The sequence below is a fragment of the Pseudomonas sp. FP453 genome (assembly GCF_030687495.1).
Taxonomy (GTDB): domain Bacteria; phylum Pseudomonadota; class Gammaproteobacteria; order Pseudomonadales; family Pseudomonadaceae; genus Aquipseudomonas.
This window is the reverse complement of sequence record NZ_CP117435.1, coordinates 3030816-3088486: the sequence shown is the minus strand read 5'-3', so window position 1 is coordinate 3088486 and position 57671 is coordinate 3030816. Positions and strand designations below refer to the sequence as shown.

General features: G+C 62.4%; 45 protein-coding genes and 3 pseudogenes (2 of these 48 cut by a window edge). 22 read left to right on the top strand and 26 right to left on the bottom strand.

Annotated features, from left to right (window positions below; genetic code table 11):
- Positions 1-1226, bottom strand: the start of a protein-coding gene (locus tag PSH87_RS13765; protein ID WP_305434168.1) for a hypothetical protein. 2266 nt of this gene lie to the left of the window's left edge; only the first 1226 of its 3492 coding nucleotides appear in the window; it begins with the start codon at positions 1224-1226; the stop codon falls past the left edge of the window.
- Positions 1227-1452: 226 nt separating this feature from the next.
- On the opposite strand from PSH87_RS13765, the gene PSH87_RS13760 reads away from it, so the two are divergent.
- The 6 genes from PSH87_RS13760 to PSH87_RS13735 all read left to right on the top strand — a co-directional run bounded on the left by PSH87_RS13760 (position 1453) and on the right by PSH87_RS13735 (position 9178).
- The gene (locus PSH87_RS13760) at positions 1453-4950 is read left to right on the top strand and encodes a response regulator (protein WP_305434167.1); all 3498 of its coding nucleotides are present in this window, start codon (positions 1453-1455) and stop codon (positions 4948-4950) included.
- Positions 4951-5781: a protein-glutamate O-methyltransferase CheR gene (locus PSH87_RS13755; protein WP_370695307.1), complete on the top strand. Its 831-nt coding sequence runs from the start codon at positions 4951-4953 to the stop codon at positions 5779-5781.
- Positions 5778-6383, top strand: coding sequence for a chemotaxis protein CheB (locus PSH87_RS13750; RefSeq protein WP_017738122.1), 606 nt, complete (start codon positions 5778-5780; stop codon positions 6381-6383). Before PSH87_RS13755 ends, PSH87_RS13750 begins: the two co-directional genes overlap by 4 nt.
- Positions 6377-7570, top strand: coding sequence for a hybrid sensor histidine kinase/response regulator (locus tag PSH87_RS13745; protein WP_017738123.1), 1194 nt, complete (start codon positions 6377-6379; stop codon positions 7568-7570). Before PSH87_RS13750 ends, PSH87_RS13745 begins: the two co-directional genes overlap by 7 nt.
- Before the next feature lie 79 nt (positions 7571-7649).
- Complete coding sequence (locus PSH87_RS13740) at positions 7650-8027, top strand: response regulator (protein WP_017738124.1); 378 nt, start codon at positions 7650-7652, stop codon at positions 8025-8027.
- Between the two features lie 389 nt (positions 8028-8416).
- A complete protein-coding gene (locus PSH87_RS13735) occupies positions 8417-9178 on the top strand; it encodes a hypothetical protein (RefSeq protein ID WP_305434164.1) in 762 nt (253 codons plus the stop codon).
- 36 nt (positions 9179-9214) lie between these two features.
- On the opposite strand, the gene PSH87_RS13730 is transcribed toward PSH87_RS13735, so the two are convergent.
- The 4 genes from PSH87_RS13730 to PSH87_RS13715 all read right to left on the bottom strand — a co-directional run bounded on the left by PSH87_RS13730 (position 9215) and on the right by PSH87_RS13715 (position 14522).
- Positions 9215-10897, bottom strand: a complete 1683-nt coding sequence (locus tag PSH87_RS13730) for an ATP-binding protein (RefSeq protein WP_017738126.1) — start codon at positions 10895-10897, stop codon at positions 9215-9217.
- On the bottom strand, positions 10897-12396 hold the full coding sequence (locus tag PSH87_RS13725) for an ATPase domain-containing protein (protein WP_017738127.1): 1500 nt from the start codon (positions 12394-12396) through the stop codon (positions 10897-10899). Before PSH87_RS13725 ends, PSH87_RS13730 begins: the two co-directional genes overlap by 1 nt.
- Before the next feature lie 107 nt (positions 12397-12503).
- Positions 12504-13562 carry a tetratricopeptide repeat protein gene (locus PSH87_RS13720; protein WP_305434162.1) on the bottom strand — a complete coding sequence of 353 codons (1059 nt, stop codon included), beginning with the start codon at positions 13560-13562 and terminating at the stop codon, positions 12504-12506.
- A 66-nt stretch (positions 13563-13628) separates the two neighbouring features.
- Positions 13629-14522, bottom strand: coding sequence for a bestrophin family protein (locus tag PSH87_RS13715; protein ID WP_305434160.1), 894 nt, complete (start codon positions 14520-14522; stop codon positions 13629-13631).
- 217 nt (positions 14523-14739) lie between these two features.
- On the opposite strand from PSH87_RS13715, the gene PSH87_RS13710 reads away from it, so the two are divergent.
- Genes PSH87_RS13710 through PSH87_RS13690 form a run of 5 tightly spaced genes read left to right on the top strand, consistent with a single transcriptional unit; the run spans position 14740 to position 20294 of the window.
- On the top strand, positions 14740-16383 hold the full coding sequence (locus PSH87_RS13710) for an AMP-binding protein (protein ID WP_305434159.1): 1644 nt from the start codon (positions 14740-14742) through the stop codon (positions 16381-16383).
- Positions 16384-16404: 21 nt separating this feature from the next.
- On the top strand, positions 16405-17172 hold the full coding sequence (locus PSH87_RS13705) for an SDR family NAD(P)-dependent oxidoreductase (protein ID WP_017738131.1): 768 nt from the start codon (positions 16405-16407) through the stop codon (positions 17170-17172).
- A 12-nt stretch (positions 17173-17184) separates the two neighbouring features.
- Complete coding sequence (locus PSH87_RS13700) at positions 17185-18369, top strand: acetyl-CoA C-acyltransferase (RefSeq protein ID WP_305434158.1); 1185 nt, start codon at positions 17185-17187, stop codon at positions 18367-18369.
- Between the two features lie 12 nt (positions 18370-18381).
- A complete protein-coding gene (locus PSH87_RS13695; protein WP_207045858.1) occupies positions 18382-19509 on the top strand; it encodes an acyl-CoA dehydrogenase in 1128 nt (375 codons plus the stop codon).
- 11 nt (positions 19510-19520) lie between these two features.
- On the top strand, positions 19521-20294 hold the full coding sequence (locus tag PSH87_RS13690) for an enoyl-CoA hydratase (RefSeq protein ID WP_017738134.1): 774 nt from the start codon (positions 19521-19523) through the stop codon (positions 20292-20294).
- Positions 20295-20455: 161 nt separating this feature from the next.
- On the opposite strand, the gene PSH87_RS13685 is transcribed toward PSH87_RS13690, so the two are convergent.
- The 12 genes and pseudogenes from PSH87_RS13685 to arnC all read right to left on the bottom strand — a co-directional run bounded on the left by PSH87_RS13685 (position 20456) and on the right by arnC (position 33462).
- Complete coding sequence (locus tag PSH87_RS13685) at positions 20456-21607, bottom strand: acyl-CoA dehydrogenase family protein (RefSeq protein WP_305434155.1); 1152 nt, start codon at positions 21605-21607, stop codon at positions 20456-20458.
- Positions 21608-21610: 3 nt separating this feature from the next.
- Complete coding sequence (locus PSH87_RS13680) at positions 21611-22714, bottom strand: enoyl-CoA hydratase/isomerase family protein (RefSeq protein ID WP_017738136.1); 1104 nt, start codon at positions 22712-22714, stop codon at positions 21611-21613.
- Positions 22715-22831: 117 nt separating this feature from the next.
- The gene (locus PSH87_RS13675; RefSeq protein WP_017738137.1) at positions 22832-23539 is read right to left on the bottom strand and encodes an HPP family protein; all 708 of its coding nucleotides are present in this window, start codon (positions 23537-23539) and stop codon (positions 22832-22834) included.
- Between the two features lie 163 nt (positions 23540-23702).
- Complete coding sequence (locus PSH87_RS13670; protein WP_157356543.1) at positions 23703-23930, bottom strand: hypothetical protein; 228 nt, start codon at positions 23928-23930, stop codon at positions 23703-23705.
- A gap of 203 nt (positions 23931-24133) precedes the next feature.
- Positions 24134-25750 carry a glycosyltransferase family 39 protein gene (locus PSH87_RS13665; RefSeq protein ID WP_305434154.1) on the bottom strand — a complete coding sequence of 539 codons (1617 nt, stop codon included), beginning with the start codon at positions 25748-25750 and terminating at the stop codon, positions 24134-24136.
- A gap of 3 nt (positions 25751-25753) precedes the next feature.
- Positions 25754-27150: pseudogene (locus PSH87_RS13660) on the bottom strand (UDP-glucose/GDP-mannose dehydrogenase family protein).
- Positions 27147-27560: a 4-amino-4-deoxy-L-arabinose-phosphoundecaprenol flippase subunit ArnF gene (gene arnF / locus PSH87_RS13655; RefSeq protein WP_026136969.1), complete on the bottom strand. Its 414-nt coding sequence runs from the start codon at positions 27558-27560 to the stop codon at positions 27147-27149. Before arnF ends, PSH87_RS13660 begins: the two are co-directional and overlap by 4 nt.
- Positions 27557-27904: a 4-amino-4-deoxy-L-arabinose-phosphoundecaprenol flippase subunit ArnE gene (gene arnE / locus PSH87_RS13650; RefSeq protein ID WP_305434152.1), complete on the bottom strand. Its 348-nt coding sequence runs from the start codon at positions 27902-27904 to the stop codon at positions 27557-27559. Before arnE ends, arnF begins: the two co-directional genes overlap by 4 nt.
- Complete coding sequence (gene arnT, locus PSH87_RS13645; RefSeq protein ID WP_305434150.1) at positions 27901-29556, bottom strand: lipid IV(A) 4-amino-4-deoxy-L-arabinosyltransferase; 1656 nt, start codon at positions 29554-29556, stop codon at positions 27901-27903. The genes arnE and arnT overlap by 4 nt, the downstream gene beginning before the upstream one ends.
- The gene (gene arnD, locus PSH87_RS13640) at positions 29553-30437 is read right to left on the bottom strand and encodes a 4-deoxy-4-formamido-L-arabinose-phosphoundecaprenol deformylase (protein WP_305434148.1); all 885 of its coding nucleotides are present in this window, start codon (positions 30435-30437) and stop codon (positions 29553-29555) included. Before arnD ends, arnT begins: the two co-directional genes overlap by 4 nt.
- Entirely contained in the window at positions 30437-32428 is a 1992-nt protein-coding gene (gene arnA / locus PSH87_RS13635; protein WP_305434147.1) for a bifunctional UDP-4-amino-4-deoxy-L-arabinose formyltransferase/UDP-glucuronic acid oxidase ArnA, read from the bottom strand. The genes arnD and arnA overlap by 1 nt, the downstream gene beginning before the upstream one ends.
- Positions 32425-33462 (bottom strand): undecaprenyl-phosphate 4-deoxy-4-formamido-L-arabinose transferase, encoded by a 1038-nt coding sequence (arnC, locus tag PSH87_RS13630; protein WP_032865044.1) that lies wholly within the window; start codon positions 33460-33462, stop codon positions 32425-32427. Before arnC ends, arnA begins: the two co-directional genes overlap by 4 nt.
- A 447-nt stretch (positions 33463-33909) precedes the next feature.
- Here arnC and PSH87_RS13625 point away from each other — a divergent pair, with 447 nt between their 5' ends.
- Both PSH87_RS13625 and xerC read left to right on the top strand, forming a co-directional pair.
- On the top strand, positions 33910-34710 hold the full coding sequence (locus PSH87_RS13625) for a M949_RS01915 family surface polysaccharide biosynthesis protein (protein ID WP_305434145.1): 801 nt from the start codon (positions 33910-33912) through the stop codon (positions 34708-34710).
- 108 nt (positions 34711-34818) lie between these two features.
- Complete coding sequence (gene xerC, locus PSH87_RS13620; RefSeq protein WP_017738148.1) at positions 34819-35733, top strand: tyrosine recombinase XerC; 915 nt, start codon at positions 34819-34821, stop codon at positions 35731-35733.
- 90 nt (positions 35734-35823) lie between these two features.
- On the opposite strand, the gene PSH87_RS13615 is transcribed toward xerC, so the two are convergent.
- On the bottom strand, positions 35824-37032 hold the full coding sequence (locus tag PSH87_RS13615) for a multidrug effflux MFS transporter (RefSeq protein WP_305434142.1): 1209 nt from the start codon (positions 37030-37032) through the stop codon (positions 35824-35826).
- A 140-nt stretch (positions 37033-37172) separates the two neighbouring features.
- On the opposite strand from PSH87_RS13615, the pseudogene PSH87_RS28850 reads away from it, so the two are divergent.
- Together PSH87_RS28850 and PSH87_RS28845 are read left to right on the top strand one after the other, a co-directional pair.
- A pseudogene (locus PSH87_RS28850) lies at positions 37173-37880 on the top strand (MCP four helix bundle domain-containing protein); the annotation flags it as partial.
- Positions 37881-37922: 42 nt separating this feature from the next.
- Positions 37923-38786, top strand: a complete 864-nt coding sequence (locus PSH87_RS28845) for a methyl-accepting chemotaxis protein (RefSeq protein ID WP_370695322.1) — start codon at positions 37923-37925, stop codon at positions 38784-38786.
- Between the two features lie 77 nt (positions 38787-38863).
- Here PSH87_RS28845 and PSH87_RS13605 read toward each other — a convergent pair whose 3' ends face one another.
- The 5 genes and pseudogenes from PSH87_RS13605 to PSH87_RS13585 form a co-directional block, all read right to left on the bottom strand.
- On the bottom strand, positions 38864-39355 hold the full coding sequence (locus PSH87_RS13605) for a DUF4019 domain-containing protein (RefSeq protein ID WP_305434140.1): 492 nt from the start codon (positions 39353-39355) through the stop codon (positions 38864-38866).
- Positions 39356-39550: 195 nt separating this feature from the next.
- On the bottom strand, positions 39551-39991 hold the full coding sequence (locus PSH87_RS13600) for a bifunctional diaminohydroxyphosphoribosylaminopyrimidine deaminase/5-amino-6-(5-phosphoribosylamino)uracil reductase RibD (protein WP_305434308.1): 441 nt from the start codon (positions 39989-39991) through the stop codon (positions 39551-39553).
- Between the two features lie 66 nt (positions 39992-40057).
- Positions 40058-40667: pseudogene (locus PSH87_RS13595) on the bottom strand (dTMP kinase).
- A 50-nt stretch (positions 40668-40717) separates the two neighbouring features.
- Positions 40718-42034 (bottom strand): LLM class flavin-dependent oxidoreductase, encoded by a 1317-nt coding sequence (locus PSH87_RS13590; protein ID WP_305434138.1) that lies wholly within the window; start codon positions 42032-42034, stop codon positions 40718-40720.
- 23 nt (positions 42035-42057) lie between these two features.
- A complete protein-coding gene (locus tag PSH87_RS13585) occupies positions 42058-43014 on the bottom strand; it encodes an ABC transporter substrate-binding protein (RefSeq protein ID WP_305434137.1) in 957 nt (318 codons plus the stop codon).
- A gap of 254 nt (positions 43015-43268) precedes the next feature.
- On the opposite strand from PSH87_RS13585, the gene PSH87_RS13580 reads away from it, so the two are divergent.
- From PSH87_RS13580 to PSH87_RS13565, 4 genes are all read left to right on the top strand, one after another.
- Positions 43269-44834 carry an efflux transporter outer membrane subunit gene (locus PSH87_RS13580; protein WP_305434135.1) on the top strand — a complete coding sequence of 522 codons (1566 nt, stop codon included), beginning with the start codon at positions 43269-43271 and terminating at the stop codon, positions 44832-44834.
- A 16-nt stretch (positions 44835-44850) separates the two neighbouring features.
- Complete coding sequence (locus tag PSH87_RS13575; protein ID WP_305434133.1) at positions 44851-46029, top strand: efflux RND transporter periplasmic adaptor subunit; 1179 nt, start codon at positions 44851-44853, stop codon at positions 46027-46029.
- 9 nt (positions 46030-46038) lie between these two features.
- Positions 46039-49089, top strand: a complete 3051-nt coding sequence (locus PSH87_RS13570; RefSeq protein ID WP_305434131.1) for an efflux RND transporter permease subunit — start codon at positions 46039-46041, stop codon at positions 49087-49089.
- Positions 49090-49204: 115 nt separating this feature from the next.
- The gene (locus PSH87_RS13565; protein ID WP_305434129.1) at positions 49205-50074 is read left to right on the top strand and encodes an oxaloacetate decarboxylase; all 870 of its coding nucleotides are present in this window, start codon (positions 49205-49207) and stop codon (positions 50072-50074) included.
- Positions 50075-50153: 79 nt separating this feature from the next.
- Here PSH87_RS13565 and PSH87_RS13560 read toward each other — a convergent pair whose 3' ends face one another.
- From PSH87_RS13560 to PSH87_RS13550, 3 genes are all read right to left on the bottom strand, one after another.
- Positions 50154-52454 carry a TonB-dependent receptor gene (locus PSH87_RS13560; protein WP_305434128.1) on the bottom strand — a complete coding sequence of 767 codons (2301 nt, stop codon included), beginning with the start codon at positions 52452-52454 and terminating at the stop codon, positions 50154-50156.
- Positions 52455-52532: 78 nt separating this feature from the next.
- Positions 52533-53642: an aryl-sulfate sulfotransferase gene (locus PSH87_RS13555; RefSeq protein ID WP_305434126.1), complete on the bottom strand. Its 1110-nt coding sequence runs from the start codon at positions 53640-53642 to the stop codon at positions 52533-52535.
- A gap of 61 nt (positions 53643-53703) precedes the next feature.
- Positions 53704-54675 carry an ABC transporter substrate-binding protein gene (locus PSH87_RS13550; protein ID WP_305434124.1) on the bottom strand — a complete coding sequence of 324 codons (972 nt, stop codon included), beginning with the start codon at positions 54673-54675 and terminating at the stop codon, positions 53704-53706.
- Between the two features lie 98 nt (positions 54676-54773).
- On the opposite strand from PSH87_RS13550, the gene PSH87_RS13545 reads away from it, so the two are divergent.
- The 3 genes from PSH87_RS13545 to PSH87_RS13535 form a co-directional block, all read left to right on the top strand.
- Positions 54774-55808 (top strand): GlxA family transcriptional regulator, encoded by a 1035-nt coding sequence (locus PSH87_RS13545; protein ID WP_305434123.1) that lies wholly within the window; start codon positions 54774-54776, stop codon positions 55806-55808.
- A gap of 331 nt (positions 55809-56139) precedes the next feature.
- Entirely contained in the window at positions 56140-57462 is a 1323-nt protein-coding gene (locus PSH87_RS13540; protein WP_305434122.1) for an OprD family porin, read from the top strand.
- A 66-nt stretch (positions 57463-57528) separates the two neighbouring features.
- Positions 57529-57671: the 5' end (the start) of a RidA family protein gene (locus PSH87_RS13535; protein WP_032865054.1), read on the top strand. The gene runs 238 nt beyond the window's last position; only the first 143 of its 381 coding nucleotides appear in the window; the start codon lies at positions 57529-57531; its stop codon lies beyond the right edge, outside the window.

Sequence of the window (57671 nt, the reverse complement as noted above, 5' to 3'; positions counted from 1 at the left end):
AACGCCGCGGACGCAACCTCCATTTGCTGTTTGCGTGTATTGAATTGTTGGGTCAGGGCGCTCAGTTCATTGGCGGTGTAGTGGTGGTCGCCTTTCCTGTCCAGCACGCCATTGGCCACCCCCCAGTCCACCAACGCTTCCAGCTGCGCCCGCTGGGTGATCGCAGGATCAGCGACCCCGGCCGATCGGGCGGCCAGCATGACTTGGGTATAGGTCATGTTGGCAACTCTTCCCGGGGTCTGGGCTTCGATGGTTGCCGCCGCAATGGCCAGATTGACCCAGGCCAGGCTGCCATAGGTCACGTTCTGGGGGATGTTTTTGACCAGGAACGCCGGTGCACGGCTGGCGAGCAACAGCTTGACCGCCGCTTGCGCCATCTGCGGGCTGGTTTTGCCCTGGCTGACCAGATGCTCACCGAGTTGCCACATCAGGGTGGTCGGTGGCCTGCCGATCAATGCATGGCCAGCCAAGTCAAAACCGGCGACCTTGTTGCGGTCGGGGCTGGTCATGGATTCAGGGTCGAGCTGCAGGTTGATCGCCGCGAGCAAGTAGTCAGTTTGACTGCTTGCGTTGCCGATGCCCTGCATGTGCGCCTGCAGGTGTTTCCCGATCACCTGCGCTTGCGGGCTATCCAGCAGCGCATCGAGCAGCTTGGCAGGGTCGCCTGAGGTTTCGGCGGAGCGTGGCAACAGGGCATGCAGACGCTCGAGGAGGCCCTTGCCAACCCCGGTGCGCGCCTCGTTCTGGATAAACCCGTGCAACCGCCGCTGTTCCTCCGTGCTCAAGGGCACAGGCCAAGACAACGCGCCCCCCAGGTTGCCGAGCGGATGCTCCTGTGCGCGGTTTTCCAGCGCGCTGGCAAGCCCGGACAGCATAAAGTGGCTGGTGGGCAGCGGCAGTCCGAGGCTTCGAATAAAGCTGGCCAGATCAACCTGGGTACCGGCCACATGGGGGGAGGACGAATCAGCGTGCAGCACCATGTGCGTTTTCGTCAGCGCGGTCACAACCGCCTCGGAGGTGGCGCTTTCGCCCAGTCTGGCGGCGATTTCAGCCAGCTTGAGGCCCAGGACGTGCAGGTTTTCCTTGTCCGCCAATGCGGTCTTCAGGGGGGAGCCTTGGGCATGACTGCCGGTGTCGTCGTCAGCGGATCGGGTTTGTCGGTTTGCTACCGGAATCGGCGCAGGAAAGGCGGTAGGCGTTGGCGTTTGTGCAATACGATTAAGCATGAGCGGGTACCTTTTTTTATAGGACGATTGCGTCTTTTTAGAAGGAGGTTCCCTGTTCCCCAGACGCTCCTTTTGGGTAGCGCGCCAGGGCGCCCGCGTTCCCGCTGGGGTGTCGGCACTGTGTAAGGAAGAAAAACAATTGCAGCAAATATCCGCTGCAAACGTAGTCTGTGGGCGATCTTTGCGGCAAACTCCCGGTTTTTCCGCACCTGGCCAAGGCATGCCCATGACACCTGCGTCGTCCGTCGATGAAAAAAGCTTCCGTAACCTTTTAAGCCGAAATGTGGCGCTGCCCTTGGGTGTGGGCGTGCTCAGCGCAGTGTTTTTCGGCTGCCTGATTACGTATCTGCTGACGGTGATCCAGTGGGTGGAGCACACCGACCGGGTCATCAACAACCTCAACGAGTCGTCGAAACTGACGGTGGACCTGGAAACCGGCATGCGCGGTTTTCTGATCACGGGCGATGAGCACTTTCTCGACCCGTATGAAGTGGCCAAGCCACGGATCATTGCCGATTTGCGCAATTTGCAGGACCTGGTCGCGGACAACCCCCAACAGGTGGATCGCCTCAAGCGCCTGGAAGCCTTGCAGACCGAGTGGAACAAGTACGCCGAGTCGATGATTGAGATGCAGCGCACCAGCGGTGACTACCGCAGCGCGGTCAAAGCCGGCCGGGGCAAGCGCCTCACCGATGAAATTCGCAAGGAATATGACGACGCGGTCGCGATGGAGCAGCAGTTCCGTATCACCCGTAACGAAGAAGTCACCCGTACCACCGTTGTCAGCGTCATCCTGTACCTGGCGTTTGTACTGGGGCTCAGTGGTTTTCTGGCCTATATCGGCCGGAAGAATTTAATTTCGTTGTCAAAGAGTTACGGCGATAACCTGGCGTCACAGCAGAAGATTGCGCTGCGCCTGGAACAGCAGGCCTGGCTGCGCAACGGCCAGACCGAGCTCGCAGAGCAGGTGCTTGGCCAACTGACCCTGAACATGTTGGGGCGCAACATCCTGCAATTCTTTGCCCAGTACATGGGCTCGGCCGTGGCCGCGCTGTACGTGCGAGAAGAACACGGCGGCCTCAAGCGTGTCGCGACGTACGGTTTCTCCCGCGAACAGGAACAGCTGGAGCAAGCGATCTACAACGACGAAGGCATCGTTGGCCAGGCCGCCCAGCTGGATCGCCTGATTCGCCTGGACGATGTGCCAGTGGGCTATTTCAAGGTCAGCTCCGGGCTGGGGGAGGGCTCGACCCGCAGCGTGCTGGTAGTGCCGACCAGCGATGATGGGCGCGTCAACGGCGTCATCGAACTGGGCTTCTTGCGCCCCCTGGATGAACGTGATGTCGAATTGCTGGAATTGATCGCTGGCAATATCGGCACCTCGATTGAAGCCGCCCGCTATCGCCAACGCTTGCAGGAAGTGCTGGCCGAGACCCAGCAGCTCAACGAAGAGCTGCAAGTGCAGCAGGAAGAACTCAAGACCGCCAACGAAGAGCTGGAAGAGCAGTCGCGCATCCTCAAGGAGTCCCAGGCTCACCTGGAAACCCAACAGGCGGAACTGGAGCAGACCAACGAACAATTGGCCGAGCAGACCCAGACCCTGGCCGACCAGCGCGACGCCATGGACCGCAAGAACGGGGAGCTCAGCCAGGCCCAGCTCGACCTCGAAGACCGGGCCGACGAATTGCAGCGCTCAAGCAAATACAAATCCGAATTCCTCGCCAACATGTCCCACGAACTGCGCACGCCGCTGAACAGTTCGTTGATCCTGGCCAAGCTGCTGGCGGAAAACCCCCAGGACAACCTCAGTGCCGAACAGGTCAAGTTTGCCGAGTCGATCTATTCGGCCGGCAATGATTTGCTCAACCTGATCAACGACATCCTCGACATTTCCAAGGTTGAAGCCGGCAAGCTGGAAGTGCGCCCTGAGAATTCCAGCGTGGCACGCCTGGTGGACGGTTTGCGCGGTATGTTCGAACCGCTGGCGGCCGATCGCAAGCTGGGGTTCCAGGTGGAGGTGCAGGCAGGTGCGCCCGCCATGCTGTTTACCGACCGCCAGCGCCTGGAGCAGATCCTCAAGAACCTGCTGTCCAACGCGGTCAAGTTTACCGAGCACGGCGAGGTAAGCCTGTCGGTGTCCGAGGCACCGGGAGAGGGCATTGCCTTCACCGTGCGCGATTCCGGCATTGGCATTGCGCTCGATCAGCAGGAAAGCATCTTTGAAGCCTTCCGCCAGGCCGACGGCACCACCAACCGCCGGTATGGCGGCACCGGCCTTGGCCTGTCGATTTCCCGCGACTTGGCCACCTTGCTCGGCGGCTATATCAGCGTTACCAGCGAACCGGGCAAGGGCAGCATGTTCACCCTGGTGTTGCCGGAACAGTATGTCGAACGTGCAGAAGATGCGGCGCCCATCGAACAACCGCGTCAGGTGGTCGTAGCGCCGGCCCCCACGCCGGTCAAGGTATCCCCGTTGCCGGTGGCCGATGCCAACCTGATCCCGCGCTTCGCCGATGACCGCGACAAGGCACCGTTCACCACCCGGTGCATCCTGGTGGTGGAGGACGAGCCAAACTTCGCCCGCATCCTCTTCGACCTGGCCCACGAACTGGGCTACAACTGCCTGGTGGCCCACGGCGCGGACGAAGGCTACAGCCTGGCCGAAGAATACATTCCCGACGCGATCCTGCTGGACATGCGCCTGCCCGACCATTCCGGGCTGACCGTGTTGCAACGCCTCAAGGAACACGCCAATACCCGCCATATCCCCGTGCACGTGATCTCCGTGGAGGACCGCGTCGAGGCCGCCATGCACATGGGCGCCATCGGCTATGCCGTCAAACCCACCACCCGCGAAGAGCTCAAGGACGTGTTTGCGCGCCTGGAGGCCAAGCTGACCCAGAAGGTCAAGCGTGTGCTGCTGGTGGAAGACGATGACTTGCAGCGTGACAGCATTGCCCGCCTGATCGGCGACGATGACATCGAGATCACCGACGTCGGCTACGCCCAGGCCGCGCTGGACCTGCTGCGCACCAACGTCTACGACTGCATGATCATCGACCTCAAGCTCCCGGACATGCTGGGCAACGAACTGCTCAAGCGCATGGCCACCGAGGACATCTGCTCCTTCCCGCCGGTGATCGTCTACACCGGGCGCAACCTGACCCGCGACGAAGAGGCCGAGCTGCGCAAGTATTCACGCTCGATCATCATCAAGGGCGCCCGTTCGCCGGAGCGCCTGTTGGACGAAGTCACACTCTTTTTGCACAAAGTCGAATCCCAGCTGTCCCATGACCGCCAGACGATGCTCAAGACCGCCCGCAGCCGCGACAAGGTCTTTGAAGGGCGCAAGATCCTGTTGGTGGACGACGATGTGCGCAACATCTTCGCCCTGACCAGCGCCCTGGAGCACAAAGGCGCCGTGGTGGTCATCGGGCGAAACGGCCGTGAAGCCATCGACAAGCTCAATGAAGTGGACGATATCGATTTGGTGTTGATGGACGTGATGATGCCGGAAATGGACGGTTACGAGGCCACCGCCTTGATCCGCCAGGACCCGCGCTGGAAAAAACTGCCGATCATCGCGGTGACGGCCAAGGCCATGAAGGACGATCAGGAACGCTGCCTCGCGGCGGGTTCCAACGATTACCTGGCCAAGCCGATTGATCTGGACCGTCTGTTCTCACTGATTCGCGTATGGCTACCCAAGATGGAACGCATTTAAGTGGAGCGAAGTTTTTTGGATAAAAGCAGCGATATCGAGCTGCGCCTGTTGATCGAGGCGATCTACCTCAAGTACAGCTACGACTTTCGCGACTACTCCGGGGCGTCGGTCAAGCGGCGTGTGGCCCATGCCCTGCGCCAGTTCGACTGCGCGACGATCTCGGCGCTGCAGGAGCGGGTGCTGCATGACCCGGCAGCGTTCATGCAGTTGCTGCAATTCCTCACCATTCCGGTGAGCGAAATGTTCCGTGACCCCTCGCACTTCCTGGCGATTCGCCAGGAAGTGGTACCGCTGCTCAAGACCTACCCGTCGATCAAGATCTGGATCGCCGGCTGCAGCACCGGTGAGGAGGTGTACTCCACGGCCATCCTCCTCAGGGAAGAGGGCTTGCTGGAGCGCACGATCATTTATGCCACCGACATCAACCCGGCGTCGCTGGACAAAGCCAAGCAAGGCATCTTTTCCCTGGAAAACGTGCGGGCCTACACCGCCAACTACCAGCAGGCCGGCGGGCAACGTTCATTTGCCGACTACTACACGGCGGCTTACGATTACGCGATCTTCGACAAAAGCCTGCGCGAGAACGTGACGTTTGCCGATCACAGCCTGGCGACCGATAGTGTATTCTCAGAAACTCAATTAATTTCGTGCCGTAACGTATTGATTTATTTCAATAAAAAATTGCAGGATCGGGCCTTCGGATTGTTTCACGAGTCGTTGTGCCACCGTGGTTTTCTGGTGCTGGGCAGCAAAGAGACCCTGGACTTTTCCGCCTACAGCAAGCAATTCGAACCCTTGGTCAAGCAAGAACGGATCTACCGCAAACTATGAATGAAGCGGCTGCCAACCGGACTCGGGTTCCGGGCATAGAAGCGATTGTCATCGGCGCGTCCGCGGGCGGCGTCGAGGCGTTGCTGACGGTGTTCGGTGAGCTGCCCGAGGGGTTCGGCCTGCCCATCATCGCCGTGCTGCATCTGCCGGACGAGCGCCGCAGCCATCTGGCTGAAGTGTTCGACCGGCGCGTGGCAATGCCGGTGGTCGAGGCGCGCGACAAGGAAATGATCAAGGCCGGCACCCTGTACTTTGCCGGGCCTGGCTATCACCTGTCGGTAGAGCGCGACCACAGCCTGTCCCTGAGCCAGGAAGACCGCGTGCACCACTCGCGCCCGGCCATCGACTTTCTGTTCGAGTCCGCCGCCGACACCTATGGCAGCGGCCTGTTGGCGATCCTGTTGACCGGCGCCAATCAAGACGGCGCCCGGGGCCTGGCCCATGTCAAGCAACAGGATGGAACCACTGTGGTGCAAGACCCCACAGAGGCTCGCGTGGCGGTAATGCCCCGGGCAGCCCTGGCGCTGCACACACCTGACCACATTCTTTCGCTGAGCCAGATCGGCTCATTGTTGGCTTCCCTGGAATATTCCCCATGTTAAGTACTGTCCAGGCCAAACTGCTGATCGTCGATGATCTGCCGGAAAACCTGCTGGCCCTCGAAGCGCTGATCAAGCGCGAGGATCGCCAGGTATTCAAGGCATTGAGTGCCGACGAAGCCTTGTCGCTGCTGTTGGAGCACGAGTTCGCCATGGCGATCCTTGACGTGCAGATGCCCGGCATGAACGGCTTCGAGCTGGCCGAGTTGATGCGCGGCACCGAAAAGACCAAGAACATCCCGATTGTGTTCGTCAGCGCCGCTGGCCGCGAACTCAACTATGCCTTCAAGGGCTATGAAAGCGGCGCAGTCGACTTCCTGCACAAGCCGCTGGACATTCACGCGGTCAAGAGCAAGGTCAATGTGTTCGTCGACCTGTACCGCCAAAGCAAGGCCATGAAGCAACAGGTCGAAGCCCTGGAGCGCAGCCGGCGCGAACAGGAGCTGTTGCTCACACGCTTGCAGGCCACCCAGGCCGAGTTGGAGCAGGCCGTGCGCATGCGTGACGACTTCATGTCGATCGTCGCCCACGAAGTGCGTACGCCCTTGAATGGGCTGATCCTCGAAACCCAGCTGCGCAAGATGCACCTGGCCCGGGATAACGCGGCCGCGTTTACCCTGGACAAGATGCACGCCATGGTTGACCGCGATGAGCGCCAGATTCAAAGCCTGATCCGCCTGATCGAAGACATGCTCGACGTGTCGCGCATTCGTACCGGCAAGCTGTCGATCCGTCCGGCACACTTTGACCTGGCGCAACTGGTGCATAACCTGGTGGAAAACTTCGCACAGCAAGTGGCCGCCGCCGGTTCTTCCATGCGCCTGGTCTCGCAAGGGCCGGTGGAAGGTCATTGGGACGAGTTCCGCATCGAGCAGGTGATCACCAACCTGCTGACCAACGCCTTGCGCTACGGCGCAAAAAGCCCGGTGGATGTGCGGGTCTACAGCGCGCACGGCGAAGCCCGGGTGGAAGTGCGCGACCGAGGCATCGGCATCAGCGAAGACAACCAGAAACGTATTTTCCAGCAATTCGAGCGTGTGTCCGCCAGCCAGGTGGCAGCGGGCCTGGGCCTCGGATTGTTTATTTCCGAGCAGATCGTTGCGGCCCACGGCGGCACCATCGAGGTCGAGAGCCAGATAGGCGAGGGCGCCCTGTTCCGGGTGTGCCTGCCCCTTGAGGCCGCGCGATGAAATCAATCGTCGGCTCGACGCAACCTTCTGCGTGACCCCATGGTCGTAATTGCAGCAATTGACCGGACAAAGGCTTCCCATGAGTGAAGATGCGCAAGATGTTGTACTGATCGTCGAAGACGACGAATCGATTATGTTTGTGCTGGGTGAGTACCTGGCCGGCCTGGGTTATCGGGTACTCAAGGCAATCGATGGCGAGCAGGCCTTCGAAATTCTCGCGACCAAGCCACACCTGGACCTCATGGTCACCGATTACCGCCTGCCCGGCGGCATTTCCGGCGTGCAGATCGCCGAGCCGGCGATCAAGCTGCGTCCGGAATTGAAAGTGATCTTTATCAGCGGTTACCCGCAGGAAATCCTCGACTGCAACAGCCCGATCACGCGCAATGCACCGATCCTGGCCAAGCCGTTTGACCTGGACACGCTGCACGAGCATATCCAGCGGCTGCTGGCCTGACACGCAACGCAAGCAGGCACCTTGGGCTGCTGCATGGCAGCCCGGCAACCGACGGCGTGCCGTTACGTTCTGTCACCGCTGCGGCCAGCAAACCTCGGAACGTCCTTACACCCCTCAACGACTAAAACGCGGGCTCGACGAATTCATTCCTTCGTCGACAGCTCCAATTTCTGTTGTTGAAGGGTTTTACATGATCTCGTCCAGTGCTTCGCTCAATCAACGACTGCAATCGTCTTACGCCAATCCGTCTCGGGGCAAAGGGGATGTGCCACGTGATAACCCGTCGCCCGACACTGGACACGCGAACGTAACCCCAGGCGACCGCGGTGTTCTAGAGCAGTACGTCAAGGCCTTGCGCAGCGTGGCGGGCGGTTCAGCCCGACGCGGTATTGCTCAACAATATCCCTGCCGATTCGGCATTCGGCCAATGGTGGCAACAATTCTATAACGCGGCGAGAAACCCGCGATTTGAAGCGCTTGCCAAATTGCTCAATATCGATACGTCCAGCCCGATCACCGTCAATCACCTCGCCGATACGATAACGGCCGTGGTCGATGGCCAACCGATGACCCTCAGCGCCTCACAGCTGGGCGGTGAATGGGCGGAGGCCACGGCGCCGCGCATGGCCGCCGCACGCGCGTTGGCGTATGAAAAGATCGAGGTGCCGTCCGATCCGACCGCGGCGCCGTTGCACGAGGTCGCGCGGTTTTATGGCGAGGTGCTCCTGGCCGACCGCAAGGAGGAGACCCTGGCCCGCGCCACGCAACTCGAACACAGCCAAGTGTTTGACCAAATGTCGCGCGACAGACCGTTTGCGAATCACGCGGCTCAGGCACCGGAGCTGCTCGACCAGCAGGTTGTCGAACTGGGCAACAGCAACGTCCAGTTCAACCTGACCGACAAGCTGATGCAGTACGACAGCAGAACCCACCTCTCCCTGGCGGACTTCCTGCGGGACCAGACCATCACACTCGACCCGAACTCCAGCTATGCGAAGGACAATGGGCGCAGTGAAGCCAGCCTTGAAGATGTGCTGGCAACCTATGGCTGGCGCATTCCACAGACGCCGGCAGAGCTGACAGACCTCGTCCGCGCCTTGCAGGAACCTGCGTTGCCCCGGCCACGGGACGGCAACTTCGCGCCGTTATAAACCACGGTGTTCCGGCGAAGACTCGGGTGCAAGAGCTCATTGGCCTGGGGTTTTATGAATCATCTCCCGTACCTTCGCCGTCAACAGGTCAAACGTGAACGGCTTGGTGATCAACTGCATCCCGGGATCAAGGAAACCACCCCGCACTGCCGCATGCTCTGCGTAGCCGGTGATAAACAATACCTTGAGCTCCGGGCGGATCTGCCGGCCGATTTCTGCCAGTTGCCGCCCGTTCATGCCGGGCAAGCCAACGTCGCTGATCAGCAGGTCGATACGCTGGTCGGATTCGATGATCGGCACGGCGGTGTCGGCATCACCGGCCTCGACAAAGCCATAGCCCAGCTCCTTGAGCACCGCGCTGACCAGCACCCGGACCGCCGGATCATCCTCGACGATCAGCACGGTCTCGCCCGTGTTGGCAAACGGCAGCAAGGCCGGGTTGACGACTTCAGCGGTGGCGATCTGGCCGATGAACCTTGGCAGAAACAGGCTGACGGTCGTGCCTTTGCCGACCACGCTGTGAATCGTCACATGCCCATGGGATTGGCGGGCAAACCCGTAGATCATCGACAGCCCGAGGCCGGTTCCCTGACCGATGGGCTTGGTGGTGAAGAAGGGATCGAAGACCCGGCCCATGACGCTTTCGGCAATCCCGCAGCCGGTGTCGCTGACGCTCAGTTCCACATAGTCGCCGGGCTTCAAGGTGCCGTAGGCGGCGGTGAACACGCTGTCGAGGTGGCGGTTGCCGGTCTCCACGGTGAGGCTGCCGCCATTGGGCATGGCGTCGCGCGCGTTGATCACCAGGTTGAGCAAGGCGCTCTCCAGTTGATTGGGGTCGGCTTCGGCGGTCCACAGTTCATCGGTAAGGCGCATGTCCAGGGCGATGCTTTCATTGATGCTGCGTTGCAGCAACTCCCCCATGGCCGTGACCAGCTGGTTGATTTCCACCGGCTTGGAATCGAGGGACTGGCGCCTGGAGAAGGCCAGCAAGCGGTGGGTAAGGCCGGCGGCGCGATTGGCCGAGGTGACGCCCAGATCGATCAGGCTGTCGAGATCGTCCAACTTGCCCCGGGACACTCGACGGCGCAGCAGTTCGAGGCTGCCGATGATCCCGGTGAGCATATTGTTGAAATCGTGGGCGATGCCCCCCGTCAACTGACCGACCGCTTCCATCTTCTGCGACTGGCGCAATGCGTCTTCGTTATGCCGCAACTGGGCGGTGCGTTCCTCCACCTGCTGTTCCAGGGTTTCCAGGGTACGTTGCAGGCGTAGCTCGCTTTCGCTCAGGTCCACCAGGCGGTCCCGCGCCTCATATTGCCGACGCCGGCCGCGCAGCGCGGTACTCACGAGGCTGATCAAGGTGATGGGATGGAACGGCCTTTCGAGAAACGTCACGTTACCCAGCAAGCCGCTGAGGTGGGATGACCCGTTCTGCTCGCTGCCGCCATGGTGCGTCATCAGTACGATGGGCAAGTCGGACCAGGCCGGTTGCTGGTGCAGGTTGTCCAGCAACGGCTCCAACCCGATGCCGCGCAACGCTTCGGCCGCGATGATCAACAGGCCGGCACCTTGCTCCAGCGCCGCGCACAGTGCGCCGAGGTCATTGGCCACAATGCCGCTGTAGCCGGCTTCATTGAGCATCATCAGCGCCAGCGAGCCGTCACGCCCCATGGGTGCAAGAATGATTGCGCGCTCGGAGATGGGCGCAAGCTGCGGCATCAGCCCATGTCCTTGAGCAGGGGAGAGCCGGCGCCCATATAGGTTGGAATGCCGCGCAGCACGCCCTGGAAGTTGTTCAGCGGCTCACCGACGGTCATGCCGCGGCTGCCGATGCGGTATTCACGGATGGTGGACTCATGGGAGCCGGTCCTTTTCTTGATGATCGAGATGGCCCGGCGAACCTCGCCGAGGGCTTCGAAGTAACGCAACAGAATCACCGTGTCGGCCAGGTAAGTGATGTCCACGGGCGCCTGCATGTCGCCCACCAGCCCGTGTTGGGCGACGGTCATGAAGGTGGCCGCACCCCGGCGGTTGAGGTACAGCAGTAATTCATGCATGTGCAGGATCAGTGCGTTTTCTTCGGGCATTGCGGCCTGGTAGCCATTGATGCTGTCGATCACCACGGTTTTGATCCCGCCCTCATCGACGCAACGTCGCACACGGTGGGAAAACTCGCCGGGGGACAGCTCGGCAGCGTCCACTTGCTCGATCAGCAGGTTGCCCGTGGCTTGCAGGGCGGCCAGGTCGATGCCCATGTTTTTCATGCGCTCGAACAACAGGCCCAGTTCTTCATCGAAGATAAACAGCGCGGCTTTCTCGCCACGGGCCACTGCGGCGGCGGCGAAGATCATCGAAATCAGCGACTTGCCCGTACCGGCCGGGCCAAGAATCAGGCTGCTGGAACCGGTCTCGATGCCGCCGCCAAGCAATGAATCCAGCTCCCGGATGCCGCTGGTCAGGGTCTGGCGGTTGTAGCCGCCACGGTGCTCGGCCGCCACCAGCCGCGGGAACACATGCACGCCGTCCTGCAAGATGGTGAAGTCATGGAAGCCACCACGGTATTTCTGTCCTCGGTACTTCACCACCCGCACCCGGCGACGTTCCGCGCCATAGTTGGGGGTCAGTTCTTCCAGGCGGATCACGCCGTGGGCGACGCTGTGCACGGTCTTGTCGAGGGATTCGGTGGTCAAGTCGTCCAACAACAGGACGGTGGCGTCATAGCGCACGAAGTAGTGCTTGATGGCGAGGATCTGCCGGCGATAACGCAGGGAGCTCTGCGCCAGCAGGCGAATCTCCGACAGGCTGTCGACCACCACGCGGGTCGGCTTGACCCGTTCCACCACCTCGAAGATCTGCCGCGTCGCTTCGCCCAACTCCAGGTCGGACGAGTACAGCAGGCTTTGCTGGTGCTCGGCGTTGAGCAAGCTTTCGGGTGGGGTCAGTTCGAAGATGTGGATGTTGTCGTCCAGGTCCCAGCCGTGGGATTTGGCGCCCTGGCGCAATTCGCGCTCGGTCTCGGACAGGGTGATGTACAGCGACTTCTCGCCGTTTTTCGCGCCGGCCTGCAAAAAATGCAGGGCGACGGTGGTTTTGCCGGTGCCGGGTTCACCTTCCAGCAGGAACAAGTGGCTGCGCGATAGCCCGCCGGAAAGAATGTCGTCCAGACCTTCGATACCGGTGGCCGCCTTTTCACTGAACAGCTCGTTGGATGTAGACAAGAAGTGCCCTCGGGTCACGGATCAATAGAGGAACGCGCCGCCTTGGGCGCGCCATATTTACTTGACCGTGATGGCCCGTAGCCGTTCAACGATTTTTTTCGAGGGCGCTACAGGCCTTGCTGCAAGGCGGGGTCGTCGGGGTTCTGCTGTTCCAGCTGGGCAAGCAATACCTGCACGTTCTGCAGTTGGCCGCTTTCCTTCCAGTAATTGACCAGCAGCACCCGCGCTTTGCGATTGGCGGGATGGCGCTGCAGGATCTCTTCCAGCTGGCGCTGTGCGGCTTCCAGTTCGTTCTGGGCGTGCAAGGTGGTGGCCAGGTCGTAGCGATAATCCTGGTTGTCCGGCTCCAGCTCCACCGCCTTGGACAGGCCCAGCAACGCATACGGGCGTTCGCCGTGATGCAGCAGCCACAGGCCCAGGGCATGTTGCAGATAAGCCGACTCGGGGTGCGCCGCCAGTTGCCGCGGCAGCAGTTGCCGGGATTCCTCGCTCTTGCCTTGCTTATCCAGTAGCTCGATCTGCGCGACCACCGCTTGCAGGTTGTCCGGCTGCAAGCGCATGGCCTGCTCCAGGGCGTTTTGCGCGTCCGGCAACAGGGCGCTGTGGATGTACAGCTGCGCCAGTTGAATCCAGCCCTCGGCGGTTTCGGGCTGGGCCTTGAGGTATTTGACGAATTCGTCGAGCACCTGCTGCAACGGGCCGAAGTACAGGCCGAGGGTGTCGGGCGACAGGCCGAGCAGGGCGTTGGCGGCCGCAAAGCGCACGCTTTGTTCCGGGTCGTCCAGTGCCGGGCCGAGCAACAGCGTGCGCTGGCCGCTGGGCACCAGGCCGGCAATGCTGTGGATCGCCGCTTCGCGCACCTGCGGCGAATCGCTCAGCAGGTCCTTGTCGGCCAGCTTCAAGGCTTGCGGACTGGGGTAGTTGGGCAATTCGGCGTGCAGCGCGGCGCGACGTTCCGGGGACAGGTCCGGGCGGCCCAATTGCTGATACAACACGCGCGCCGCCCCCGGTTCGCCGTTGCGTGCCTGTTTCAGGGCTTTGGAGTAACCATGGGCAATCGCCGGCGGCACGGCCACCTGGCTGGAACGGGAGAAATACCACGTGATCAGCACAATCAACAGCAGGGCGCACAGGCCGACGAGGGAGTAACGGCGTGACTTAGACATGCAGGCGTCCGCAAGTATTACAAAGCCGTCAGCTTCGGCCAGAGCAGGGCAGGTGTCAAACCCGCGTCAGGTCAGCACGTAGTCCACCGGTTCCAGGGCGGGCGGCAAGTCGGTTTCGCCGAGGGCGGCGCGCACCTCGCGCTCCAGATTGCGCAGGATCGCATTGCACGGCAGGTCGTTTTCGTCGAAGCCGAACGGGTCTTCGAGGTCATCGCCGATCTCGTCGAGACCAAAGAAGGTGTAGCTGACGATGGCGGTGAACACCGGCGTCAACCACCCCAGCGGCTCGGCCATGGCAAACGGCAGCAGGATGCAGAACAGGTAGATGGTGCGGTGCAGCAGCAGGGTGTAGGGGAAGGGCAGCGGCGTGCTCTTGATCCGCTCGCACGACGCCTGCACCTGGCTGAGGCTGACCAGGCGGGTTTCCAGCTGGGTATAACGCCATTCGCTGATCACGCCGCGCTCGGCCAGTTCGGAAAAGCGCGCGCCCAACTGTTGCAGCACGTTGTCCGGCAAGTTCGGGTGCGTCGCCGCCACCGCCGCCCAGGGCTTGATCGCCAAGGCTTCGTCTTCATGGCGCAAACGTGCGATCAGGCCATGGGCAAAGCCACACAAACCACGCAACAGCCCGGCACGCTCGGGCGAATCCCCCAGCACCTGGGTTTCGCGGATCAACGAGCGCACATCAATGATCATCTGCCCCAATTGCTTGCGGCCTTCCCACCAGCGGTCGTAGCAGGCGTTGTTGCGAAAGCTCATGAAGATCGACAGCGACAGGCCCAGCAACGTGAAGGGCGTGGCGTTGACCTTGGAAAAGTAGGCCGGGTGCCAGGTTTCCACCAGCACGATCACCGACGCCAGCAACGTGACCAGCAGGCTGCGCAAGGCAATGCGCTTGGCAATCGAACCCTTGAGGGAAAACAGGATGCCCACGAGGTTGGGCTTGGGACGGACAATCATCGGCAGGGGGACTTCTTTGGTGGCGCAGGCCCTCAGGTTAGAAGTTCGCTGGCAACGCGTCCAATCGCTTGGGCTGACCGGTTGATCGGTGCGGTCGATGACTGGCCAAACCAGTCAGCCATGTTGAGGGCTTTGACCATTGCTGCTGGGGCGCGCTAGAGCGACTATTTCCGTGGTTTACGTCCTGAAAATAAAAAACACAGAAGGATTTGAAGCGATGCGTGACTACTTGGCTGCCACCACCGGATTTGACTACGCCCACACTGTTGACGCCGCACTGGCCGGCACCCTGCAAGGCCTCAATGCCTGCGTGGAGTGCTGTGACCGCCACGCGCTGCCCGGGCGCATCGCGTTGTTCTGGGAGGGCAAGGACGGCCGTAGCGCCACCTCGACCTTTACCGACTTGCAGGACCAGGCCGCACGCTTCGCCAATTTCCTCCTGGCCCAGGGCGTCAAGCGCGGTGATAAAGTCGCGGGGTTGCTGCCACGCACGGCGGAATTGCTGGTGGTGGTGTTTGCCACCTGGCGCATCGGCGCGGTCTATCAACCGTTGTTCACCGCCTTTGGTCCCAAGGCCATCGAGCATCGCCTGAACAGCTCCGGCGCCGCATTGGTGGTCACCGACGCGGTCAACCGGCCGAAACTGGCAGACGTCGAAGGCTGCCCGACCATCGTTACGGTCACCGGCGCCAAGGGCGAAGGCCTGGTGCGCGGTGATTTCAGTTTCTGGGCCGAGCTGCCCAATTATTCCAATGTGTGTGAGCCGGTGCTACTGGGCGCTGACGACCCGTTCCTGCTGATGTTCACCTCGGGCACCACCGGCCCGTCGAAAGCGCTGTCGGTGCCGCTCAAGGCCATTGTCGCGTTCCAGAGCTACACCCGCGACGCCGTGGACCTGCGCCCCGAAGACGCGTTCTGGAACGTCGCCGACCCAGGCTGGGCCTACGGCATCTACTTCGGCGTGACCGGCCCGTTGTCCATGGGCCACCCGATCACCTTCTACGATGGCCCCTTCACCCTCGAAAGTACCTGCCGGGTCATCAATAAATACGGGATCACCAACCTCACCGGTTCACCCACCGCGTACCGCCTGTTGATTGCCGGCGGCGAGCAGTTCGCCCATTCGATCAAGGGCAAGCTGCGCATCGTCAGCAGCGCCGGCGAGCCGCTGAACCCGGAAGTGATCCGCTGGTTCGCCGACAACCTCGGCGTGACCATCCACGACCACTACGGCCAGACCGAACTGGGCATGGTGCTGTGCAATCACCATGGCCTGGAGCATCCGGTGCATGTCGGTTCGGCCGGCTTTGCCTCGCCGGGGCACCGCATCGTGGTGCTCGATGATGACTATCAAGAGTTGCCGGCCGGCCAGCCAGGCATCCTCGCCATCGACCGCGAACAGTCGCCGATGTGCTGGTTCGCCGGCTATGACGGCGTGAAGACCAAGGCGTTTGTCGGCAAGTACTACCTGAGCGGCGACACCGTGGAGCTGAACCCCGACGGCAGCATCAGTTTTGTCGGGCGCAGTGACGATGTGATCACCACGTCCGGCTACCGCGTCGGCCCGTTCGATGTGGAAAGCGCGCTGGTGGAACACCCGGCGGTGATCGAAGCCGCGGTAGTCGGCAAGCCGGACCCCGAGCGCACCGAGCTGGTGAAAGCCTTCGTGGTGATCAACAGCCAATACCGCGCCACCCCGGAACTGGCCGAGGAACTGCGCCTGCACGTGCGCAAACGCCTCGCCGCCCATGCCTACCCACGGGAAATCGAATTTGTCAGCGACTTGCCCAAGACCCCGAGCGGCAAGCTGCAACGTTTTATCTTGCGTAACCAGGAAATCGCCAAGGCGGCGGTGGCCTGATCCACTTTTAAGGACACAATGATGCAGATCGAAAACAAGGTATTCCTGGTCAGCGGCGGCGCTTCGGGCCTCGGCGCGGCCACCGCCGAGATGCTGGTCGCCGCTGGCGCCAAGGTCATGCTGGTGGACCTGAACGCCGACGCGGTCGCGGCCAAGGCCAAGCAGTTGGGTGATAACGCGCGCAGTGCCGTGGCGGACATCAGCCAGGAAGCGGCCGCCGAGGCGGCGGTACAAGCCGCCGTTACCGCGTTTGGCGGTTTGCACGGCCTGGTCAACTGCGCCGGTGTGGTGCGTGGCGAAAAGATCCTCGGCAAGAACGGCCCCCACGCCCTGGCCAGCTTTGCCCAGGTGATCAACGTCAACCTGATCGGCAGCTTCAACCTGCTGCGCCTGGCCGCTGCGGCCATCGCCGAAACCGAAGCGAATGCCGATGGCGAGCGCGGCGTGATCATCAACACGGCCTCGGTGGCCGCGTTTGACGGGCAGATCGGCCAGGCGGCGTACTCCGCCTCCAAAGGCGCGATTGCCAGCCTCACGTTGCCCGCTGCCCGTGAACTGGCACGCTTTGGCATCCGCGTGATGACCATCGCCCCGGGCATTTTCGAGACGCCGATGATGGCCGGCATGACCCCGGAAGTACGCGACTCCCTGGCCGCCGGCGTGCCATTCCCGCCGCGCCTGGGCAAACCGGCCGAATACGCCGCGCTGGTGCGTCACATCATTGAAAACAGCATGCTCAACGGCGAGGTGATCCGTCTCGACGGTGCCTTGCGCATGGCGGCCAAGTAAGGAGTTCGAACCATGACTGATCCCATCGTAATCGTCAGCGCCGTGCGCACGCCCATGGGCGGCTTCCAGGGCGACCTCAAGGGCCTGACCGCGCCGCAACTGGGTGCTGCCGCCATTCGCGCCGCCGTCGAGCGCGCCGGTATCGCCCACGATGCCGTGGATGAAGTGCTGTTCGGCTGCGTCCTGCCGGCTGGCTTGGGCCAGGCGCCTGCGCGCCAGGCGGCGCTGGGTGCCGGGCTGGACAAATCCACCCGTTGCACCACCCTCAACAAGATGTGCGGCTCGGGCATGGAAGCGGCCATCCTGGCCCACGACTCGCTGCTGGCGGGCAGCATTGAGGTAGCAATCGCCGGGGGCATGGAAAGCATGTCCAACGCCCCGTACCTGCTGGACCGTGCGCGCAGCGGCTATCGCATGGGCCACGGCCGCGTGCTTGACCATATGTTCCTCGACGGTCTCGAAGATGCCTATGACAAAGGCCGCCTGATGGGCACCTTTGCCGAAGACTGCGCCGAGCACAACGGTTTTACCCGTGAAGCCCAGGACGCGTTCGCCATCGCCTCCCTGACCCGCGCGCAGCAAGCGATCAGCGACGGCAGCTTTGACGCGGAAATCGTCCCGGTGCAGGTCACCGTGGGCAAGGAACAGAAAACCATCCAGCACGACGAACAACCGCCGAAAGCCAAGCTGGACAAGATTGCCAGCCTGAAACCGGCGTTCCGCGACGGCGGCACGGTCACGGCGGCGAACTCCAGTTCGATTTCCGATGGTGCGGCGGCGTTGCTGCTGATGCGCCAATCCGAGGCGCACAAACGCGGCCTCACCCCCTTGGCGGTGATCCACGGGCACGCGGCGTTTGCCGATGAACCGGGGCTGTTTCCGGTGGCGCCGGTAGGGGCGATTCGCAAGCTGATGAGCAAGACCGGCTGGAGCCTCGACGAGGTGGACCTGTTCGAAATCAACGAAGCCTTCGCCGTGGTCAGCCTGGTGACCATGAGCAAACTGGACATTCCCCACAGCAAGGTGAATATCCACGGCGGCGCCTGCGCCCTGGGCCACCCGATTGGCGCGTCCGGTGCGCGCATCCTGGTGACCTTGCTCGCGGCCCTGCGCCAAAAAGGCCTCAAGCGTGGCGTCGCTGCCATCTGCATCGGCGGTGGTGAAGCCACGGCCATGGCCGTCGAATGCCTGTATTAAGGACTGAACCCCATGTTGCCCAATGACGAACAACTGCAAATCAGCGACGCGGCCCGGCAATTTGCCCAGGAGCGCCTGAAACCTTTCGCCGCCGAGTGGGACCGCGAGCACCGCTTCCCCAAGGAAGCCATCGGCGAAATGGCCGAACTGGGCTTTTTCGGCATGCTCGTGCCCGAGCAGTGGGGCGGTTGCGACACCGGTTACCTGGCCTACGCCATGGCCCTCGAAGAGATCGCTGCCGGCGACGGCGCGTGCTCGACCATCATGAGCGTGCACAACTCGGTGGGTTGCGTACCGATCCTCAAGTTCGGCAACGATCAGCAGAAAGAACAGTTCCTCACGCCTCTGGCCAGCGGCGCCATGCTGGGCGCGTTTGCGTTGACCGAGCCCCAGGCCGGCTCCGACGCCAGCAGCCTGAAAACCCGTGCACGCCTGGAGGGCGACCACTACGTGCTGAACGGCTGCAAACAGTTCATCACCTCCGGGCAAAACGCCGGGATCGTGATTGTGTTTGCGGTCACCGACCCGGCGGCGGGCAAGCGCGGGATCAGCGCGTTTATCGTGCCCACCGATGCCCCCGGCTACACCGTGGCGCGGGTCGAGGACAAGCTCGGCCAGCATGCGTCCGACACCTGCCAGATCCTCTTTGAAGACGTCAAAGTGCCGGTGGCCAACCGGTTGGGCGAGGAGGGCGAAGGCTACAAGATCGCCCTGGCGAACCTGGAAGGCGGGCGCGTGGGCATCGCCTCGCAATCGGTGGGCATGGCCCGCGCCGCCTTTGAAGCGGCGCGGGACTACGCCCGTGAGCGTGAAAGCTTCGGCAAGGCGCTGATCGAACACCAGGCCGTGGCGTTCCGCCTGGCGGACATGGCCACGCAAATCGCCGTCGCCCGGCAGATGGTGCATTACGCCGCCGCCCTGCGTGACAGCGGCAAGCCGGCGCTGGTGGAAGCCTCGATGGCCAAGCTGTTCGCCTCGGAAATGGCCGAGAAAGTCTGCTCGGCCGCCTTGCAAACCCTCGGCGGTTACGGTTACCTGAGCGACTTCCCCCTGGAGCGCATCTACCGCGATGTGCGGGTCTGCCAGATCTACGAAGGCACCAGCGATATCCAACGCATGGTCATCTCACGCAATCTCTAAGGAGCCGATACATGAGTTACGAAACCATCCTGCTCGAAGTCCAGGGCCGCGTCGGGCTGATTACCCTCAATCGCCCGCAAGCCCTGAACGCCCTGAATGCGCAACTGGTCAGCGAACTGAACCAGGCGCTGGACGGCCTGGAAGCCAACCCTGAAATCGGCTGCATCGTGCTGACCGGCTCGAAAAAAGCCTTCGCCGCCGGTGCCGACATCAAGGAAATGGCCGAGCTGACCTACCCGCAGATCTACCTCGACGACCTGTTCAGCGACAGCGACCGCGTGGCCAACCGCCGCAAGCCGATCATCGCTGCCGTCAACGGCTTCGCCCTCGGTGGCGGCTGTGAACTGGCGCTGATGTGCGACTTCATCCTGGCCGGCGATGGCGCCAAGTTCGGCCAGCCGGAAATCAACCTCGGCGTACTGCCGGGCATGGGCGGCACCCAACGCCTGACCCGCGCCGTGGGCAAGGCCAAGGCCATGGAAATGTGCCTGACCGGGCGCTTTATCGACGCGGTGGAAGCCGAGCGTTGCGGCATCGTCGCCCGTATCGTGCCGGCCGATGAACTGCTGGAAGAAGCCCTGAAAGTCGCCACGCTGATCGCTGGCAAATCGGTGCCGATCAGCATGATGGTCAAGGAAAGCGTGAACCGCGCGTTTGAAGTCAGCCTGTCGGAAGGCGTGCGCTTTGAGCGCCGGGTGTTCCATGCGGCGTTTGCGACGCAGGATCAGAAGGAAGGCATGGCGGCGTTTGTGGCCAAGCGTGCGCCCGAGTTCAAAGACAAGTAATTCCCAAACACAGAAGATCACACTGTGGGAGCTGATCCTGTGGGAGCTGGCTTGCCTGCGATGCAGACACCTCGGTTTATCTGTTAGACCGAGGTGATGCTATCGCAGGCAAGCCAGCTCCCACAGGATCAGCTCCCACATTGGTTTTTGCAGTGTGTCAGTTACAGCTGGTAGTGCTTCAGTTCGCGAGCAATCACCATCCGCTGAATCTCGCTAGTTCCCTCATAAATCTGCGTGATCCGCGCATCCCGGTAGTAACGCTCCACCGGGTAATCCTCCAGGTACCCGTAGCCGCCATGAATCTGCATCGCTGACGAGCAGACCTTCTCCGCCATTTCCGAGGCAAACAGCTTGGCCTGGGACGCTTCCGACAGGCACGGCTTGCCGGCGCTGCGCAGGCGTGCGGCGTGCAGGATCAGCAAGCGCGCGGCATTCAGGCGGGTTTGCATGTCGGCGAGCAGGTTGGCCACGCTCTGGTGCTCGATGATCGCCTTGTCGAACTGCACCCGATCACGGGCGTAGGCCAATGCCGCTTCAAACGCCGCCCGGGCGATGCCCAAGGCCTGGGCAGCGATGCCGATGCGGCCGCCTTCGAGGTTGGACAGGGCGATGGCCAGGCCCTTGCCACGCTCGCCCAGCAGGTTGGCCTCAGGCACGCTGCATTGGTTGAGGGTGACGGCGCAGGTGTCCGAGGCGCGGATGCCCATCTTGTGTTCCGTGCGGTCTACCACAAAACCGGGCGTGTCGGTGGGCACCAGGAACGCAGAGATGCCTTTTTTGCCGAGGTCGGGATCGGTCACGGCAAATACGATGGCCAGCTTGGCGCGCTTGCCGTTGCTGACAAACTGTTTGGCGCCATTGATCACCCACTGGCCGTCGCGCAGTTCGGCGCGGGTGCGCAGGTTGTGCGCCTCGGAGCCGGCCTGGGGTTCGGTCAGGCAGAAGCAGCCAATCGCCTGGCCGCTGGCCAGATCGGCCAGCCAGGTCTGTTTCTGTTCATCGGAGCCGTAGTTGAGGATGGGCCCGCAACCCACTGAATTATGGATACTCATCAGCGCCCCCGTGGCGCCGTCACCGGCTGAAATCTCCTCGACGGCGAGGGCGTAGGCGACGTAATCCACGTAGGTGCCGCCCCATTCTTCCGGCACCACCATGCCCAGCAAGCCCAGCTCGCCCATCTTCGCGACCAGTGCGTCGTCGATCCAGCCGGCTTTCTCCCAGGCTTGGGCGTGGGGCGCAATTTCACCCCGGGCAAAGTCGCGCGCCATGTCGCGGATCATCACTTGTTCTTCTGTGTATTCAATATCTTGCATGGCTTATCTCCCAACCAGCTTGAAGTCACGAAAGAAGCTGTCGACGTGTTGCGCGTCCAGCTCAGCTACTGTGGCAGGGTTCCAGCGTGGGGCCTTGTCCTTGTCGATGATCAACGCACGGACGCCTTCGATGAGGTCGCCGCGCTCGAACCATTGGCGGTCCAGGTGCAGCTCCAGGGCAAAACACTGCTCCAGCGGCAGGTGGCGGCCACGGCGCAGCATCTCCAGGGTCACGGCCATGGCCAGCGGCGAGCGGGTTTGCATCAGGGCTGCGGTGGCCAACGCCCATTCATGGCTGTCGGCGACGGTGACTTGTTGCAGCTGTTCGACAATGCTCGGTACGTCCGCCAACGCGAAGAAGTGGTCGATCGCAGGTCGCAACGCGGCCAGCGGCGCATCCGGCAAGTGCTGTACGCCGAGCTTGGCCAGCAGGCCCTGCAGGTCCTTGAGCGGCGATTCGTGCCAGGGCAGGCGGTCCAGCTTCTGGTCGAGGTCGGCCAGCTTGGCGCTGTCCAGGTACCAGTCGGCCAAGCCGCAATACAGTGCATCGGCGGCGCGGACCTGCACGCCGGTGACCCCAAGGTAAACCCCCAGCTCGCCGGGAATACGCGGCAGGAAGTAGCTGCCGCCAACGTCCGGGAAGTAACCGATGGCCACTTCCGGCATGGCCAGGCGGCTGCGCTCGGTGACCACGCGCAGGTCGGCGCCTTGCACCAGGCCCATGCCGCCGCCCAGGACAAAGCCGTCCATCAGGGCGAGGACGGGTTTGCGGTAGTGGTGGATGGCGAGGTCGAGGGCGTATTCCTCGACAAAGAAGTCTTCGTGCAGGGTGTCGCCGCTCTTGAAACTGTCATGCAAGGAACGGATATCGCCGCCCGCGCAGAAGGCTTTTTCCCCGGCGCCGCGCAGGACCACGGCATACACCGTGGGATCGTCGGCCCAGGCCTGCAGGTGGTGGCTCAGGCTGCGGACCATGTCCAGGGTAATGGCGTTCAGGCCGGCGGGGCGGTTGAGGGTGAGGTGGCCGATATGGTTGCGGACTTCGGCGAGTATGTCGGCTTGAAGATGGTCGGTGTGGCTTGCCTCGGATGAAACCTGAGCAGTCATCGCTAACTCCCTGCTTTTATTGTTCTTTATCAAGATGTTCGGGGACGAACCTTCTTGCGATCCTACCAGTGCACATTTGCCCAGTACACCGGGGAATCCTGCAGGTCGTTATTGCATTTATGCACGGCGACTGAGCACCTCGCCAATGCTGCGCCGCCGTGCATGGCCCTGCGCCGCGTGGATCAGCTGCTCAAGCTCAGACGGTTGCACGTCGTAGAACTGCTCCATCTCGGCCAGGGCCAGCTTCAGGTCGGCCGCCGTGACCTCGGGGTCGATGACCGGCGCGCTGCTGCCCACCACCGCAGGGGCAGGCACCGGCAAGCCTTTGGGATAACGCGTGCGCGTGGCGTTGTTGTAGGCCAGCGCGCAGCCCAGCAATGCGCCGGCGCCGAGCATCACCGCGCCCAGTTCCTGCCAGCCGAGGGCGATGGAGGCGGGGTCCGCGAGTACCAGGGTCATGGCCAGCCCGCCCGCGGGTGGATGCAGGCAACGCAGCCAGCAGATCAGGATCACGGTCATGCCGGCAGCCAGGCACGCACTGCCCAGCGTGCGTCCCAGTACGCGCGCGACCAGCAGCGCAACGACACCGGCACACAGGTAGCTGCCGATGATCGACCAGGGCTGGGCCAACGCGCCGGATGACACCGCAAACAACAGCACCGCCGAAGCGCCCAAGGGTCCGAGCAGGTGCAGCGCCACCTCCATGCCAAAGACCTGGGCACACGCCCACACACTGAGCAGGGTGCCCAGGGCCATGCCGATGGCGGCACGGCTCCATTCGGCGGGACGGGTGTTGATGGCAGCAGGTAACCAGCGAGCAAGCATTGCGATAGATCCGTAAACAGCAGGCGAAAAAAAAGGCTTGCCTGGTTTCCCGGAAAAGCCCTTGAAAGTTCCACATTTGGGGGAGGAACCCGCGCAGTGTGCCCACCTCGATGGGGCGACGCCACTGCATATTAATGCAGGTTGAATGCAATAAAAGTGAAGTTTAATAGGTGATAGGCGCAGACGAGTGGCTGACGACCCCCAGGATCCGGTCATGATTCTCTTCGCTCAGCAGCTGCTTGTGCAGGTTGTCGCGCAGCCCGGGGGCATCGCACAAGGGGCCATTCAACGCGACAACTGCGTCACGCAAGCCCATCAGGCGGTGCAGGCCGACGTGCAGCTGTTCGGGCATCAGCAGTGAGGGAGGGTCAGGCAATAAGTCATTGGGCACGGCGTGGTCCTTTCAATGAAGCCCGCCGCGTTTGAGTTCACGGCGGGCAGCGTCCTTGGCATGTTCCATTGGTAGTAAATAGTTACCGCAATTGGCGACCGAGTTTACATTTTGGATCCATGAGCGGGAATGGCAAAAGGCACCAGCCATTACGCATAGCTATGTAGGAGCTTTCGTGAGGAAGCCGGCCGAAGCCGGCTGGATCAGGGCTGTGCCGTCGCCGTGAGGTGCAGCAGCACATAGGGATTTTTGTCGAACTCACCCACCAGTGTCGGGGTGAGCTCGCGCAGGCGGGGCTCCTTCAACGCGGCGTAGTCGTCCAGGCTCATCACCAGCCAGGCTGGGGCCTGCAACGGCGCCAGGTCGGTGGTTGACTGGGTGAACAACGGCACACGGTCGCACTCGAGATTGACCATCAGCTTGATCGCCTTGGCGTCTTTGCCCAGGCCGTGCAGCACCACGGGCGCCGGTTGCTGGTTGATCTGCGCCTTGACCGCCAGGCTGAAGGTGCGCGTGTCGTAGAGCCTGCGCTCCAGCGGTTCGACCACCACGATGTAGGTTGCCCACAATGCCAATACCGCCGCCAATGCCGGGCCTGCCGGACGCAAGCGTGGCTTGAACCACGCCAGCACCGCCAGCACCTGCAACACGCCCAGCACGCCGAAGATCAGGCGCAAGTCGCCCACCTGCTCGGCGTAGCGGCGGCGCACCACCAGCAAGCCGATGATCAGCAGCGCCGGCAACAGGGTCCAGAGACCCAGCAGCACACCGCGCAGCCAGGCAAACACACGCCCTTGGCTGACCTGGAACGGGTACGCCGCAATGATTGCCGCCATCGGCAGCATCGGCAGCACATAACGCGCTTTCTTCGCCTGGGGGATCGACAGGCCAAGCATCACCAGCAAGCCCGCAGCGGCGCAGTACAGCACCAGTTGCAAGGCCGGCCCTGGCGCGCGTTTGCCGCCAAAGGCCACCGCCAGCAGCACCAGCAGCGCCATCGGATACGCCAGCGCGTAGTTGCCCAGGGAACTGGTGAAGTAATACAGCACGCCGCTGGAGCCTTCGCTGCCGTCCATGCGCCCGAGGAATTGCATGCGGATCACGTCCTGCATGAACACCTCGCCACCACTGAGCTTGGCCAGCAGCAACAACACCCCGACACAGGCCATCAGCAGCGCCAGCGCCAGCAAGCCGAAGCTGAACAGTTGTCGCCACTGGCGGTTGATCAGGTAGTAGCTGCACAGCACGCCCGTGGGAATCACCAGGCCGATCGGCCCGCGAATCGCAAAGCCTGCAATCAGCAGCAGGTACACCCAGTGCAGGCGTTTGCCGGCGCCGAAGTGATCATGGGCATAGCCGAGGTAAAACACCGCCAGGGTCACGGCGGCGAGCATCTGGTCCAGGGACACGGCACGGGTTTCGCTGACGAAGGTGCTGCTGAGCAACAGCATCGCCACACTGAGCAGGCCCCAGCGCGGGGAGTAGGGCGCCGTGAGGCGGTACACCAGGATCACGATCAGCGCCGAGGCAATCGCCGTGGGCAACCACGCCGTCAAGCTGGTGACCTGGCCCAGCGGCAACGAGAACAACCACGTCAGCAGCGTCGAGGTCGCCAGGTAATCGGCGTACGGCTGGCCGTAGGTGGTGGGGAAGAAACTCGGGCCATGGCGCAGCATCTCCTGGGCGAACACCACGAAGCGCGAGTCAAACCCGATGATCGCCTGGTGCCAGTTGCCGGCGATAAACAGCAGCAGCGCCAACAGCCCGAGCAGCAGGGACTGGCGGCGCACCGTGGCGTCTATGAAGGGCGCTTTGTTCACGTCTCAGGCTTCCACGACCTGATCTTGATCTGCCGATTGCGCCACCCATTGTTGCTGCGGCATCGGCAATTGGCAGGAATCGCCACGGCCAATCGGGAAGTACTGGAAGCCTTTGCGCGCCAGGCGTTCGCCGTCGTACAGGTTACGGCCGTCAAAGATCACCGGGGTTTTCAGGCGCGCGTGGATCAGGTCGAAATCCGGTGCCTTGAATTGCTGCCATTCGGTGCAGACGATCAGGCCGTCGGCGCCGCTCAGGGTCGATTCCGGGGTGCCCATCAGCATCAGTCGTGGGTCATCGCCGTAAATGCGCTGGGTTTCCTGCATGGCTTCGGGGTCGAAGGCGCGCACGTTGGCGCCGGCCGCCCACAGGGCTTCCATCAGCACACGGCTCGGCGCATCGCGCATGTCGTCGGTGTTGGGCTTGAACGCCAGGCCCCACACGGCAAAGGTCTTGCCCTTGAGGTCACCTTTGAAGAAAGCGTTGACGCGCTCGAACAGCTTGCTCTTCTGGCGCTGGTTGATCGCTTCCACGGCTTCCAGCAGGTCGCTGGAGCAGTTGGCCTGCTTGGCGCTGTGGATCAGGGCGCGCATGTCTTTGGGGAAGCACGAGCCGCCGTAACCGCAACCGGGGTAGATGAAGTGGTAGCCGATGCGCGAGTCGGCGCCAATCCCCAGGCGTACGGCTTCGATGTCGGCACCCAGGTGTTCGGCCAGTTCGGCGATCTGGTTGATAAAGCTGATCTTGGTCGCCAGCATGCAGTTGGCGGCGTACTTGGTCAGCTCGGCGCTGCGCAGGTCCATGAAGATGATGCGGTCGTGGTTGCGGTTGAAGGGCGCGTAGAGGTCACGCATCACGTCACGCACTTCTTCACGCTCGCAGCCGATGACGATGCGGTCCGGGCGGCGGCAGTCGGCAACCGCCGAGCCTTCCTTGAGGAATTCCGGGTTGGAGACGATATCGAATTCCAGGTGACGACCGGCCACACGCAGGGCTTTTTCGATATGGGCGCGCAGGGTGTCGCCGGTGCCGACGGGCACGGTGGACTTCTCCACGAGGATCACCGGATCCACACGGTGACGGGCCACGGCGTCGCCCACCGAACACGTATTTCAGATCGGCCGAACCGTCTTCGTCCGACGGCGTGCCCACGGCGATAAACAGCACTTCGCCGTGTTCGACCGCGAGCTTTTCATCATGGGTAAAGTGCAGTCGCCCGCTTTCCAGGTTCTCCTTGACCATCGCCGCCAGCCCCCGGCTCAAAGATCGTCACATGGCCTTTTTGCAGCGACTCGACCTTGTTCTTGTCAACGTCCATGCAGATGACATCGTGACCGACTTCGGCCAATACGGTGGCCTGCACCAGACCAACGTAACCACTACCAAATACACTGATTTTCATGGGGCATTCCTGGGACTTGTGGTGCTAGCACGGCGAGAGTTGATAACCAGAACTCCGAGGATGACCAACGCCACCCCCAGGGTTTTTGAAAGCGAAAAATGTTCGTTGAACACCGGCAGGCTGGCGGCCAGCAGATACACCAGCGCGTAGCTGATGCTCAGCAGCGAGTAGGCACGGCCCAGCGGCAGGTGCTTGAGCGCGCCCAGCCAGCAGAGCATCGACAGCGCATAGGCGAAGATCGCCAGCAGCACCGCGCCAAGGGCGCCGAGGTCGATGGTGTTGTTGCTGAGCGCACTCAGCCATTCGTGGGGCAGCGGCAGGCGCGTCATGCTCCAGCGCATGCCCAACTGGGCCGCACTGACCAAACCGACGCTGGCCAAGGCCAGGGCAAAGCCACGCATGCGGCTCATACCTGACGCCCCAGCAACACGACACCGGCAATCACCAGCCCCACGCCCAGCCAGTGGCGGCCATCGATGGGCTCATGAAAGACAAACCGTGCCACCAGCGTGACCAGCACAAAGTTGAGGCTGAGCATGGGGTAGGCGATGCCGACTTCCAGGCGCTGCAACACCAGCAACCACACCAGCAGGCCCAGGCCCAGGCACACCAACGCGGCCCACAGCCACGGCGCGCGCAGTTTCAGCGCCCAGCCGTCGGGCAGGTCGCGCCAGCTTTCCACGGCGAATTTCTGCGCGACCTGGCCCATGCACGTCAGCAGGCAGGCGGTCAATAGCAGGAGCAGGGTGATCATGGAGCCGCCTGCGGGAAGATCAGAATCACGATATTGCCTTGTTCAAAGCGCTGGCCGTCATTGGGCAGCAAGGCAACTTCGGCCATTTCATCGTCACCTTTAACCCGCATCACCACACCGACCGGACCTTTTTTGCGCGCATCGCTCATCCACTGTTGCACTTGGGTGGTGTCGATCTTGCGCGCGGCGCTGTCCGCGAAGGCCAGGCCGTATTTGACTTCGCCGACGGTGTTGTAAAGCGTCACGTCCGGGCGCGCCAGACGCCAGGACAGCGCCGACGCGGCGCCGAGGTCATTGCTGAGCAACGCCGTGGCCGGGCGCAGGGCTTGCAGGTGGTCGATGATGAATTGGTCCGGGGTCTTGTTGTAGACCACCGAATGGGGCAACGCGGCGGGTACCAGCGCCACCAGCAACCAGCTGCCAATCACTGGTGCCGCCCACAGTTTCAACGGGCGCGCGGCCTGCAGCAGGTTGGCGATGATCCAGCCGAACAAGAAGATGAACACCAGCACCAGGCTGAGGGTTTCCTGGCCCGGTTCGTACACCGGCTTTTTCAATTGGAACCAGGTGAGTGCCAGCAACGCGACGATGCCCACCACCAGGTTCAACCAGCCGTTGATACGCAGCGCACGGCTGCGGCCCGCGGCAAGCTTGTCGGCCAGGGTCGAGCCCATCAGCAAGGCCAGCGGCAACAGGCACGGCATGATGTAGGAGGGCAGCTTGCCCTTGGCCAGGCTGAAAAACGCCAGGGGCATCAGCAGCCAGAGCAGCAGGAATGCGGTCTTCGGCAGGCGCTTATCCCGCCACGCCTGTTTGACGGTGGACGGCAACAACGCCACCCACGGCAGCGAGAACGCCACCAGCAGCGGCAGGTAGTACCAGAACGGTTCGGCATGCTGGGCATCGTCACCGGCAAAGCGCTGGATATGCTCGTGCCAGAAGAAGAAGTTCCAGTAATCCGGCTCTTGCAGGTGCACCGCCAAGGCCCACGGCAGGCTGACCACAATCGCGACAGCGACGGCCACCAAGCCATAACCCAGCAGCTCACGGAAACGCTTTTGCCAAAGGGCGTAGGGCAGGGCGATCAGCACCGGCAGCAGCCAGGCGAGGAAGCCCTTGGTCATGAAGCCCATGCCACAGGCAAAACCCAACAACGCCCAGGAGGCCAGGCGGCCGTTGCGGGTGGTGCTGTCGAAGCAGAACCACAAGGCCACGCCGGTCAGGTTGACCCAGAAGGTGAACTGCGGATCGAGGTTGGCGTAGCCGCCCAGCGCCGCGACGCTGACAAAGCTCATGTAGAGCACGGTGCTGATCAGGCTTTTCTGCGGGTCATTCCACAACCGGCGCGACACCAGGTACACCAGCAGGATGCTCAAGCCAGTGCTCAAGGCCGAGGCAAAGCGCACACCGAACAGGTTCTGCCCGAAGATCGCCTGGCCCAGCGCAATCATCCAGTAGCCCGCCGCCGGTTTCTCAAAGTAGCGGATGCCCATGAAGTGCGGCGAGGCCCATTTGCCGGTCAGCAGCATTTCCTGGCTGATCTGCGCGTAGCGGGTTTCATCGGGGATCCACAGGCCATGGGTGGTCAGCGGCAACAGGTAGAACACGCCGAAGGCCAACAGCAGCAGAGGCAACGCCAGACGCCGGATCATGCCTGCTGCACTCCAAGCCAACCCTCACGCCCGGGCAAGGCGCCACGTACCAGCCGTTGCTGAGGCAGGGTGGTCAGGTCCGCGGGCAACAAGTCGCCCAGGGGTTTGAAGTCGATGCCGCGCTGCCCGGCCTGGGCGAGCAACTGGCGAAAATCGTTGGCCATCAGAATCCCTTCTACTTCAGCGTGGATCGTATAGACGTTGAGCTTCGAGGCGGCAAAGCGGTCGAGGATGAACGTATTGAAGTCTTTGGCAGCCACCACCGGCCCGACGACTTCGTCGAAGGTCGGCAGGTCTACCGGAATTTGTGGGGTGCCCGCGCTGCCATCGGCCAAGGTTGGACGAAACAGGCCGGTGCCCCGGCAATCACTGTTGTAGCGGAAGTTGAAGCCTTGCTTGGCTTGCACCACACGCTCATCGGCCCGCCAACCGGCGGCCGCTGAACAGTCGATGCGCTCACCGAGGATGTCGCTGAGGGTGTCGACGCCACGGCGGATCTGTTCGACCAACTGTGCCTCGCTCCAGCGCCCGGTGTTGGCCTGCCAGCCGTGGTGGTCCCAGGCGTGCAGGCCGACTTCATGCCCGGCGGCCTTGGCCTGGCGCATCAGATGCCCCAGGTCGCGGCCAATCGGCTTGCCCGGCCACGCCGTGCCGGCGAGCAGGATATCCAGGCCATACAGGCCGACGGCATTGGAACGCAGCATCTTCCACAGGAACTGCGGGCGGATGAGACGCCACAAGTGGCGCCCCATGTTGTCCGGCCCGACGCTGAAGAAGAACGTTGCCTTCACCCCGGCTTCATCCAGGGTTTCGAGCAGCCGCGGCACGCCTTCACGGGTGCCACGGTAGGTATCGACGTCAATGCGAAGACCTGCGTGCATTACTTCTTGTCCGCGATTTCGAGCATGGCTTCACGCAGGAAGAAGTCCAGGGTGTTGCCGATGGTTTCGCTCATTTCCACGGTCGGCTCCCAGTTCAGCAGGCGCTTGGCGTTTTCGATGCTTGGCTTGCGGTGTGCCACGTCCTGGTAGCCCGTGCCGTAGAACGCCTTGCTTTCCACGTCGCGGAAACCGGCGAACGGCGGGAAGTTGCCACGCAGCGGGTGCGCTTCGAACTGACGCAGCAGCTCTTCGCCCAACTGGCGGATGCTCGCCTCGTTTTCCGGGTTGCCGATGTTGATGATCTGGCCGTTGCACACGTCATTGTCGTTATCGATGATGCGTGCCAGGGCTTCGATGCCATCGGCGATGTCGGTGAAGCAACGCTTCTGCTCGCCGCCGTCGAACAGGCGGATCGGCGTGCCTTCCACCAGGTTGAGGATCAGCTGGGTGATGGCGCGGGAGCTGCCGATACGGGCCGAATCCAGGCGATCGAGGCGCGGGCCCATCCAGTTGAACGGACGGAACAGGGTGAAGTTCAGGCCTTTGGCGCCGTAGGCCCAGATCACGCGGTCCAGCAGTTGCTTGGAAACCGAGTAGATCCAGCGTTGCTTGTTGACCGGGCCGACCACCAGGTTGGAGGTGTCTTCGTCGAAGTACTGGTCCTGGCACATGCCATAGACTTCGGAGGTCGACGGGAAGATCACGCGCTTGTTGTACTTGACGCAGTAGCGCACCAGCTTGAGGTTTTCCTCGAAGTCCAGTTCGAACACGCGCAACGGGTTGCGGGTGTATTCGATGGGCGTGGCGATGGCCACCAGCGGCAGGACCACGTCGCACTTCTTGATGTGGTACTCGATCCACTCGGTGTGGATGCTGATGTCGCCTTCCACGTAGTGGAAGTTGGGGTGGCTGCGCAGGCGCTCGATGGCGTCGGAGCCGATGTCCAGGCCGTAGACTTCGTAACGGTCGTCACGCAGCAGGCGCTCGGACAAATGGTTACCGATAAAGCCGTTCACGCCGAGGATCAGTACACGGGTACGGCGCGGCTTGCGACCGGACTCGGCACCGCGCAACACCGAACCGTCCACCAGGCCCAGCTCGTTGGCCAGGGACGGGCCGGCCAGGTACAGGCCGTTGTCGTTGCGCTGGCCGAACTTGATCACCAGGGAGTCTTCACCGCAGGCGATGCGCAGCGGGTTGACGCTGATCACACGGCCTGGGGCCAGGCCTTCATTGCCCTTGACCACTTCGGCTTGCCATACGATCAGCTTGTGCTCGCCCACGGCGCAGAAGGCGCCCGGGTAAGGTTGGGTCACGGCGCGGACCAGGTTGAACAGTTCTTCCGCCGGCTTTTTCCACTCCAGCTTGCCATCGGCGGCGGTGCGGCGACCGAAGTAGGTGGCCTGGCTTTCGTCCTGGGCGGTGTCAGTCAACTTGCCTTGGGCCAGTTGTGGCAGTGCATCGCGCAGCAGGGTGGTGGCCGCGTCACGCAGTTTGGCGTGCAGGCTCAGGCCGGTGTCGGCGCGGTCGATGATGACTTTTTGCTGAGCGAGGATCGCGCCGGCATCGGCACGCTTGACCATGCGGTGCAGGGTCACGCCGGTTTCGGTTTCGCCGTTGACCAGTACCCAGTTCGCTGGGGCGCGGCCACGGTATTTCGGCAGCAGCGAGCCGTGCAGGTTGAACGCGCCTTTGCGCGCGGTGGCCAGCAGCGGCTCGCTGAGCAGGTTGCGGTAGTAGAACGAGAAGATGTAGTCCGGGTTCAGCTTGGCGATGCGCTCGATCCACAGCGGGTGGTTGGCGTCTTCCGGCGCGTGCACCGGGATGCCATTGCGGGCGCAGAGTTGGGCGACAGAGCCGTAGAAGTTGTTTTCCTTGGGATCATCGGCGTGGGTAAACACCGCAGCAATGTCGTAGCCGGCAGTCAGCAGGGCTTCAATACCGGCACAGCCAATATCGTGGTAGGCGAAGACAACGGCTTTTGAATTCATGACGAAACCTGATCGGAAGGAGAAGTAGAAGTGGTGTGGGAGGACACCAGGCCGTCAACAATGACGACTGGCGCCGGTGCTGCCGGGGTGTTGCGCAGCACTTTTTCGATAAAGAAGCGTGGGCGGGCGCGCACATCGCTGTACATGCGGCCCAGGTATTCACCCAAGAGGCCCATGCCGATGAACTGGCCACCGGTGAACACGAACAGCACCGCAAACAGCACGAACATGCCGTCGCCGGCCCATTGGGCGCCAAAGGCCAGGCGCATGACGATCAACGCCAGTGCAAACAGCACACCCAGGCCGGCGAGGCTGAAGCCGACGATGGACAGCAGGCGCAGCGGGGTGGTGGTCATGCACGTGAGCAGGTCGAACATCAGGCTGATCAGGCGCATGGCGCTGTATTTGGATTCACCGTGTTCACGCTCGGCGTGGTGCACGAGGATTTCCGTGGTGTGGCGCGCAAAACCGTTGGCCAGGATCGGGATAAAGGTGCTGCGCTCACGGCAGGCGAGCATGGCATCGACGATGGTGCGGCGGTACGCGCGCAGCATGCAGCCGTAGTCGGTCATGGCCACGCCGGTGGAACGCTGCACGGCCAGGTTGATCAGGCGCGACGGCCAGCGGCGGAAGGCCGAGTCCTGGCGGTTGTTGCGCACGGTAGCCACCACGTCGTAACCGAGGGCGGCTTGCTCCACCAGGCGCGGGATTTCTTCCGGCGGGTTCTGCAGGTCGGCGTCGAGGGTAATCACCACTTCGCCCCGGCACTGCTCGAAACCGGCCATGATCGCCGCGTGCTGGCCGTAGTTGCGATTGAGGATCACCGCCACCACGTGGCTGCCGTCTTCGGCGGCGGCGTCTTCGAGCATTTGCGCGGACTGGTCGCGGCTACCGTCATCCACCAGGATGATTTCGTATTCGTAGGCCAGTTGCTTGCAGGCTGCGGTGGTGCGACGCAGCAATTCAGGCAGGCTTTCTTCTTCGTTGTAGACCGGGATAACGATCGACACGCAATGAATAGGGTAGGGTTTCAAAGATTCAAGACCTCGGGGTTAGCGCAACTTGGAGCGTGAAAACAGCGGTCGTCAGGGGCGGTTGACGCCTTACCTGATTAAACTAAGCGTGGAGTGGCGATTATTCATTCGACTTTCCTGAGATGGGCAATGTGGTCTTCCATGGAGGCGTGTTGAGTAAAGCTCAAAACGAGTAAAGGTAAAGCGTAATCAACAGGTTAGTCGGGGAAGACGCGGTTCGTTCTCAAGTCATGGGGCCAAGATTAAGCGTAAAAATGTTGAACGAATATGAAAGGCAGATGAAAAACTCGTTTATTTGACAGGTAGACAGCCAGGGTTCAGCTACATGATCAGGCGCTTGAGCAGGGCATTCGTTTAAACCCTGCACAATGCCATTAATTGAAGAATCTTCTCTGCAAGACCCGGCAAGTGCCGGTAAAGTAAGCCCCCTCTTGCCAGGGTAATCGGATGAATAGCGTGCAGCTTTTACGGCCAGTGTTGATGGGGTTGATGATGACCGTGGCGTGTGTCACAGCGGTGCGGGCCGATGATGGAATAGCGCTCACCAGCATCGACCAGGTGCCGGACGGCGTGGAAGTGCGCGGCAAGCAGATCGCCGCTTATACCTGGGACGACCACCAGGGCAAAAACCTGCTGGTGCTCGCCGAACAGGTCAGCGAGCGCGATGACGATGGCACCCAGTCCGCGTTTGTCTATGCGGCCCAATACCTGATCGATGGCAACCGTCCCAAGCGCGTGTGGATGCTCTACGACGACGTGCAGCATTGCGAGTTTGACGCCTCGCTGCGCTTTGACCGGGCCGCGACCAAGGTCACCGACCTGTCCGGCGATGGCATCACCCAGGCCACCGTGGGCTATTCGCGCACCTGCACCAGTGACGTGAGCCCCAATGAATTCAAGCTGATCATGCACGTGGGCAAGTCACAGAAATACCGCCTGCGCGGCGTCGACCGTTATGGCGCCAGCTGGTGGGACGAAGACGCGGGCGCCCTGCGTGGCATGCCGCTGCCCAAGGATTGCAGCGTTGCTGCGCAACAGGCGCTGGTCAGCCAGTACAAGGAGCAGGGCACCGAATTGCCGTTGCCGGGTTGCTACAGCGAAGAGAAAGACTTCGCCAAGGCGCCGGAGGCGTACCTGACCTTTATGCGCCAGCACTGGTTCGCCCTGATGCAGAAGCAGGACACCGAATGGAGTCAGACCCAGACCCAACCGCAAGACCCGGTGGAGGACGATGACACGGCACCCTGATTTTGTGCCCACGCCATTCCTGCGTTAGACTCGGCCTTCGCCAATTCACTAAATATCTCGATTAAACAAAGGCTTGTTCGAGATATTTAATCCAAAGGCTGATCTATTTTGACCGAGTCCATCCGCAACCCGCTGACCCTCTACCTCACTCGCCTGGCGCCCTCCAGCCAGTTGACCATGCGCTACGTACTGCAGGATGCTGCCGACCGCCTGGGCTTCGAGGACATCAACCTCGAAGAAATCGACTGGCACCTGCTCCAGCCCGAACACGTGATCGCCCTGGTCGCCGCCCTGCGCGAGGACGGCTATGCGCCGAACACCTCATCGCTGTATGTCAACGCCGTGCGCGGGGTGATGAATGAAGCCTGGCGCCTCAGCCTGATCAGCCAGGAACACCTGCTGCGCATGCGCACGGTCAAGGCCGCGCCGGGCACACGCCTGAGCCAGGGCCGCAACCTGCGTCGCACCTTGATCCGCGAAATGATGGACGTCTGCGCCGCCGACCCACGCCCCCAGGGCCTGCGCGATGCCGCGGTGATCGGCATCCTGTACGGCTCGGGCATGCGCAAATCGGAGTCGGTCAACCTCGACCTGGCGCAGATCAACTTCGAAGAACGCAGCTTGCGGGTGATCGGCAAAGGCAATAAAGAGTTGATCAAATACGCCCCGGCCTGGGCCTTTGCCAAGTTACAGGCCTGGCTGGATTTTCGCCGCGAACACCTCAAGGAAGGCGAGCAGGACGACAGCTTCCTGTTCAACCGCATTCGCCGTGGCAGCCACATCACCCGCGAGCGCATTACCAAGCATGCGATCTACTACATCGCCCGCCAGCGCGGTGAACAGGTGGGGGTGAAGATCATGCCCCATGACTTCCGCCGCTCGTTTATCACGCGGGTGATTGAAGAACATGACCTGTCGATTGCGCAGAAACTGGCGCACCACACCAATATCCAGACCACGGCGAGCTATGACGTGCGCGAGGACAATGAGCGGCGGCGGGCGGTGGATCGGTTTGATTTGTAGGTGAGCACCGCAGCTCTGCTGAAGGAATGAAGAACTAAATGTGGGAGCCAGCTCCCACACAAGCCCACTCCCTCAGGGATTTGTGCATGATCAGGAGGAGGGCGGCACACTCGCCAGATGCGCCGGCAAACGACGCAACGTCCACAGCGTGGTGAGCATCGCCGCTACCGCACACAGCGCGATGCCAATCAACATCGGCGCCGGCGTATGGTCAGCGAACACACCGACGACCGTCATCGACACCGCCGCCACGATCATCTGGATCGCCCCCAGCAACGCCGACGCCGAACCCGCCACCGCGCCATGATCCTCCAGGGACAACACCCCGGCCGCTGGCAGCAATAGGCCGAGGAACCCGAAACCTATAAACAGCAGCGTCATCATCAGGCCCAGGCTATCGATCCACGCGGTGGTGATTGCCAGTGCGGCCAGGAACACCGTCACCGCAATCACCGACCCGCGAATCAACGGTGCCAACCCAAAGCGCGCGCTGAGGCGTGCAGTCAGTTGGCTCATGGCAAAGAACGATGCCGCGTTCAGGGCAAAGCACAGGCTGAATTGCGTGGGCGTCAGGCCGAAATATTCGATGTACACAAACGGCGCGCTACCGATAAACACAAAGAACGTGGCCAGCCCGAAGCCGCTGACCACCGCCAGGCCGGTAAACACCGGATCACGCAGCAGCGCGCCGTAGCTGCCAAACGCATTGCCCAGGTTTTTCCCCAGGCGCCGCTCGGCCGGATGGGTTTCGGGCAGTTGCACGACGGTCATCACCAGGCACGCCACGGCCACCACGGCGAGTACGGCAAACACTTCGCGCCAGCTCCAGATCGAAATCACCAGGCTGCCGGCCAATGGCGCCAGAATCGGCGACACACTCATCACCAGCATCAGCAACGCCATCAGACGCGCGGCTTCGTGGCCGGTGTACAGGTCGCGCACAATCGCCCGGGGAATCACCATCCCGGCACAGGCGCCAAACGCTTGTACGGCGCGAAAGCCGATCAGCACTTCGATGGTCGGCGCCAACGCGCAGCCCACGCTGCCTATCGCAAAGATCACCAGCCCGGCATAAATGGGTGGCTTGCGCCCGAACACATCACTGATCGGCCCGTAGAACAGCTGGCACACGCCAATGATCATGAAGAACACCGTCAGGCTCATCTGCACCGCTGCCGGCGAGGCGTGCAGGCTGGCGCCGAGGGTGGGCAGGGCAGGCAGGTAGATGTCGATGGCGAAGGGGCCGACAGCCGTGATCAAGCCCAGTAACAGGGCGAGGTGGGCGATGCTTCGAGACATGGGCAGTTCCGCGTGGAGCAAGGGGCGGTCAGCTTAAGGGATTCGTGCACATCCGCAAACTTGGGCTTCAATAACAGACAGTTGCTGCCGATAACGGTACAGGCGCAGCCCAACTGGCAGCCAGGCATGGGGATACCAGCATGACGATCAAACTTCGCTTGATGCTATTGATTGCCACCGGGTTGGTCACGGCGCTGATCATGAGCCTGGCCAGTTACGTGGGAAACACGCGGATGGGCCACGCCGTGCAAGACAACGAAGTGAGCATGACCGTACTGCGCAACCACATGGAAGCCGACATGATGCACGACGCCCTGCGTGCCGATGTGTTGTCGGCCATGTTGGTCGGGCTGGGCAAAAGCACCAGCACAACAGCTGAAGTCAACAGCGCCTTGCAGGAACACGCCGAGCACTTTCGCGAGGTTTTGGCGGACAACCTCAAGTTGCCGCTCGACGATACGCTCAAGACAAACCTGGAAAAAATCAAACCCAGCCTCGAGACCTACATCAGCACTGGCGAGCGCATTGTTGCCCTGGCCCTGAATGATCCCGAGGCCGCCCGCGAACAATTGACGACCTTTAACAGCGCCTTCAGCCAGCTTGAAGATCAAATGGCGAGCCTCAGCGAACTGATCGAACGCAACACCCAGCAGACCAGCGCGGGCACACGGCAGACCATTGCGAACGCCAACTTCACCTTGGGCGCGGTATTGATCGCCAGCCTGTTGTTGCTGCTGGCGCAAGGCCGCTGGGTCATCCTGAGCATCATGGGCCCGTTGCAGACAGCCAGTCGCATTGCCGCCAGCATCGCCCGTGGCAATTTGAGCGAACCGATTGTCGAGCCCGCGCGCAAGGACGAAGCCAGTGCGCTGATCCGCAGCCTCGCCACCATGCAGCGCGACTTGCGCGGCATGATCGAAGTGGTGCGCAGCAACGCCCATGGCGTCAATGGCAAGAGCGAGCAACTGAGCCATGGCTGCCATGAAGTGGCCGGCAGCAGCCAGCAACAAAGCGCGGCCGCGAGCACCATGGCCGCAGCGGCCAGCGAAATGACCGCCAGCATCGAAGAAATCACCCGCCATGCCGGCCGCGCACTGGCGATGGCCAATCAGGCTGAAACCCTGGCCAAGGACGGTGGCCGGGTGATCCACCAGGTCGTCAGTGACATGGATGGCATCGCCCGCTCGGCGCAGCAGTCGGCCCAGGTTATCCGCACGCTGGACAAGGAGTCGGAGGCGATCTTCAGCATCATCCAGGTGATCAAAGGCATCGCCGACCAAACCAATCTACTGGCCCTGAACGCCGCAATCGAGGCCGCCCGCGCCGGTGAACAAGGGCGCGGTTTCGCCGTGGTCGCCGACGAGGTCCGCAGCCTGGCCGGGCGCACCAGCGCATCAACCCAGGAAATCGCCAGCATGGTCGGGCGCATCCAGCAAAACACCCGGGAAGCGGTGACCAGCATGGAGGAGGGCGTGGCTCAAGTGGACAAAGGCATGGCCGTGACCGCCGAAGTCGAACGGGCGATCCGCGAGATCCTGCAAGCCACGTTGAACACCACGGAATTGGTGAACGACATCTCCCGCACGATTGGCGAGCAGAGCCTGGCCAGCAATGAGATTGCGCACCAGGTGGAGATGATTGCGGGCATGTCGGAGAGTAACAGCCGGGTGATTGCAGCGACGGCGTCGACCACGGACGAGTTGTCGTCGTTGGCGGGGGAGCTTTCGCAGTCGGTGGATCGGTTTCGTTTGTAGGTTGGGGCTTAACATATAACTAAACTAAATGACTATTTAGTTTAGTTATAATTATATTGAATATCAGAGCAGGCAGGTCAGGGCGCTTTCTTGTCCCTGTCACCGAGGCTGAACAGGCGTTTGTTGACGGAATAACCGGCCACACGCCATTGGCCGTCATCCTCGCGAAGCACCACTTTTTCCGTTGCGGGCCCGCTGCTGAACGTGGTGACACACTCAACCACCGCATAACTGCCAGCCGGAGCATCTGGCATCTGGCTCGTGAAACCGATCTGCGCGGAATCACGCTCCACAAACGTACCGAGCCCAACGCGCATGGCCTTGATCCCGCTAGTCCAGACCGTCTCGGACGTCGTCGCTTTAAGCAGCGGACTGGCAACCGGCCAAGTCTGATCGACACTGCCTGAATCGAGCAGGCGTAAAAACTCGACCGTAGCGTTGAACACATCGCGCTGTTGTTGTTCGGTGGCCGGTTCGGACTCAATGACCTTGGGTGGGTTCTTGTTGAAGCTGACATCACAAGCCGACAACAGCAACGAAGATAAAAGCACAGCGGCGAGTTGCTTCATGCAAAGCCTCATGAGGTGATGGCGTCCGTGAAGCGAGTAAAGATGAGGATTGCGGGGGTTGCCATTGGTAGAGGGAAAATAGGCTCTGCGAGATTTGAAATCTGGCCTGCCACGACCCTGATGGGTGTATATGGTGTTACGCATAATGTATATTATGTTAAATCAAGGATCATATCATAGGTGTCACTTAAAGATTTACTGATCGTTGCGATCCGACGATCCTCCGCAATGACTTACCAAAAAATCAGTCAAGTCTTCAGCTGCTTGGTCCGACAGTAAGCCGACAACGACTGTAATGCCTGCATCTTGTAGCATCCTTATCCCCGTTCCCGAATTTCTCGGATCGGGATCAAGCACTCCAACAAACACTTTCTCGACCCCGCTGTTTATCAATGCCAAAGCGCATGACGGCGTTCGGCCATGAAAAGAGCATGGCTCAAGCGTGACAAATGCAGTCACCCCGGAGCGGCAATCCGTGAATCGGCTTAACGCCATCGCTTCCGCGTGTTGGAGCCCAGGCGCCTGTGTATAGCCTTGGCTTATCACCACGTTGTCCCTTACCAGCACGCAACCTACTGGTGGGTTTGGAAGGCAATCTGGTAAGGCTAAGCGCCCTTGGGCAAGAGCAAGCCGCATGAAATCGGTATCAGAGGTAAGACTAGGCATATTCGATTGATGTTTATCCTTAATGTGTGATGAGTATCAAAGGACGTTATCAATCTGCGAAACCACAGCCATCGTTGCCTCACCAATTGTTCCTTCATTCCTACACAAAACCCACCCCTGCTCCAAAACCGCCCCCTCAAACGCTTCAGTACAAGCCACCTGTTCATCCACCGTGTTAATCACCGTGCTCCCCAACCCACGCCGACGCGCTGCCGCCCGTGCCCATGACAACTCAGGCTCCGTCACCACCCCCCACATGCAAATCCGGCACCCGCACCCCTCGTTCCAGATTCAACTGCAAAATCTGCGCAAACGGCACCAACCTGCGAAACGCCGCATCCGACGGGTACCAACGATCAATCAAGATAATGCTGTCAGCCGGCTGCTTGACCAGCACATTCTCGGAGATCCAAGCCCGACTCTCCGCCAGTCGCTCACACACCGCCCATTCCAACGCCCGGCTCGGATCTCTGGCGAGCTTGTTCACCAGCGCCATGGTTTCCCCCCTGAAGGGATCACTCTTTTTCTCACACAGGCGGATAACCTTCTTGCCCTGGGCCCGCAGTTCTCGCGTAACCGCCTCCAGCAACGTGGTTTTCCCGGTCCCCTTGGGCCCATCAAGCGCAACAAACAGCGGACGATTCATGCGGCAAACAACAAGTGGAAAATTGGCGCCCACTCTACCCCGATTTCTGCCTAGCCGAACCGTGGAATTGCCAACCCCAGGCTTTCGCGCAAGGTCGTGCCTTCATACGCCGTGCGATACACCCCACGCGCTTGCAGCAACGGAATGACTTCCTGCGTGAACCGGCTGAACTGCTCCGGATGCCCTATATAGATGTTGAACCCATCCACCGCCCGCGCCTCGAACCAATCGGCGATTTTCTGCGCGACGGTCTCCGCCGAGCCCACGAACGCGCCCGGGCGCAGTTGTCGGCCAAACTCCACTGCTTGGCGCAAGGTGAAGCCTTTCTCCCGCGCCTGATCGGCAATCCGCTTAGCGGCGGTGAAGAAGCTGCTGCGCGCGGCCTCCAAACTCTCCTGGGGAAACGGCGCATCCAAATCGTATTGGCTGAAATCATGCCAGCCAAAATTGCGCCCGAATTCCTTCAGTGCCAGTTCAAAACTATGGTCGACCTGATGGTAATGCTGCTCGATTTCCCGCGCGTGGGCGTCGCTGTCCCCCACATAGATTTCGGCGCCGGGCATCACCAGTAACTGTGATGGCTCGCGGCCGTGTTGCACCGCCCTGCCCTTTATATCCCGGTAAAACGCCTGGCCCTGTTCGATGCTCGCGGCGTGAGTGAAGATGACGTCCGCCGTGGCGGCGCCGAGGTCGCGGCCTTGCTCGGAGTCGCCGGCCTGGAAGATCACCGGCTGGCCCTGGGGCGAACGCTGGATGTTCAGCGGGCCGACCACCGAGAAATGCTCGCCTTTGTGATCCAGGCTGTGCAGTTTGCTCGGGTCGAAGAATTGGCCGGTGGCGCGGTCACGCACAAAGGCATCGTCTTCGTAGGAGTTCCACAGTCCTTGCACCACTTGCACGTGTTCGGCCGCGCGGCCGTAGCGTGTGTCGTAGTCGTAGTGCTCGTCACGGCTGTAGTTGCCCGCTGTGCCGGCATCGCCGCTGGTGACGACGTTCCAGCCGGCGCGGCCTTTGCTGATGAGGTCGAGGGAGGCCAGTCGCCGTGCGACGTTGTACGGTGAGTTGTAGGACGTCGTCAGGGTACCCACCAGGCCCAAATGCCGCGTGCTCACCGCCAGCGCGGACAGCAGCGTCAGCGGTTCCAGGCGATTCAAATAATGAGATGGCGAGCCCGGGGTGATGAACTGGCTGTCGACGATAAACATCAGGTCAAACAGTGCCGCCTCGGCCTGGCGGGCGATGTCGATGTACCAGTCGACGTTGACGCTGGCATCGGCCGGCAATTGCGGGTCAAGCCACAGGTTGTGCCGGCCCGGGCCGCCGCAGCCCATGGTCAGGGCGCCGAGTTTCAGCTGTCGTTTGCTCATGTGTGGGGTGTTCCTTGCGGCGTTCAGGGCTGGGTTTTGGCGACGGCGGGCTGTAAGGCGCCGGCAAAGGAGGCGTCGAACAGGCTGGCGGCGGCGTAGGACTTGACCAGGCCTTCACTGGCGAAAAAGTCCACGGTCTTTTGCGCGTCCACCGGCGACTGGGCGGTGACCGGTTCTACGGTCGTGCGCGCGCGGGCAAACCAGGCGCGGGCGATGTCGGCGTCGGCGCGGGTGCGTTTGGCCCAGGCATCCGCATACGCGTCGGCGTTGGCCGGGTTCAGGCGTGTCCAGTCGCGGGCTTTTTTCAGGCGTTGCAGGAAATCGCTGATCTGCGCGCGTTTGGTGTCCACCGCTTTGGCATTGGCGGCGATGTAGCTCTGGGCCGGGATCAAGCCGTCAGCCGTTGCCAGCACCCGCGCGCCTTGGCGCTCCTGCTGGGTGACGTAGGGTTCCCAGGTGGCGATGACGTCCACCGAGCCGCCTTCCAGCGCATGGGAGGCATCCAACGCACTGAGGTAACGGAACTCCAGCGAATCCCGAGCAACCCCAGCCTTGTCGAGTGCGGTCAGCAGCAGTTGTTGGCTCCAGGAGCCTTTCCAGATCGCCGCGCGCTTGCCGGCCAGGTCCGCGAGGCTATGGATCGATGACTCCTTTTTCACCAGGATCGCCACCCCCTCGAGATTCTGCCGAGTGACGGCAATCACCTTGATCGGCGCGCCCAAAGCCCCGAGGAACAGCACCGGCGCATCGCCGAGCAAGCCGATATCCAGGCTGTTGGCGTTCAGCGCCTCGGCCACCGGCGAACCGGCGGTAAATTGTTTCCACTCCAGGGTATAGGGCAGGTTATCCAGCACCCCCGCGGCCTCCATGACGGCCTGGGCGTTGTAGCTCTGGTCGCCGACGGTCAGGGTCTGCGCCTGGGCCGTCAGGCTCAGCAACGCGCCAGCCAGGGCCGCCGCCAGTGTTGTCAGGTAACGCACATCAATCTCCAGATGCCTTCTCGGGCAGGTCAGGTCGATCCGCGCGCGCGGTCTCGGCAGTATTCACAAGGTGGGCTACGATGAGGCCAGAATCGCGGCGTGTAAAATACCCATAATGCATAACGTAATTCTATAATAATGCGCCTAATGCATTTTCATCATCAGCGCACCCCGCGGCACATTGCGCAGTGCCCGGCACCACCTACACTGATTTGAACCCGGTTTTCCCGTGTCCTTTTCAGCGAGCCCGCCTGATGCAGATCGGCCTCCCTCGACAAGCCTCTCGCCTGGCCCCCTTGAGCCTGTTGTGCCTCGCCCTCGCCGCCTGCACCGTCGGCCCTGACTTCCAGCGCCCCGACGTACCCGCAGGCGCGGGCTATACAAAAGAAAACCTGACCAGCACCGCGCACGCCGACATCGACGCCGGCGGCGCGGCACAACGGCTGGTCGCCGGCCTGGATATCCCCGGGCAATGGTGGACGCTGTTCCGCTCACCCGCACTCAATGCGTTGGTCGAAGAAGCCTTGCGCGCCAACCCGGATGTCAGCGCCGCCCAAGCCGCGTTACGACAAGCCAACGAGCTGGTCTACGCCGATCAGGCGTCGCTGTTTCCCTCCGTCAGCGCCAACGCGTCGAAAACCCGCGAGAAACTCTCCGGGGTGCAGACCGGCAGCCCGTCGTCACCGATCCTCACGATCAATTCGGCGTCATTGAGCGTGTCCTACGCCCCGGATGTGTTCGGCGGCACCCGCCGGCAAATCGAGTCCAGCACGGCGCAGGCCGAGTACGAACGCTTCCAGCTGGAAGCGACCTACCTGACCTTGACCGCCAACGTGGTCAACACCGCGATCAACCTGGCCTCCGTGCGCGATCAGGTCGCCGCCACCGAAGAAATCATCCGCCTGCAAAGCGGCCAGCTCGACCTGTTGCAGGCCCAGCGCCAGCTCGGCGCCATCGGCAATACCGACGTGCTCACCCAGCAAACCAGCCTGGCGCAAACCCGCGCGACCTTGCCGCCGCTGCAAAAGCAGTTGGCGCAAACCCGCAACCAGCTGATGGCCTACCTGGGCCGGTTTCCCAACCAGGACCGTGGCGAGGCGTTCAACCTCGCGTCCCTGCACTTGCCGCAGGAATTGCCGGTCAGCCTGCCCTCGGCCCTCGTCGGCCAGCGCCCCGATGTGCAATCGGCGCAGGCGCAGTTGCATCAGGCCAGTGCCTATATCGGCGTGGCCGTGGCCAACCAGCTGCCGCAGTTCAGCATTACCGGGTCGCTGGGTTCCACGGTGGCCAGCGGGACTCAGCTGTTTTCGGCCGGCACCGGCGTGTGGAGCCTGGCCGGGGCGATTGCCCAACCGATCTTCGATGCCGGCGCGCTGGAACACCGCAAGCGCGCTGCCGTGGCCGCCTATGACGAGTCGGCCGCGCGCTATCGCGGCACCGTGCTTATCGCGTTCCAGGATGTGGCCAACGCCCTGCGCGCCCTGCAAGCCGATGCCGATGCGCTCAACCAACAGGTGGTGGCCGAGCGCTCGGCGCAAGCCAACCTGGACCTGGTGCAAGCCCAGTTCAAGCTCGGCGCCGTGGCCTATATCAACCTGCTCACGGCCCAGCAGACCTACCAGAACACCGTGCTGGCGCGGGTGCGCGCGCAGGCGGCGCGGTACAGCGACACCACGGCGCTGTTCCAGGCCCTGGGCGGCGGCTGGTGGAACCGCAGCGACGTAGACCCCGCCACCGCAGGCCGCCCGGACCGCTTCGGCTTGCCCACCTGGCAAGAACTCCGGCCGGCCCACACGGCGGCGACTGAACCGACTCCTTGATACAGCGAGAACCCCCATGGCCGACGTCCAGACTGCCTCTCCCCTGCCCCCGGCCCCGCGCAAGCGGCGGCTGTGGCGGCCCATGCTGATCATGGTCGTGGTGGTACTGGTGATTGTCGCGATCATTGCCGGGGTGAAATTCGTGCAGATCTCTGCGCTGATCGCCCAATCCAAACAGCCCATGCCCGCCGCCGTGGTCACCGCCCTGCACGTGCCGTTGGAAGACTGGCAGCCCAGCGTCACCGCCGTGGGCTCGATCAAGGCCGTGCGCGGCGTGGACGTGACCACCGAAGTCGGCGGCATCGTGCGCACAATGGGTTTCAAGCCCGGGCAGGAAGTGGCGGCCCAGGCGCTGCTCGTACAATTGAACGCCGACTCCGACATCGCCCAGTTGCACGCGCTGGAAGCCACCGCCGACCTGGCCGCCATCGTGCTCAAGCGGGACAAGGCGCAACTGGCGGTCAACGCGGTGTCCCAGGCGCTGGTGGACAGCGACACTGCCGACCTGAAGGCCAAGCTCGCCGCCGCCGAACAACAACGCGCGCTGGTGGAGAAAAAGTCCATCCGCGCCCCATTTGCCGGGCGCATCGGCATTACAGGCGTCAACCCCGGCCAGTACCTCAACCCCGGCGACAAGATCGCCACGCTGCAAACCTTCGATCCCATCTACATCGACTTCACCGTGCCGCAGACCCAACTGGAAGCCATCGCCATCGGGCAAACCGTCGCGGTGACGGCGGACGGCCTGTCCAATCAGACCTTCACCGGGCGCATCACGACCCTCGACACCCAGTTCGATGCGACCACGCGCAACGTCACGGTCGAAGCCACCGTCGCCAACCCCAAGCAAAGCCTGGTGCCGGGCATGTTTGCCCGCGCCGTGGTCAACGCCGGCAGCCCGCAGCGCTACCTCACCGTGCCGCAGACCTCGGTGACCTACAACCCTTACGGCACCACCGTGTTTATCGCCACGGCGAGCAAGAACGACAAGGGCGAAGAAGTGCTCACGGCGCAACAGACCTTTATCAAGACCGGCCCGACCCGTGGCGATCAAGTGGCGATTGTGTCCGGGGTGAAGGAAGGCGACCTGTTGATCACCAGCGGCCAGATGAAGCTGAAAAATGGCTCGCCGGTGAAGATCGACAACAGCGCCGCGCCCTTGAACGACCCCGCCCCGACTCCCCAAGAACACTAAGGGTGCGCCATGAAATTTACCGACACCTTTATTCATCGGCCGGTCTGGGCCGTGGTGGTCTCGCTGTTCATCCTGATCCTGGGGCTGCGCTCGATCTTTGAATTGCCGGTCAACCAATGGCCGCGCACCGAAAACACCGTGGTCACCATCACCACCGCCTACTACGGCGCCGACGCGTCCACCGTCGCCGGCTTCATCACCCAGCCGCTGGAGTCGGCGATCGCCCAGGCCCAGGGCATCGACTACCTGTCGTCTTCCAGCATCACCGGCGTGTCCACCATCACCGCGACCCTGCGCCTGAACTACGACGCCAGCAAGGCGCTCACCGAGATCAACACCCAGGTCAACTCGGTGAAGAACCAGTTGCCGGCGCAGGCCCAGGAACCGGTGCTCACCGTGGCCGTCGGACAAACCACCGACGCCATGTACCTGGGCTTCTACAGCGACACGCTGCCCACCAACAACATCACCGATTACCTGGTGCGCGTGGTCAAGCCCAAGCTGGACTCGGTGCAGGGCGTGCAAACCGCCGAGATCCTCGGCGGGCGCCAATTCGCCCTGCGCGCCTGGCTGGACCCGGACAAGCTGGCGGCGCACAACGTCACCGCGCAGGATGTGGCCACCGCCCTGGCCAACAACAACTACCTGTCCGCCGTGGGTTCCACCCGTGGGCAAACGGTCACGGTGGACCTCACCGCCGGCACCGACTTGCACACGGTGGACGAATTCAAGCAGCTGGTGATCAAGCAAAAAGGCGACGCCCTGGTGCACCTGGAGGACGTGGCCAACGTCACCCTTGGCGCCGAAAGCTACGACAGCAGCGTGGCATTTTCCGGCAAGCGTTCGGTGTTCATCGGTATCAAGGTGGCGCCCAGCGCGAACATCCTGACCGTCGCCGACAGCGTGCGCGAGGCCTTCCCCGAGCTGCAAGCGCAACTGCCTGCGGGCGTGCGCGGCGAGATCGTGTATGACTCCACGGCCTTCATCAACACCTCGATTGTCGAGGTGGTGAAAACCCTGGCCGAAGCCATGGTGATTGTCTCGGTGGTGATCTACCTGTTCCTCGGCTCCTTCCGCGCAGTGATTGTGCCGCTGGTGGCGATCCCGCTGTCGCTGGTCGGGACGTTCTTTGTGATGTACCTGCTGGGTTACTCCATCAACCTGCTGACCCTGCTCGCCCTGGTGCTGGCGATCGGGCTGGTGGTGGATGACGCGATTATCGTGGTGGAAAACGTCGACCGGCATATCAAGGAGGAAGGCAAAGGCGTATTGGAGGCCGCGCTGGTGGCGGCGCGGGAGTTGGGCGGGCCGATCCTGGCGATGACCGTGGTGCTGGTGGCCGCCTACGTGCCCATCGGCCTGCGCAGTGGCCTGACCGGGGCGCTGTTCAAGGAGTTCTGTTTCTCCCTGGCCGGCGCGGTGACCGTTTCCGCCGTGGTGGCGCTGACCCTGTCGCCGATGATGACCTCGCGCCTGTTCAAGCCCGGCCAGGAGGAAGGCCGCTTCGCCCGGCGCCTCGACGGTTATTTTGACTGGCTGCGCGGGCGCTATCACCGCATCTTGTCTGGCGGCCTGGATATCTGGCCGGTGCTGGTGACCTTTGGCTTTGTCCTGTTCCTGCTGGTGGCCGCCAGCGGCATGACGGCCAAGAGCGAACTGTCGCCCACCGAGGACCAGGGCCTGGTGTTCATGCAGATCAAAGGCCCGCCGACCGCCTCGCCCCAGCAGATGGAACGCATTGCCGACCAAGCCTTCCAGATCGCCAACAAAGAGGCTGAATACGCGCAAATGTTCCAGCTCACTGGCCTGCCAGCGCTCAACCAGGGCCTCGGCGGCGTGCTGCTCAAATCCTGGGGCGACCGTACACGCTCCCAGGCCGAGCTGATCCTGGACTTGCAGCAAAAATGGAACCAGGTGCCGGGCGCAACCATCGCGGCGTTCCCGTTGCCGTCACTGCCGGGCGCCCAGGGTTTGCCGGTGCAGTTCGTGATCACCACCACCGACTCCGTGGAAAACCTCAACGAAGTCGCCCAGGCGGTGATGGCCGAGGCGCAGAAACAACAGCTGTTCTGGTTTGCCGACATGGACCTGAAACTGGACAAGCCACAGGCGCGGCTGGTGGTCGACCGGGAAAAAATCGCCGCCCTCGGCATGACCCAGGCCGACGTCGGCGCCGCGCTGTCCGCCGCCTTGGGCGGCAACTACGTGAACTACTTCTCCACCGCCGGGCGCTCGTACAAAGTGATTCCTCAGGTATTGCAGGTGGACCGCCTCAACCCGGAGCAGATTCTCGACTACTACATCCGCACACCGGCCGGCGCAATGATCCCGGCGCGCACCGTGGCGCATATCGAAACCTCGACGCAGCCGGAGTCGATCAACCACTTCCAGCAACTCAACTCGGCGACCCTGGCCGGCGTGAGTGGCGTCGCCCAAGGCGAACTGCTGGGCAAGCTGAACGCGATCCTCAACAGCATCGCGCCGTCGGGCTACACCTCGGATTTCGCCGGTGAATCCCGGCAGTTCATCCAGGAATCCGGTGGTTTTGTCGGCCTGTTGCTGTTTTCGATCCTGATCGTCTACCTGGCGCTGGCCTTCCAGTTCGAGAGCTTTCGCGACCCGGTGGTGATCCTCTTTTCCGTGCCACCCGCCCTGTTTGGCGCGCTGGCGTTCATCACCATGGGCTTCGCCTCGATCAACGTGTACACCCAGGTCGGCCTGGTGACGCTGCTGGGCTTGATTACCAAGCACGGCATCTTGATCGTGCAATTCGCCAACGAACTGCAACGGGCCGGCCGCAGCAAACGTGAGGCGATTGAAGAAGCGGCGGCGGTGCGCTTGCGCCCGATCCTGATGACCACCGCCGCGATGGTGCTGGGCGTGGCGCCGCTGGTCTGGGCCTCGGGGGCCGGGGCTGCCGGGCGGCATGACATGGGCCTGGTGATCTTCAGCGGGCTGTCGATTGGCACCTTGCTCACGCTGTTTATGGTGCCGGCGATGTATATGTTTATTGGCGCCACTCACTCACACGCTGCTGAAACGGTGCAGCACCCTATGTGAATTGCGCATGGGCCATTCTTAAACGTCATAATCCTACCTTTTCCTACATGGTAATCTCACACGTCCACCCATAGGCATTGATCGTATGCAGTCAATGGCCCCACCAGGAAAGATCATGCCGAAAAAGTCCCACACAGCCCTGCGCCGTAATTTCCGTGAACTGCTGGCAACGCCTGCGTGCGTTGAAACCGCTTCTGTCTTCGACCCGATGTCGGCCCGCATCGCCGCCGACCTGGGTTTCGAAGTCGGCATCCTTGGCGGCTCCGTCGCCTCCCTGCAAGTCCTGGCAGCCCCCGACTTTGCCCTGATCACCCTGAGTGAATTCGTCGAGCAGGCCACCCGCATCGGCCGCGTCGCCCAACTGCCGTTCATTGCCGACGCCGACCACGGCTATGGCAACGCCCTCAACGTGATGCGTACCGTCGAAGAACTTGAGCGTGCCGGCGTGGCCGCGTTGACCATTGAAGACACCCTGCTGCCGGCGCAATTCGGGCGCAAATCCACCGACCTGATTTCCATCGAAGAAGGCATCGGCAAGGTGCGCGCCGCCCTGGAAGCCCGTGTTGACCCCGAGCTGTCGATCATCGCCCGCACCAACGCCGGCGTATTGCCCACCGAAGCCGTGATCGAGCGCACCCTGGCCTATCAAAAAGCCGGTGCGGATGGTATCTGCATGGTGGGTGTCAGCGACTTCGAACACCTGGAGCGGATCGCCGAACACCTCACCGTGCCGTTGATGCTGGTGACCTACGGCAATCCAAAGCTGAACGACGCGGCCCGCCTGGCCAGCCTTGGCGTACGTGTGGTGGTGGCCGGTCATGGCGCTTACTTCGCGGCGATCAAAGCCACCTACGACAGCCTGCGCGCCCAGCGCCAGCTGACCCACAGCACTTCCAACCTCAGCGCGACCGAACTGACGCACACCTACACGTTGCCCGAGAACTACGTGGCGTGGGCGAAAGAGTTCATGGATGTAAAAGAGTAGTCCTTACCTGCCAGGTAAGCGGTGAATGCCCTCCTACTGCCTTGGGCTCACCGCCACCGTTGGCACGCGTCACCCCTTCTTAAAAGTCATAACGCGCCGTTGCACCCAGTGTCCGCGGAGTGCCCAGCACCCCGGTATACGCTCCGTTTGGCGAGTTCCACAGCGTGGTGTAGTAGGTCTTGTCGAAGGCATTTTTCAGCCATAGCGACACGTCCCATTGCCCATCCCCCCAATTCCCCCGCACCCCGGTAGACAGGTTGACCAACCCGTAACCCGGCAATTGGGCTTCGCGCGAATCGTCCACCGTACCCACCGCGTGGGAGCGCCACGCATAGTTGCCGTTCACATAGGGCTGCAAGCCGTTATTCAACTGCCATTGATAACTGGCACTGGTGTTGTAGATCCATTTCGACGCCCCGACCACCGCGTGCCCGCTCAAATCACAGGCGGCGGGTGCTCCTGGGCGCAAGGCGACTTCGGCCGGGCATGGCGCGTCCTCGTAAGACAGGTAGCGCACGTCATTCCATGAACCGTTCACGTTGACCGTCAGGCCCCGCAGCGGCCGCCAACTGCTGTCCATTTCCAGGCCACGGCTGCGAACGGTGCCCGCGTTGGTCAAGTAACTGGTGAGGTTGGCGTCATCGTAGGCGTTGGTCTGGTAGCCGTGGACCACGGTCCAGAACAGGTTGGCGTTGAGCAGCAGGCGCTGGTCGAACAAGGTGGTCTTGACCCCCAGTTCGGCATCGTTGGCACGTTCGCTGCCGATCAACAGCGAGTCGGCCCCGGCCACCGGCGCACTGGCGACACTGAGGTTGACCCCGCCGGACTTCTCGCCGTGGGACAACGACGCGTACGCCAGCACGTTCTCGTCCACCTGCCAGGCGAGGCTGGCCAGCGCCGACGGGCCGAAGCTGTACAAGCTCAAGTCCCCGGAGTCATACGTGCCGAGCCGCCCGGCCCTGGCACCCGCCGCTGCGCCCGTGACCGCAGCACCGCCCAGCGGCGCGTTGCGCGTGACCTGCGCCAGTTTGCGTTCATAAGTGCCGCGCACGCCAAGGCTGAAATCCAGGCTGGGCGTCAAATGCCAGGTGCCTTGGGCGAACGTGGCAACGCTATCCGTATCCACCGTGCCATGCCCCACGCTGCTGACATTGTTCAGCGCGCCTTGGGCGGTACCGTTCCAGGTGTCGGCCAGCGGGCCGTAGTCGGTAAACACCGTGTTGCGCATCTCCTGGCGGAAGTAATACGCGCCCAGCACATAGTCAAAGTGTTCGCCCACCGGCGAGGCCAGGCGCAGTTCCTGGGAGTACTGCTGGTCCCGCGCGGATTGACCGACGTTGTGCATGACATCGACGTCCAGTTCGTCATCGTTGCGCGGGGTGAAATCCCACCAGCGATAGGCGCTGATGGAAGTCAGCGTGTAGTCGCTGGGCAAGGTCCAGTTGGCTTCCAGCGAGGTACCGCCCTGGAACACCTTGACGCTCTGGTCCGCATCCAGGTTGACCCGCCGCCCGCTTACCAGGGTCGCGCCGACGGCGGCGGCGCGCTGCTCGTAGCGGTTGACGCCGTTGATCGTTGGCCCGGTGCTGAACAGCGAACGGGTGCCGGCGCTGGAGTCTTCTTCGTGGTAGTCGGCGACCCAGCGCAGGTTGAAATCTTCGTTGGGCTGGAACAGCAACTGCGTGCGAAAACCCTGGCGTTGCCCGCCGCCGAGGGTGTTGCCGTTGTATTGGTTCTCGACGTAGCCGTTTTCATGGGTGCGATACAGCGCGATCCGCCCGGCCAAGGTGTCATTGAGCGGACCGGAAAGACTCGCCTGGGTCTGTACGTAACCGTCATCGCCCAGTGACGTGGCGAGGCTGCCCTGCGGGGTAAACGTGGGGCGCCGCGTGGTGATGTTCAGCACGCCCGCCGTGGTGTTCTTGCCAAACAAGGTGCCTTGGGGCCCGCGCAGCAGCTCGATCTGCTCGACATCCAGCAGGTCGAACACCGCCATGCCCGGCCGTCCCAGGTACACATTGTCGAGGTAGATCCCGGCGCTGCCCTCCAGGCCATCGCTGGCCGGGTTGTTGCCCAACCCGCGAATCGACAGGCTGGATTGGCGCGCATGCATAAACGCCACGTTGACGCTGGGCATCGCCTGCTGCAGGTCCTGCAAGCGATACAGGCGTTGCTCCTCCAGGGTTTGTGCGCCGAGCACGCTCATGGCCACGGGTACGTGCTGGGCGTCTTCGCTGCGCCGGCGCGACTCCACCGTCACCGCTTGCAGCACGGTGTCGGCGGGCTCGGGTAACGTCTCGGCCGCTGCCGGCAGGCCTTGGATCAGCGCGCAAACGCCCAGTGCAGCCACGCTCAAAGGGCGCGAATAAAGCAGAATCATCGGTGGTTCCTTAAGTCTGGGATGAGTCGATACTTCGCTGCGCGTGGCCTGCGTGAGCGTGATCGTTGCGGGGTCGGGTCAGTCGCGCAGCCAGGGAAGGTCCTGACGCTGGTAGCGGTGTGCGCGAAAAATCGCGTTGTTTTCGCCCGGCAAGTAGCGGCGGGAGGCCTCGTCGGGGTAGGTGGCGAAGTGCGGGTTGACGTATTCCCACACCACTTCACCGGCCGGGGTGACTTCGAACAAGCGCCCGAAGTTGGCCTCGGTCACCAGGGTGTTGCCGTTGTGCAGGCGCTGGGCGCCGCCCATGAACGGCGTGAAGAACGCGTAGCCCGGGGTATCGGCGTATTGCCAGGTGATGCGCTGTTGCTGCGGGTCGATTTCGAGGATGCGCGAGTGCGGCATGCTGATGTGCGGGCGGGAAATACCGTTGTCGAACACCAGGATGTTGCCGTTTTCCAGCTCGCTCGGGCAGTGTTGCTGCGCCACCAGGTCGTGACCGAGGCGCCACAGCACCTCGCCGCTGCCACGTTGCACGGCAATCACCGACGACACGCTGCGCAGGCTCAGGATGACCTTGCCATCGCGGCCCGGCGAGACCGCGTTGGTCATCGGCCAGTGGTAGCGCTCGAACGTCGCGTGCAGGGGGTAATCCTCGGGACGCAGGTGTTCCCAGCTGCGCCACTCCCACACCACCTGGCCCTGGCGGTCGACTTCCTTGACCACATCGGCATAGATCACCCCTCCCGCCGCCTCGCTGCCGGGAATGCCGCCGACCACGCGGCTGGCCAGTTCCGCACTGAGGGGCGCGACGGTGGTGTACAGCAGGTTGCCGTTGTCCAGCCATTGCGCATCGTGGTGGTGCAGCAGGTCGATGTGCTGCCACACCACTTCGCCTTCCGGAGTGACTTCACTGAATGCACCGCCGTGCCACACCGACCAGCCGGGGAACAGCTCCGGGGAGTCCGGGTGGTTGCCGTTGTAGCCGAGGTTGCCGTTGGCCAGGATGACCGCGTCGCGGCCCGGGCGTTGGGGCAACTTCCAGCGGTGGACGACTTCGCCGTCGAGGTCGATCAGGAACACGTTGCCGTCCGCCGTTTGCGGCGCGAACAAGGTGTAGCCGCCGGCGCTGCGGCTGTGGTCGACGCCGATCAGGCCGGTCTTCTGGCGCTTGAGGGTGGTGCTGTGCATGGCTTTTCTCCGGGTGCAGGAAGCCCTGCCGGCGGCACACCGGCAAGGTCGAAAACAGGGATCAGTTGGGTGGTAGAACGGTGTTGAAGCGCGTGTCGAAGATCTGCCCGACGTCCAGCGGGCGCGGGATCACCCGCTCGGCGGCGAACAGGTCGGCCAGGCGCTGTTGCAAGGCGATGACCGCTGGATCAATCGGCACATAACGCAGGTGCTGATGGGCGAGCATATCGCGCACCAACGTCAGCGGCAGCCGCGTGGTCTGCGCGAACACCTGCGCCCACGCATCCGGGTTGGCCGTGGCCCAGGCTTGCGCGCGGGCGAGCCTGGCGAGCAAATCGCCGGCCTCAACGGCGCGCTGTGGGTCGGCCAATGCCTTGAGGCTCGCCAGGGTGAAGTTCTGCCCGGTTTCCGGCCAGGCGCCGCCGTCCACCAATACGCGAGCGCCACGGGAAGTGGCCTGACCGACAAAGGGATACCACACCGACCAGGCCTCCAGACGGCCGCTGGCAAACGCGGTTTGCGCGTCGAGCGGGCTGACGTAGGCAATGTTTACATCCCGCGTCGTCAACCCGGCCTGGTGCAGCGCCGCCAGCAGCAGGTAATGGCCGCTGGTGCCTTTGGCCACGGCGACGCGCTGGCCCTTGAGGTCGGCGACACGCTGCACGCTGGAACCTTGCGGCAGCAACAGCGCATTGTTGTTCTGCGCCCCGCTCGCCACGCCAATGATGCGCACATCAAAACCACCGGCCTGGGCAAACACCGGCGGCGCATTGCCGACCACGCCGATATCGATGGCACCGGCGCTCAGCGCCTCCAGCAGCGTGGTGCCGGCGCTGAACGGATGCCACGCCAGCGCGGCCGGCAGGTCCTGGTCTTCACCGGACGCGTGCAGCATGGCCTGGATCAGGCCGCTCTGGTCTCCGACCTTCAGCGCCGCCGACACCGGTTGCACCATCAACAGCGCCGCCAGGCACGCCAACCCGGCCAGGCGGCGCAGTACGGGATGCTTGGCAGCGTCAGGTTTTAGCGTCATTGTCGTGCCCTCATTTTTGCGTTGAACCCAGTATGTCGAGGCTCGCCGTGACGCTCCATGCCAAACACCCCTCCTTTACTGCCACACCGGACAACGGCGTGCGCACGGTCGTCGTGCTGGCGTTCGATGACTTGCTGCTGCTGAACGCGGCCGGGCCGCTGGAGGTGTTTGCGGCAATTCCGCGGCTGTTGGGCGGTGCAGCGCGGTATCGGTTGCTGTTGGCGTCGCCGCTGGGGGGCACGATTACGTCCGTGTCGGGGATTAGCGCCAACACCTTGTCGCTGGAACAGATCGACGTACAGGCGCCGCTGATCGACACCTTGATTGTCGCGGGCGGCCCCGGCATGGCTGCGCTGGAGGCCAACGAACACGCGTGCGCCTGGTTGCAGCAACGCGCTGCACAGATCCGCCGCCTGTGCTCGATCGGCACCGGGGCGTTTGCGTTGGCCGCCGCCGGTTTGCTGGATGGGCGCAAAGTGGTCACCCACTGGAAATTTGCCGATGAACTGCAGGCGCGCTACCCCAAGGTGATCTGCCAGACCGACGTGTTGTACCTGCACGACCGCAACCTGTGGACCTGCGGCGGCGCCACCGCCGGCATCGACCTCGCCCTCGGGCTGGTGGAGCAGGACCTTGGCGCCCAGGCTGCGTTGTCATTGGCGCGCTATTTCACGGTGTTCCTGTGGCGTTCGGGCGAACAGCCGCAGTTGAGTGCCTCACTGAATGCGCAGTCCACGGCTTTGCGCACCGATCCCGATGTGCGCCTGGCACGCTTGCATGCGTGGATTGCGGGGAACTTGAATGGTGATCTGCGGGTAGAACGCTTGGCCGAGCAATTCGGCATGAGCCCGCGCCACTTTGCCCGGGCGTATGTCGCCGCCACGGGCGATACGCCGGCGCAAGCGGTGGAGAGCCTGCGCCTGGAAGCGGCCTGCCGGGTGCTGGCGACCACCAGCGAGCCGATCAAGCGGATTGCCGAAACGGTCGGCTTTGGTCGTGAAGAACGCATGCGCCGGGCGTTTCAAAAACAACTGGGCACCAGCCCCCTGGGTTATCGCACGCAGATGAAGGCTGCGCCGGCCAGCCAGCCGCCGTTCCCGATGGGCATCGCCTTACACGGCTTGGCGCACTAAGCCCCTCCACTTAAAACTGTTCCAACGAAAAAATCCGCCGCAGAGTCTGCGGCGGCAACCAAAGGATTTTTGTCGAAGCAGAGCGGCTAAGACAGGTCCCACGCTACACCCCTCGCCCCATAAATAACGTGAAGTTTAATTAATCGAGTTTCATCCTTTGCCTGGCTGTAGCCCCCGCAAACTGGGCTTAGAATCAACTTCGGCAACCACGCCGAACACAATAAAAAACCGTAACGCCCACCTTGTAAAACTCTGCCGAACATACGTTTTGCGCCATTTAAAAAGTGCAGTGTTTCTGTGCGCGCGTTCATTACCCGGGGAAGTGAATACCATGATTAAGCAGTCGAGCCTGTTAGCGCTGGCGGTGTGTGCCGGTATCAGTCAGATGGCCTTTGCCGAGTCCGTGACGGACCAGGCGGATTCCAAGGGGTTTATCGAAGGCAGCAGCATTACCGGGCTGTTGCGCAACTACTACATGGACCGCGACCGCCAAAGCGGCAAGGCCGATAATCGCGACTGGACCCAGGGCGCCATGCTCAACTACGCCTCGGGCTTTACCCAGGGCACCCTTGGCTTTGGTGTCGATGCCTACGCCTACGGCGGATTGAAGCTGGACGCCACCCACGCGGACGCCGGCACCGGCAACCTGCCCACCGATCGCCATGGCGACCCGGAAAATGCCTACGGCTCCGTGGGCGCCGCAGTGAAGATCAAGATCTCCAAGACCGAACTGAAATTCGGTGACATGCAACCCACCGCCCCCGTCTTCGCCACCGGCGGCACGCGCCTGCTCCCGCAGACCGCCACCGGGTTCGACCTGACCAGCAGCGAAATCGCCGGCCTCGACCTCGAAGCCGGGCACTTCACCAGCACCAACAGCGGCATGACCAGCAACCATGACCACGATATCTACGCGACCTACGCCAACATCCCCGCCAACAGCGCGAGTTTTGTCGGCGGCAAGTACACCTTTACCCCGAACCTGAGCGCCACCTTGTATGCGGGCGAGCTGGAAGATATCTGGCGCCAGTACTACACCAACCTCAACTACGTGATCCCGTTGCCCCATGACCAGTCACTGGCACTGGACGGCAACCTGTACCGCACCCTCGACACCGGCAGCGCCAAGGCCGGGGCGATCAACAACACCACCTACTCGCTGGCGGCGGCCTATTCGTTCCTGCAGGCCCACACGCTGACGCTGTCGTTCCAGAAAGTGCATGGCGACACGCCGTTCGACTACATCGGCACCGGCAACAACGGCGCCGGCGAAGGCGGCGACTCGGTGTTCCTCGCCAACTCGGTGCAGTGGGGCGACTTCAACGGCCCCGGCGAGCAGTCCTGGGGCATTCGTTATGACCTGAACATGGCCAGTTACGGCGTACCGGGCCTGAGCTTCATGGGCCGCTATATCAACGGTTCGGACATCGATGGCACACACACGCCGGAGCACAGCGCCTACGTCAACGACTACGGCTCGGATGGCGCCCATCACGAGACCGACGTGGAAGCCAAATACGTGATCCAGAGTGGCCCGGCGAAAAACCTGTCGCTGCGGGTGCGCGATGCCATCGTCTCGTCGAATGCCGACCAGGGCGATGGCAAGTTGAACGAGCTGCGGCTGATCGTCGATTACCCGTTTACCTTGCTGTAGTTTGCCCCTGCTGTAGTTTTCAAGGACCATGGGCGCCTTTCTTACACCTGCCAATGAGAGGCGCCCATGGCCAACCACGACCTGTCCTACACCCCCGACCCGGATGCCGACTCGATTTCTTCCGACGTGATCGGCTTCAACGGCATCCTCGTCTCCACCCAGATCCCGACCCGCGCCGATGGCAGCCTGGAACTGGGCGACATCACCGC

What these genes read in the sequence shown, in the direction of transcription:
- PSH87_RS13760 (WP_305434167.1), top strand. Translation starts at nt 1,453, where the DNA reads ATGACACCTGCGTCGTCCGTCGATGAAAAAAGCTTCCGTAACCTTTTA.
- PSH87_RS13750 (WP_017738122.1), top strand. Translation starts at nt 5,778, where the DNA reads ATGAATGAAGCGGCTGCCAACCGGACTCGGGTTCCGGGCATAGAAGCG.
- PSH87_RS13745 (WP_017738123.1), top strand. Translation starts at nt 6,377, where the DNA reads ATGTTAAGTACTGTCCAGGCCAAACTGCTGATCGTCGATGATCTGCCG.
- PSH87_RS13740 (WP_017738124.1), top strand. Translation starts at nt 7,650, where the DNA reads ATGAGTGAAGATGCGCAAGATGTTGTACTGATCGTCGAAGACGACGAA.
- PSH87_RS13730 (WP_017738126.1), bottom strand. Translation starts at nt 10,897, where the DNA reads ATGCCGCAGCTTGCGCCCATCTCCGAGCGCGCAATCATTCTTGCACCC.
- PSH87_RS13720 (WP_305434162.1), bottom strand. Translation starts at nt 13,562, where the DNA reads ATGTCTAAGTCACGCCGTTACTCCCTCGTCGGCCTGTGCGCCCTGCTG.
- PSH87_RS13715 (WP_305434160.1), bottom strand. Translation starts at nt 14,522, where the DNA reads ATGATTGTCCGTCCCAAGCCCAACCTCGTGGGCATCCTGTTTTCCCTC.
- PSH87_RS13710 (WP_305434159.1), top strand. Translation starts at nt 14,740, where the DNA reads ATGCGTGACTACTTGGCTGCCACCACCGGATTTGACTACGCCCACACT.
- PSH87_RS13705 (WP_017738131.1), top strand. Translation starts at nt 16,405, where the DNA reads ATGCAGATCGAAAACAAGGTATTCCTGGTCAGCGGCGGCGCTTCGGGC.
- PSH87_RS13700 (WP_305434158.1), top strand. Translation starts at nt 17,185, where the DNA reads ATGACTGATCCCATCGTAATCGTCAGCGCCGTGCGCACGCCCATGGGC.
- PSH87_RS13695 (WP_207045858.1), top strand. Translation starts at nt 18,382, where the DNA reads ATGTTGCCCAATGACGAACAACTGCAAATCAGCGACGCGGCCCGGCAA.
- PSH87_RS13690 (WP_017738134.1), top strand. Translation starts at nt 19,521, where the DNA reads ATGAGTTACGAAACCATCCTGCTCGAAGTCCAGGGCCGCGTCGGGCTG.
- PSH87_RS13685 (WP_305434155.1), bottom strand. Translation starts at nt 21,607, where the DNA reads ATGCAAGATATTGAATACACAGAAGAACAAGTGATGATCCGCGACATG.
- PSH87_RS13680 (WP_017738136.1), bottom strand. Translation starts at nt 22,714, where the DNA reads ATGACTGCTCAGGTTTCATCCGAGGCAAGCCACACCGACCATCTTCAA.
- PSH87_RS13675 (WP_017738137.1), bottom strand. Translation starts at nt 23,539, where the DNA reads ATGCTTGCTCGCTGGTTACCTGCTGCCATCAACACCCGTCCCGCCGAA.
- arnF (WP_026136969.1), bottom strand. Translation starts at nt 27,560, where the DNA reads ATGAGCCGCATGCGTGGCTTTGCCCTGGCCTTGGCCAGCGTCGGTTTG.
- arnE (WP_305434152.1), bottom strand. Translation starts at nt 27,904, where the DNA reads ATGATCACCCTGCTCCTGCTATTGACCGCCTGCCTGCTGACGTGCATG.
- arnT (WP_305434150.1), bottom strand. Translation starts at nt 29,556, where the DNA reads ATGATCCGGCGTCTGGCGTTGCCTCTGCTGCTGTTGGCCTTCGGCGTG.
- arnD (WP_305434148.1), bottom strand. Translation starts at nt 30,437, where the DNA reads ATGCACGCAGGTCTTCGCATTGACGTCGATACCTACCGTGGCACCCGT.
- arnA (WP_305434147.1), bottom strand. Translation starts at nt 32,428, where the DNA reads ATGAATTCAAAAGCCGTTGTCTTCGCCTACCACGATATTGGCTGTGCC.
- PSH87_RS13625 (WP_305434145.1), top strand. Translation starts at nt 33,910, where the DNA reads ATGAATAGCGTGCAGCTTTTACGGCCAGTGTTGATGGGGTTGATGATG.
- PSH87_RS13615 (WP_305434142.1), bottom strand. Translation starts at nt 37,032, where the DNA reads ATGTCTCGAAGCATCGCCCACCTCGCCCTGTTACTGGGCTTGATCACG.
- PSH87_RS28845 (WP_370695322.1), top strand. Translation starts at nt 37,923, where the DNA reads ATGCAGCGCGACTTGCGCGGCATGATCGAAGTGGTGCGCAGCAACGCC.
- PSH87_RS13605 (WP_305434140.1), bottom strand. Translation starts at nt 39,355, where the DNA reads ATGAAGCAACTCGCCGCTGTGCTTTTATCTTCGTTGCTGTTGTCGGCT.
- PSH87_RS13600 (WP_305434308.1), bottom strand. Translation starts at nt 39,991, where the DNA reads ATGCGGCTTGCTCTTGCCCAAGGGCGCTTAGCCTTACCAGATTGCCTT.
- PSH87_RS13590 (WP_305434138.1), bottom strand. Translation starts at nt 42,034, where the DNA reads ATGAGCAAACGACAGCTGAAACTCGGCGCCCTGACCATGGGCTGCGGC.
- PSH87_RS13580 (WP_305434135.1), top strand. Translation starts at nt 43,269, where the DNA reads ATGCAGATCGGCCTCCCTCGACAAGCCTCTCGCCTGGCCCCCTTGAGC.
- PSH87_RS13575 (WP_305434133.1), top strand. Translation starts at nt 44,851, where the DNA reads ATGGCCGACGTCCAGACTGCCTCTCCCCTGCCCCCGGCCCCGCGCAAG.
- PSH87_RS13570 (WP_305434131.1), top strand. Translation starts at nt 46,039, where the DNA reads ATGAAATTTACCGACACCTTTATTCATCGGCCGGTCTGGGCCGTGGTG.
- PSH87_RS13565 (WP_305434129.1), top strand. Translation starts at nt 49,205, where the DNA reads ATGCCGAAAAAGTCCCACACAGCCCTGCGCCGTAATTTCCGTGAACTG.
- PSH87_RS13560 (WP_305434128.1), bottom strand. Translation starts at nt 52,454, where the DNA reads ATGATTCTGCTTTATTCGCGCCCTTTGAGCGTGGCTGCACTGGGCGTT.
- PSH87_RS13555 (WP_305434126.1), bottom strand. Translation starts at nt 53,642, where the DNA reads ATGCACAGCACCACCCTCAAGCGCCAGAAGACCGGCCTGATCGGCGTC.
- PSH87_RS13550 (WP_305434124.1), bottom strand. Translation starts at nt 54,675, where the DNA reads ATGACGCTAAAACCTGACGCTGCCAAGCATCCCGTACTGCGCCGCCTG.
- PSH87_RS13540 (WP_305434122.1), top strand. Translation starts at nt 56,140, where the DNA reads ATGATTAAGCAGTCGAGCCTGTTAGCGCTGGCGGTGTGTGCCGGTATC.